Source organism: Streptomyces sp. NPDC007856, from assembly GCF_042868225.1.
Lineage (GTDB): Bacteria > Actinomycetota > Actinomycetes > Streptomycetales > Streptomycetaceae > Streptomyces.
Genome location: NZ_JBIAEC010000022.1, coordinates 1 through 57,671 on the forward strand (window position 1 = coordinate 1; position 57,671 = coordinate 57,671).

A 57,671-nucleotide genomic window follows, 5' to 3' on the forward strand; every position below is an offset into this window, starting at 1 on the left:
TTGTGGTGCTCACCGGTGGCGAAGACGTCCAGGCCGACCTCCTCGGCCTTGAGCGCGATGGCGACCATGGCCTTGATCCGCTCCGCCTCGGTCGGGGTCCGTCCCGTGGTGGGGTCCGGTGTGACGTCGCCGACGCTGAAGATGCCGAACTGCAAGGTTCTACCGTCGCGGGCAGGGACCCGGTTCCACAGGCCGAGCCGGATCTCGACGTCGACCATCCGCACCCCGCCGCGTCTCTACGCGCCGGCGAAGGAGCCGCTCCGTATGGCGTGACCGGCGATCGCGGCCCGACGAGCCGTCTCTCGAAGGACTGGAGTAGCTGTTCAAGATCCGTCGCGTCGAACGACGTCGCATCCGCCTCGAGACTGATTCCGGCCGTCTCGGACATGTCCCACGCGATGAGGGAATCTGCGCGCCGCGCACTCGGACAAGGCGCTGCCCCGAATCCGCTGACCGGGCGCGCTCCCGCCACGTTGCTTGCCGCCGCCCGTTGCTCAGGTCCAGCGCCGAGGTGCGGGGCTTGGTTCGGCGGTGAGCGCGACGGTTCCATCACCGGTGGGCGGGGTTCGGTGTCAGAGGGTTCGGGCCGCGGCGGTGTCACGGAGGAGTCCGGCGAACGTCAGAGCGGCGGGGGTGAGCGAGTGGTCGGCCATGCGAACCAGCAGAATGCGGCGGACGGGGGCCGGCGGCTGGAGGGGCAGGACGGCGACGCCGGGTCGGATGCCTTCCAGGGCCAGTGTGGGGGCGAGGGCGACGCCGATGCCGGCGGCGACCATGGCCTGGGCTTCCTGGTAGTCGTGGGCCTCGTAGGCGATGTGGGGCTCGAAGCCGACGGCGCGACAGCCGCGGACGAGGGCTTCGGCCACCGGGTGATGATCGGCGCGGGTGATCCAGGGGTCGTGTGCGAAGTCGGCGAGTGAGGCGGCGTCGCGGCCGGCGAGCGGATGGTGGTCGCTGACGAGAAGGGCCGGCGGGTCGTCGAGGAGTGGGGTGACGACGATGTCCTCCCGGTCGATTCGGCTCCAGTCGTAGTCCCACATCAGCGACATCTCGATCTCCCGGTTCTCCAGCATCGTCCAGAGCCCGGCGATGCGGGCGCTGCGGACGGTCAGCCGTATGTCGGGGTGGGCGTTGCGGAAGGCGATCACGGCCTGCGGGAGGAGCGAGGCGCCGACGGTGGGGAAGGTGCCGATGCGCAGGGTGCCCGCCCGCAGGCCGGCGAAGTCGGCGAGTTCGTTTTCCGCGGCCTGGAGTTCGCGTTCGATCCGTTGCCCTCGTTCGGCCAGCGCTCGTCCGGCGTCGGTGAGGGTGACGCCCCGGGCGTGGCGTTCCAGCAGGGGCTGGCCTGCTTCTGCTTCCAGGCGGCTGATCTGCTGCGATACCGCTGACGGGGTGTAGTTGAGGGCGCGGGCTGTCGCGGTCACCGAGCCGCGCCGGGCGACCTCCGTGAACAGCAGGATGCGCCGGACGTCGAGCATGCCACCCTCTCCAGCGTTCACTTGAGCTTAATAGCCATGCAGATTTCCGAGATTGTACTTCACGCTGCTGTAACCCACCGTGGAGGACACCACGCACGGCGAGACCGTCGGTGGCTTCCCCTTCCACGTCTGTGAGGAGTCAGTTGTGCTGCGTCTGCAGGGCGAGATGATCCGCGGAGGAACCAGCAAGTGCTGGATCTTCGACCACCGCGACGTGGTCGCCACGGGCGTGGATGTCGATGCCCTGCTGCTCGCCGCCTTCAACGCCGCCGACCCCCGCCAGATCGACGGTGTGGGCGGCGCCTCCTCCACCACCTCCAAGGCCGCCGTCGTACAGGCGTCGACCCAGGCCGGCGTGGATGTCGAGTACGCCTTCGCACAGGTCGGTATCGGCGACGAGCGCGTGGAGTGGGCAAGCAACTGCGGCAACTGTGCCACCGCCGTGGCCCTGTACGCCGTCCACCACGAGCTCGTGCCGATCACGTCGGACACCACCACAGTCCGCATGCTCAACGTCAACACCGGGGCCCGCCTCACCGGCACGATCCCCACCCCTGCGGGCGTGGCCCCGGAGGAGGGCACGGCCGTGGTGCCGGGTACCTCGGCGCCGGGCGTGCCGGTCCTGCTCGGGTTTCAGGACCCGGCGGGCTCGACGACCGGCCGCGCTCTGCCGACCGGCCGGGCACTGGACGAGCTGACCGGCCCGGACGGCCTTGTCGAGGCATCCCTGGTGGACGCAGGCGCTCCGGCCGCGCTGTTCGAGGCCAAGGCGTTCGGCCTCGACGGCACGGAATCCCTCACCGCGTTCGCCGCCGCAGTGCCCGCGCTGACGCTGCTGCGCCGCCAGGCAGCGCTGGCCATGGGCCTGGCCCGCGAGGGCGATCCGGTCAGCCACGCGGTGCCGAAGGTGGGCATCGTCGCCCGGCCCGCCCCCTACCGCACCACACAGGGCATACTCGTCAACCAGGACGAGTACGACCTGGCCGTGCGCATGGTCTCCATGCACGCCCCGCACCCGGCGATCGGCCTGACCTCCGCCGTGGCCCTGGCCACGGCCGCCGCCACCCCTGGCACCCTCGCCCACCGCGTCGCCCGGCAGACCGCCGACGGCACGCTGCGCCTGGGCACCCCCGCCGGCGTGGTCACCACCCAAGCCGTCCCCGCACCGGACGGCGCGTCCCCCACGGTGCTGCTGCACCGCGCCGCCCGGCGTATCGCCCGAGCCGAACTCCTCGTTCCCGTCCTGGAAGGACGCCCCGCATGAGCCGCAACGACGCCGCCCCGGGTACCGTCACCGCACCACCGGGCCGCATCCGCCGGATGCTGTCCCACCTCTACATCCAGTGCCTGATCGCCGTCCTCCTCGGCGCCGCCGTGGGCGGGCTGTGGCCGTCCGTCGGCGCTGACCTCAAGCCGCTCGGCGACGGCTTCATCGCCCTGGTGAAGATGTTCATCGCGCCGATCATCTTCTGCACGGTCGTCCACGGCATCGCCTCCATGGGCAACGCCCGCGCGGTCGGCCGCGTGAGCCTGAAGGCTCTGGTCTACTTCGAGGTGCTGACCACCGTGGCCATGGTGATCGGCCTGGTCGTCGTCAACGTGGTCAAGCCGGGCAGCGGTCTGCACATCGACCTCTCGACCCTGTCCGCCAAGGGCCTGCCGCCGGAGGCGACCACGGCCCACGAGGGCTTCGCCGCCTTCCTCCTCGCCATCATCCCGGCCACCCTGGTCAGCGCCCTGACCGGCAACGAGATCCTGCCGGTGCTGCTGGTGTCGGTGCTGTTCGGATTCGGACTGCACGCCGGCGGAGAGGCCGGCCTGAGCATCGCCCGGGGCGTCGAGAAGTTCTCCACAGTCCTGTTCACGCTCATCCGCTGGATCATGCGGCTGGCCCCCATCGGCGCGTTCGGCTCGATGGCCTTCACCATCGGCCACTACGGCCTGGGCACCCTGCGCCACCTGGCCCTGCTGGTCGGCTCGTTCTGGCTGACCGCCCTCTTCTTCGTCCTGGTCGTCCTCGGGACCGTGATGCGCCTGAACGGACTGAGACTGCTGCCCTTCCTGCGCTACATCAAGGAAGAGCTGCTGATCGTCCTGGGCACCTCCTCCACCGAGCCCGTTCTGCCCCGCCTGATGGCCAAGCTTCAGCACGCGGGCGCCTCGAAACCGGTCGTCGGCATCACGCTGCCCGCCGGGTACTCCTTCAACCTCGACGGCACCGCCATCTACCTGACCATGGGCTCGGTCTTCCTCGCCCAGGCCCTCGGCATCCACCTCAGCCTCACCCAGCAACTGGCCATGCTCGCCGTCATGCTGCTCACCTCCAAGGGCGCCGCAGGCGTCACCGGCTCCGGCTTCATCGCCCTGGCCGCCACGCTCAGCGCCGTCCCACACGTCCCGGTCGCCGCCCTCGCCCTGATCTTCGGCGTCGACCGGTTCATGTCCGAAGCCCGCGCCCTGACCAGCCTGGTGGGCAACGGCGTCGCGACCCTGGCCGTCGCCCGCTGGGAGGGCGAGCTCGACGAGGACCGAGCCAAGGCCGTTCTGCGCGGCGATATCCCCTACGCCCCTGCTCCCGCTCCCTCTGCGGTGCCGGCCGAGCCCGATCCCAAGCAGACGCCCGCACCCGAGGCGATGCCCGAACCAACTCGCGATCCGGTCCCCGCCGCAAGCTGATGTCGCGTGGGCGGGCCGGCCCAGAGCAGATGCTCCGGGCCGGCCCGCCCACGTCTCAACAGGGCGTCGTACTCGCCGTCCTGGCTGATCAGGAACGTCTGGCCCTCTGGTACGCCCAGTCTTCCAACCGCCGATCGAGTCCGGCGAACGCCTCCGAGCCGGAGACCCGGCAACCCGATGCATCCTGCCTGCAGGCCCGCGGCCCCTGGCTCGTCCACTGCGGCGAACTCCACCTGATCCGCGGCAGGTTGATCCGGCTGAAGGTCGAGCATCTGCCCGGCGACCGCGTCTGTTGCCGCCGCACCCCTCGGCTCGTGGACGGCTCCAAGCGGTGTGTCGGCGCGCCCCGTCCACGGCGAGGTGGGCCGGGTGTGGGGAGCGGAGCACGCGCAGGGTGATCTCGCTGGGGGCGAAGACGCGGAACAGCGGGCCCCGGAAGCCTGGCTGGCGTGCCAGGAGCAGGACGGGCAGGTCGGTGCGGGGCTCCGGCGAGGTGGGCGCGGTGGCCTGCCAGGCCGGAGGACTCTGCCGTGACGTCAGCGTACAACCGGGCCACGGGATGCCCGATGAGCACCTCGGCGACCACCCGCCCCGCCACCGCGGGGGACAGCACGGCCGCCCACGGCTGTGCGTAGCGCTCGTGGCCGCGGAGGCTGACGAGTTCGCGGCCTCGGTCCACCTGGGCAGGCGGTGGGCGGCGGCGAAGTAGCACAGGTGCTGCTCGACGGTGACGACCTGGCCGCCGTGTGCCGGATGACGAACTCCTCGGCCCGGTGGAAGCGTTGCGGGGTGAGGAACACGTGGCCGACGTGGTCGTTGATCCGAGTCAGCGGTCCTGGCGCGCGTGTCAGGAAAGACTCCACTGCTGGCTCGTCGCGCCGGTGCCCGATTCCTGGTCCACGGCCGCCCCGCTGATGGTCGAGGCGCTCGCGACACCGATGTCCAAGTCGCTGCCCACGCCGGCGAGCATGTAAGTGTTGCCGGTGTGGCTGCCGACGAGGTCGAGGAACCATTCTTGGTTGGTCCCGCCGTTGCAGGTCCACTGCTGCAGTTGCAGGCCGGTGGCGGTCGACTGGTTCGGCACGTCCAGGCAAAGGCCGCTCTTCACGCTCTTGAGCGTGTAGATGTTGTCCCCCACCCGCGTGAGCGTCCACTGCTGGTTGGTACCGCCGGTGGACGGCCACTGGATGATCTTGGCGCCGTTCGCCGTGGAGCCGCTCGACACATCCATCAGCATGGAGCTGTTGACATCCTTCAGGGTGTGGACGCCCTCAGCGGGGATCCCGCTGTCGGCCGTCCAGGTTCCCGCTGCGGTGTCGAGTGACCAGGTGGGGTACTGGCCGAGGTTCACCGTCGTTCCCCTGATGGTCAGGGGCAGCCAGATCAGTTTCGACGCGCCGAGGTCGGAGGTGTTCCAGCGGTCGCCGGCGTAGATGTAGGTGGTGCCGGAGGAGCCCTGGACGGTGATGACGTTCGCCGTCTGGCTGCCGTAGGTGTGGGTGCCGGGTGCGGCCAAGTCACGGAACGACGACCAGGGGCCGCCCAGTGACGTGGCGGTGGCGTAGATGTTGTCGTTGAGGCCCCAGCCCGTCAGGTGCGAGCCGAAGACGTAGTAGGTGCCGTTGGCCTTGACCATGGCGGGCGCCTCGACGCTGCCGCTGCTGCCGCTGCTGCCGAGCACCGCCACAGCGCTGTCCACGGACAGGTAGTCGGCGGACAGCTTGTCGATGCGCAGGCCGCTGTTGCGGTCCTCGCTCAGCAGATAGGCGGTGCCGTCGGTGTCCTGGAACAGGCCGAGGTCACGGCTGAGGTTGCCCAGCGGCCGGAAGCTTCCCCGGTAGGTGTAGGGGCCGCAGGGGGTGCTGCTGGTCGCCACACCGACCTTGGCCTCGGAGTAGTTGGTGCTGTCGATGTGCATGTACATCACGTAGGTGCTGGTCGAGGCGTTGTAGATGACCTTGGGTCGCTCCACGACGCGGCTCGGCCCCAGGTCGCCGCTGCTCTGCTTGGCCAGGGCGACGCCCCGGTAGGTCCAGTTGGCCAGGTCGGTCGAGGTGTAGCAGGGGATGTCCTGGAACGACGTGTCCGACGACGTCTCGCCGGTCTTGTCCTCCCCGAAGCCGTACCAGGTGCTGCCCACCTTGATGATGCCGAGGCCGTGCAGTTGCAGCGCGTTCCCGTTCTGGTCGGTGCGCGCGGCGCCCGTGGTGAACGACACCGAGGCGGCGTGCGCCTCGGTCGCCGGAAGCAGGAGCGCCGCAAGGCCTCCCAGCAGGGTCAGTAACGCGGCGGCTCTGCGCCGCCATCGGCCCGCGGGCGTCCGGGCAACTCCCTTGAACATGTGCGTCCCTCTCTGTCGAGGTTGACGGCCCCTTGGTGTCGGCGGAGACCCATGAGAGTCGTGGCATGTTTGCGGCGTCAAGGACGGCGTTCGAATTTGTTTAAGCTTGACCGGCTCGCGGGACACGCAGCCGGGCTCGCCAGGGCCGCAAGTCGCCCGGACTGTCCAGGATTTCGGACATGTGAGGGGCGGATACGAGGGGTTGACCTCTGGTTCGGGATGGGCGTAGAAACTTCGGGACAGTCAGGATCTGTTACTTGCTGGTTGAGTTTGTTGGAAACCATATCCAAGCGAGGTGGAACGACTGTGAAGGTGTCAGGGCCTCAGGAACCCTCCCGCCGCAGGGTGCTCAAGGGCGCGGCTGTCGCCGCCGCAACGGCCGCGCTGGGCATCGGCAGCACATATCCGTCCGAGGCCTCGGACCCCTCCGTCACCGCGACGTCGCCCGACGGCACCACCAGCATCACCATGTCGCTGACGGGCGGCTCGCTCCAGTGGTCGGCCCGGCGCAAGGGCGCGACAGTCGTGGCCGGTTCGGCCATGGGCCTGCGGCTGAGCGACGGAACCACCCTCGGCACCGGCGCCGTTCTGACGAACTACCAGCACTGGCACGTCGACCGCACATGGAACCCGGTGTACGGCCGCAACGCGACCGTCTTGGACGCCTACCAGGAGATGCGCTGGAACCTCCGGGACAAGCGCACCTCCATCAACTTCGGTGTCCAGATACGGGCCTACGCGACCGGAGTCGCGTTCCGTTACGTCCTGCTGGACTCGGGCACCGCCACCATCGCCGGCGAACTGACGACGTTCGCCTTCCCGGACGGCACCCTCGTCTACAGCGCGCGGGACGAGGACGACTACAACCCGGTCGCGCCCGGCTCCATCCCGCCCACCGGAACCTCCTCCACGGACAGCGGCCCCCTGACCGACCTCCCCCTCACCGCGACCTACAGCGGCGGGCTCATCGCCTGCGTCTGCGAGTCGGACCGCGTCAACTACCCGCGGCTGACGCTTAGTTCGGTCTTCGGACAGCCCAACACCCTCGCCGCGTACCTGATGCAGCACACCGCGCGCGGCTCTGGAACGGCCCAGACGACCTCCACCGTCAGTACACCGTTCGCCACGCCCTGGCGCGCGGTGGTGATCGGCTCCACCCACGCCGAACTGATCGACAACGCGGATCTGGTGCTCAACCTGGCCCCGGCCGGCGCCCTCGCCGACACGTCGTGGATCAGACCGGGCAAGGTCTTCCGGTGCAACCTGACCACCGCGGACGGGCTGGCGGGCGTCGACTTCGCCGCCGCCCGCGGCCTGCAGTACATCGAGTACGACTCGGGGTGGTACGGCCCGGAGCACACCTCGACCGACGCCACGCAGCCGATCTCCGCCATCGACCTGCCCAAGGTCATCTCCCACGCCACCGGCAAAGGAATCGGCGTCCTCCTCTACGTCAACCCCATGGCCCTGAGCAGCCCGGACAGCCTGTTCGCCCTCTACCAGAGATGGGGCGTCGCGGGCGTCAAGCTGGGCTTCATCAACGACGGCACACAGGCGATGACGAACCGGATCACCGCCTGGGTCAGGACAGCGGCCAGGTACAAACTGCTGATCGACACGCACGACGACGTACGGCCGTTCGGCTACGAGCGGACCTACCCCAACTGGATCAGTCTGGAGGGGGTGCGGGGCAACGAGCACTTCCCGACCGCCACCCACAACGTCACCCTGCCCTTCACCCGCAACATCGGCGGGCCCATGGACTACACCATCTGCTACGGCCAGTCCCGCGACCGGACGACCAACGCCCACCAGATGGCGATGGCCGCCGTGTACTACCAGCCCCTGGAGTTCCTGTACTGGTACGACGCCCCCTCGAAGTACTCCACCCCCTCCAACTGGCCAGGGCTGCCCTGGTTCGACGCCATACCCACCGTCTGGGACCAGAGCAGGACCCTCGCCGGTGCGATCGGCGAGTACATCGCGGTCGCCCGGCGCAGCGGCACCACCTGGTACCTGGGGGCGATGACCAACGAGACCGCCCGGACCCTCTCGGTCCCGCTGTCCTTCCTCGGCAGCGGCACCTACACCGCCACGATCTACGCCGACGGAACACCGGGCAGCAGCCCGTATCAGACCCCGGTCGTCGTGAGCACACGGACCGTGACCTCGTCGACCACGCTGAGCGTCGCGATGGCCCCTGCGGGCGGCCAGGCGGTCGTCCTGACCCAAGGATGAGCGGTCGTGCGCTCGAGTCCCCGGAATGAGTACTACTCATTTTGGGAGGGAGCGGCCTCGGCCGGGGCTGCGGTCGGCGGTCGATCGCCACCGAATACAACTCATAAGTAGCGGGTTTGGAGGAGGGACACCACAGATGAGACCCCTACGCATCGGCGCAGGGACGGCCAAGGCGCTCGCGGCGGCCACCGTCGTCTTCGCGGCCGTACTGCCCGCTCAACCCGCCTACGCGGCCACGACGAACTTCTACGTCGACCCTGTCAACGGCAGTGACAGCAACTCGGGAACCAGTACCGCCGCAGCGTTCAAGACCATTCAGGCCGCCAAGGCCGCGGTCCGAGCCGTCAACGCGAACATGTCCGACGACATCGTCGTGAACCTGCGCGGAGGCATCTACCCCCTCACCACCCCCATCACCTTCGGCACCAGTGACTCGGGCACGAACGGCCACACAGTCGTCTACCAGGCGTACAACGGTGAGACGCCCGTGATCACCAGCGGCAAGGCGATCACCGGCTGGACCGCGGCGGCGGGCGGCGAGTACAAGGCGCCCGTGGGCACCCTCGACTTCCGGCAGATGTACGTCAACGGGGTCCGCGCCACCCGGGCCCGCTACCCCGACATCGGCTCGGACTTCCAGCTGCAGGGCAGCGACAAAACCAGGTCGACCTGGGGCAGGCCTACCAGCTCGGACAGTTCTCACTGACGACCCGTCAGGACCTGGACCAGTCCGCGACGCGCGGCCACTTCGAGATCCGGGCCTCCAACGACCCGTCGTTCGCCACGTACACCGTCCTGCAACGCCAGACGGACACGCTGCCGCTCGCCTCGACACTCACCGGCAACATCGACGTCGGCCAGAAGTTCCGCTATGTGCGGGTCGCCAAGACCGACGGCGCGTACTTCTTCATCGCGGACTTCAGTGTGCAGCAGGCCGGCGGGGCGCTGGAGGACTCGACCGGTACACCGAACATCAACGCGTCGACGTACTACACGATCAAGAACGTCAACAGTGGGCAGCTGATGGACGTGTACCAGAACTCCACCGCCGACGGCGCGAACGTCGTCCAGTGGCCGAGCAACCGTGGTGCCAACCAGCAGTGGGACATCGTTCCGGTCAGCGGTCAGCTCTACAGGATCATGAACCGGAACAGCGGCAAGGTCCTCGACATCAACGCCTCCAGTCACGGGAAGGGGACCGCCCTGCAGCAGTACACCTACGGCGGCGGCAACAACCAGCTGTGGTACTTCGAGCCGACCAGCGGTGGGTACGTCATCCGCAACTTCGAGAGCAGGCAGGTCCTGGAGGTCGGCGGCGGATCGACGGCTGACCGAGCCGCCATCAGTCAGTGGATGCCGCTGAACCAGTCCAACCAGGCCTGGACCATCCAGTGACCTGCTGTCCCCGTATCGACTAACAAGGGAGTTCATCGTGCCTGCACTGCTCATGCTCCGACGACTGCGCCGGGGGGTGGTTGTCCGCCTGGCCGCGGTGGCGCTCGCCTTCGCCGGCCTTGGCGCCTTCAGCGGTGCTGCGCAGGCCGCCACGCAGGGACCCTGCGACATTTACGCGGCGGGCGGCACGCCGTGCGTGGCGGCGCACAGCACCACCCGAGCGCTGTTCGCCTCGTACAACGGCCCGCTCTACCAGGTGCAGCGGGCGTCGGACAACACGTTGCAGAACATTGGGGTGCTGTCCGCCGGAGGTGTCGCCGACGCAGCCGCCCAGGACTCGTTCTGCGCGGGCACCACCTGCACCATCACCCGTGTCTACGACCAGACCGGCGGCGGCAACACCCTGGTCTACCAGGGACCCGGCGGGACCGGCGGCACCGACACGGCGGCCACCGCGACCACCGAAGCGCTCAGCGTGCGCGGCCAGAAGGCCTACGCGCTGTACATCAACCCCGGCAACAGCTACTTCGCATACAACTCCACCGGGGGCGTGCCGGCCGGCAGCTCGCCCGAAGGCGCATACATGGTCACCAGCGGCACGCACGTCAACAACAGCTGCTGCTTCGACTACGGCAACACCGAGATCGACCACAAGGCCGACGGCAACGGCGCCATGGACGCGATCAACTTCGGCACGGAATGCTGGTTCGGCGGCTGCAGCGGAACCGGACCGTGGGTGCAGGCGGACCTGGAGAACGGCCTGTTCTCCGGCGGCAGCAAGACGTGGAACCCCAACCAGGTCTCCCAGACCAGCCGCTTCGTCACCGCGATGCTCAAGAACAACGGCACCACCCAGATGGCGCTCAAGGGCGCAAACGCCGAGTCCGGGAGCCTGACCCAGCTCTACAGCGGCGCACTGCCCAGCGGATACAACCCGATGCACAAGCAGGGCGCCATCATCCTCGGCAGCGGCGGCGACTGCTGCCAGACCAACCGCAACGCGAGCGCGGGCACCTTCTACGAGGGCGCCATGGTCAAGGGCTACCCCTCCGACACCACCGACGCCGCAGTCCAGGCCAACATCGCCGCGGCCGGCTACAGCACCGACACCGCCACCCCCCTCACCCCGGGCGCGAAGGTGTCACTGCGGGCCACCACCTCGTGCTGCACCAGCGACTACCTGCAGCACGACACGAGCGACGACAAGGTCGTGATCGCGCCGGTGACCTCCAGCAGTTCCGCCACTGACAAGGGCAACGCCACCTGGATCGTCCGCACCGGCCTGGCCGACAGCAACTGCGTCACCTTCGAGTCGGCCAACACACCCGGCCGTTACCTCAGGCACTACGCGTTCCAGCTCCACCTGGAGCCCAATGCGGGCACCAGCCAGTTCGCCGCCGACGCCACCTTCTGCCCCAAGCCGGGAAACAGCGGCACGGGTTACTCCCTGCAGTCTTTCAACTACCCGGCCAGGTACATCCGCCACTACCGCTTCACCGGCTACATCGCGAGCAACGGCGGGACCAACGCCTGGGACACGCCGTTGTCGTGGGCCCAGGACACCAGCTGGCTCGCCGCATCTCCCTGGAGCTGACCAGCAAGCGGCACGCTCAGCCGGTGACGCGGTGGAAGGTCCACCGCTGGTTGGAGCCGCCGGTGTCGCGGTACTGGATGAGCGCGGCGCCGTCGGCCGTACTGCCTCCGCCAACGTCGAGCACCTTGCCGCTGTTGCGGTTGACCAGAACGAACTCGCCCCCGGTCTGCGGGCGCGGCTGCCACTGCTGGCTCGCCCGGCCGTCGGCGGTCGCCTGCACGACCCGCGCGCCGTCCGCCGTCGAGGACCCTGCCACGTCGAGGACCTTGCCGCTGTTGACGCACATGATGGTGTGGTAGCCGTCCGCTGTGGACTGGAAGGCCCATTGCTGGTTCGGTCTGCCGGTGTCGGGCCACTGCAGCACGGTCGCGCCGTCCGCGAACGAGGCGCCGGAGACGTCGGCGACCTTGCCGCTGCGCACGCTGACGCACTTGTAGGCCCTGATGGGCGCGATGGTGTACTGCACCCAGTCCACGTCGACGTAGCCGGTGCCGTTGGGGCTATAGGTGTACAGGCCGATCCGATCGCCCCGGTACCCGCCCCAGGTGAGCTGGTAGGTACCGCCGAACGTGGTGAACGTGTTGCCGTCAAGGCTGTAGGAGAACTGGCTGACTCCGTTCACGTCCCAGGTGGTGCGCAGCCACACAGCGTTCTGCGTGACCACCGGACCGTAGGTCAGCGTGCCGCCGGCGTTGTGCGCGATCGTGGTGGTGCCCCCGGAGCGCCTGACGCCCAGCCCGGCGTAGGTGGCCGCGTAGTGGCACAGCCCGGCGTGCTGGCCGTCGGCGAGACCGGCCAGTTCGAGGCGGACGGTGACCGTCGCGCCGCCCGCCGTGCGCAGCACCCGCTGGGTGAGGGTGTTGCCCACCTTGGTCAGGTTGTCGGCCGCCAGCGGGGCGAACGCCCTCAGCCGCAGGTAACCGGGGCGTTCGGTCAGCGACCAATGGTCCGCGCGCGGCTGATAGTACCACTCCCACTGCGGCCTCAGGCGGGTGTCGGTGAACAGGTCGCTGGTCACCACGGCGGGCAGCGCGTCGACCGGCGCACCGGGCGTGCCGCCGACGGGCACCTGACCCGTCCACACCATGTTGCCTATGCCGTCTGTGCCCACCTGGCCCAGGATCGGCCAGCCGTCCACCCAGGTCACCGGCAGCAGGGACAGCACGCGCCCCTCCCAGTCGCCGTGGCCGTGATGGGTCACGAAGTACCAAGCCCCGTTGGGACCCTGCACCAGCCCGCCCTGGTTGGGCTCGCGGTCCACCGAGGCGTCGACGTGCTCCAGCTGCCGGGTCTCGAACGGACCGTCGAGGCTGGAGCCGCGGTTCATCATCAGCACCCGGCCCTCGGACTTCACCTCGCTGTACAGGTGGTAGTAGAGACCGTTGATCTTGTACAGCTTGTTGGCCTCGCTGCCCGGCGACTGGTGGATGACCGTGGATGGGCCGACCAGCGACCTGCCCTCCTCGGACAGCTGGAACAGGTGGATTTTGTAGCCGTCCGAGTAGTGCGTGGTGACCAGGTAGCCCTGTCCGTCGTCGTCCCAGAACGGGCACGGGTCGTCCCAGCCGGAGGTCCGCCACACCGCTGTCAACGGATCCCACGGCCCGGTCGGTGACGGGGCCGACGTCATGAAGAAGCCTTCGTCGGGGGTGTTGAAGTACACCCAGTACCGCCCCGCGTGGTAGCGGATGGCCCCGGCCCACACGCCACGGCCGTAGCGGTTCATCCGGTCCCAGTTCAGCTCCGGTCCGATCCGGGTGACATCGTCGACAGAGCCGCCGAGTGTCCGCCAGTTGACGAGGTCCTTCGAGTGCAGGACGGCCATGCCGGGCGAGTACCCGAACGTGCTGGTGATGCCGTAGTAGTCGGCGCCGACCCGGATGCAGTCCCAGTCGCTGAAGTCGCCCGGGAGGATGGGATTGACGTAGGTGCCGTCGCCTTGGTCGCCCCACTTACCGGCCGAAAGCGGTGCGGCTGCCGCCGCCCTGCTGGGGGGCAGCAGGCCCGGCAGCAGGAGGGCCCCGGTGCCGACCGCGGCGAGCCGGCCGAGCTGTCGTCTGGTGATGTCCACGATGTCCACCCTTGGAGGGAATCAGTCCACGTTCACCGCTTGCCACAGCTGGCCGGCGGCGTTCGTGTCCGTCGTCTGCACGAGCTGGGCGCCTGCTGTCGCCGACGAGCCGGACACCGCGAGCAGCTTGCCGCTGTTCACATTCTTGATCTTGTAGTGGCCGTCTCCGCCGGCCCCAGGGTCCAGTGCTGGCTCGCACCGTCGTTGTCGGGCTGCTGGATGACGGTCGCGCCGTCAGCGGTGGACCCGCTGGTGATATCCAGCAGCTGACCGCTGTTCTGGTTGACGATCTCGTAGCTGCCGTCACCCACCGCGACCCACCGCCAGCGCTGGTTCTGCGCTCCGGTGTCGTTCCACTGGATGGCGTTCGCCCCGGCGGAGGTCGATCCGCCCGAGACGTCGATCGTCTTGCCACTGTTCTTGTTGAGGATCTTGTAGAACGCGTTCTTGGAGGGGAAGGATATGGAGGCGAACGCGTCCAGCGCGCAGACGGTGTCGGAAGAGGCCGCGTTCTTCGTTCCGGCGCACACGACCTTGATCGTGTGGGGGCCCGCGGCGAGATCCGTCTTCTCGAACAGCGGCACCTGCTTCGTCACCGTCGAGGCATAGGCGTCGATGCCCGGCTGCGCCAGGGCGCCGTCGATGTAGACGTCGACCTTCCCCATGTTCGGCTGCTTCATGCCGAGATACCGAACGCCCGAGCCGGTGAACGCGTACTGGACGTAGTCGCCCGTCCTGTTCGTGTACTTCTCGGATCCCTTGAAGTCGCGTGAGTCGTTCCAGTTCGACCAGCCGGAGGAGTAAGTGGGACCGGAGTCCTTGTCGTCGACGTAGGCCCATCGCTGCCGTACGAGCGACTTCGACGCGGGGGATGCGTTCCCCTGGGCGTCCAGGACGTAGAGGCGGTAGTCGCCGGGCGTCGGCGGGGCGTCGATGGTCGTCGCGGTTCCGGCTGCCTTCGTCATGGTGGGGCCGACGGCGAACGTCGTCGTACCGGGGGGAGCCAGCCAGTAGGTTCTGGTCGCGTCGCCGATGGTGCGGAGGGGGATGGACGACACGCCCTTGCCGGTGAACGTGCTCGCGGGCAGGGCGTAGTCCTGCAGGCCCAGGTTGCTCCGGGGGACGATCTCCTTGTAGGCGTCCTCCAGGCCGGAGTTCACGGCGATGTCGTACGCCTGTGGCGGCCACACGTTGTCCGCGTACGCGTGCACGTCCTGGATGGTGCTGTTCGGGACGTTCTTGCTGGCGATCTTGTTGACGGTGCCGTAGGTGTTGGTGATGCTCAGGTCGTGCTGCCGGCCCCAGGTGCCGGAGTTGATGGTGTAGGCCAGGTTCGGGTCGACATCGAGCACGTTGTCGTGCTCGTTGATGTGGGCGGAGCCTTCATCGGGGTGCATTCCGTACTTGTGACCGGCCGGAACGCCCTGGATGTAGTTGTTGCTGATCTCGGTTCCCGGCTCGCTGCCCAGTGTGTAGATCGGAGCGGAGTCGTCGAGCAACTGCATGGTGTCGACGATCTGGTTGTGGCTGATGGTGTTGTTCCTCGCCGTGGTGGTCGGCACGCCGGGGCGGATCGAGTTCGCAGATCCGTCGAAGTTCCACCATCCCCAGCCGAGGGTGATGCCCGCCCATGGGGACTTCTCGATCCGGTTGTACTGCACGGACAGGGAATCGGTGAAGTACGCCGACACGGGGCTGGACCCCTGGAACAACACCGCGCTGTCGTAGAGGTAGTTGTCTGTGATCGAGATGTTCTTGCAGACTCCCTCGACGTTCACCGGGTACTTCTCGTGGTTGGTAGAGGTGTGGTCCCCGATGTACACGTGCTGGGGGTGTCCCACGGTGATGGCGGATCCGGCGGTGTCGTTCGTGACGTTGCCGGTCAGCTGCGAGTCCGTCACATCGTTGACCATGTTGATTCCGTCGGCGCCGGTGTGCTGCACCGTGTTGCGCTGCAGGACGATCCCGTCCGCGTTCTCCATCTGTATGGCACCCGGCGGCAGGTCGACGTTGCGGTAGGTGTAGGCGTGGAAGTTCTGCCTCGCGTACACGGTCGAGTCGGCGTTGCCCTGCTGGCCCTGCCGGAAGACGGAGCCCGCGACACTGACCAGGTTCCAGTCGGAGTGCTCGACCGTGAGCCCGGAGAACGTGATGTTCCGCGCGTGGTCGGTCGTGGACGTGCCGGCGATCCTGATGAGGGTGGACACGTTGTTCGGCGCGAAGACCTGCGCCGACGTCATGTCCTCGGAGCCCGACTTGTAGTAGTACAGCGTGTGGCTCGTCCTGTCGAAGTAGAACTCACCCGGCCGGTCCAGGAATTCGTACGCGTTCATGAACGTGTGGCTGCCACTTCCGGCGTTGAATCTGCCGTTCGGCGGTCCCTGGGCAATGGCCGCACCCGGCTGCTGGAACAGGGCCACGCGATTGGCGCCGTCCGAGCTCGTGGTGATCTGCCGGACCCCCACGATGGCCGTGGTCCAGGTCGTCGCCGACTTGATCTCGACGTCGTCCTGGTTGGCGGCGACGGCGGGCAGATCCGAGAGGCTGTACTTGGCTCCGTCGCACTGCGAACCAGACTCCCAGGCCCAGGGAGCCTGACCTGCCGTGACGGAGTAGGTCCCGTAGCATCCGGCCGAGTTGATCGTCTTCGAGGCCATCTGGGCGCGTTTGCCGTTGACGTACAGCGCGCGGAGCTTGTCGTCGCGGTTCAGCGGGGCCTTCCAGATGTTCCCGCTGTGCTGGGTCCAGCCGGTCACCTGAACGCCTCCGTTCAGCACCGGCTTCTCGTTCTGGTAGGCGGCGTACACCACACGGTGGCCGTTCGTTCCGGAGTCGGCCGGCGTGAAGTCGATGGTGCTGGTCACCGGGTAGTTGCCGCCGCGGAGATAGACGTTGATGTCTGCGGTCATGTTGCTGTTGAGCGTGCGCACGACGTCCCGTGCGTGCTGCAGGGTCCTGAACGGCGCCGTGATCGTCCCGGCGTTGGCGTCGTCGCCGTCGGGGGCGACGTAGTAGGTAGCCTGGGTCGCGGCCGAGGCCGGGGCCGGCGTCGTGAGGGATGTCAGCAGCACCGCGGACAGAGCCGTCGAAAGCACTGCTGACACCGTGCGGATGGTGGAGGTGAGGGGCTTCATCGTCTGCCCCTCCTGCTGCTGCGGACGGTCGGGAACGCGTTCATGCGGCGGCTCCGGGGCTGTTGTCAGTGCGGTTGACACGGATCTGCATCCGCCCGGCACTTGAGCGTCCCGATGGCTCGGAAGCGCCGGTGAGCGGCGACCTCGCGGATCAGGGGCGACTCTCGGCAGGCTCGGGGTCCGGGGTGCGGGCGGCGGGGTGGCGGACTGGGAGTGTCATCGTGTTCTCAGGGTCCCTTCGGTACGAACGCCGAAGGTCAGCTGCGGGCGGGAGGCCGTAGAAGACGGTCGCGGTGCCGGCGAGGACAGCGTGGATCTCGGTGGCGGAACAGCCGTCGAGCAATGCCTCCACGGCGGCGGCCCAGCGGTTCCAACCGCCCGCGAGGTTCGCGACCGGCCAGTCGGAGCCGAACATCAGGCGGTCGGGGCCGAAGGCGGTGAGCAGGATGTCCCAGACCGGGCGGATGTCGGCGGACGTCCACCTCTCGTGGTCCGCCTCGGTGATCAGCCCCGACACCTTGCAGACCACGTGTGGGTGTGCGGCCAGCAGAGACATCTGGCGTTCCCAGTCGGCCAGGTCACCTTCGGCGATCGGCGGCTTGCCCGCGTGGTCGAGTACCTGGGGCAGGTCGGGGAAGCGTTCGGCCAGCCGGATCGCCTGGCCGAGCTGGTGGCTGCGGACGAGCACGTCGTAGCGGAGCCCGCGGTCCCGCACAGCCGCCAACCCGCGTTCGACGTCGGGGCGTTGCAGCCAGTCGGGGTCCGTCTCGCCCTGGACCAGATGACGCAGGGACCGCAGATGTGTCCCGCCCGGACCGGCGAGCAGTCGGTCCAGCACCTCGCCGATCGCCGGCGACGTCAGGTCGGCCCAGCCGACGACGGCCCCGATCAGCGGTTCCCGCTCCGCGAGCGCGAGCAGGTACTCCGTCTCGGGCACGTCCGGCATGCACTGCACGGCCACCGTGCTGTGCAGACGGCGGCCCGCGACTGTCCGGCTGGCGGTGGTACGCAGGTCGTCGGGGGTGAAGGTGCGGCGGATCGTTGTCAGGGCGGGGTCGTCGAGCCAGGGTTGCGGACGCTGGTCGAGGTCCCACAGGTGGTGGTGGGCGTCGATGAGGGGCAGGCTCGAGGTCACGGGGGATCCAAGTCGGGTCGGTCCGGTGCGGGCGGGTCAGGCCGTGGCGTCGTCGCCGGGCGGACTCAGGTGCCAGATCTCGGTGAGTTCCGTCCACTGGCGCGCGTCGCCCCGGTCGGGCCACGGCTCCTGGCAGGGGTCGGTGAGCTTCCACCACTCCTGGGTTTCGGGGTCGGCTTCCAGTGCCGCCATGTCGGCCTCGAAGTCGTCGCCGTGGTACTCGAGGTAGGCGAACAGCACATCGCCGTGGAGGAAGATGCTGTAGTCGCGGATGTTCGACCGGTGCAGGGCGTCCTCGACGCCGGGCCAGACGGCGGAGTGGAGTTCGAGGTACTCGCGGCGGCGTTCGGGCCGGAGCCTGATGGTCTGGGCGATGCGTTTCATCACGCACTCTCCTGAGAGGTGAAGGGCGTCCGGTAGCCGGGGGCGTTGGCACGCAGCCGGAGGCGCACGGCGAGTCGTATGCGGGTGGACGCGGGCAGCCGGACCGTCAGGTAGGCGCTGTCGCAGACCTGCTCCGTCTCGGTTACGACGGGCTCGCGGTGGCCGTAGTCGTACATGTCACCGATCCAGCCGTCGTCCACGCAGGTCGTGTACCGGACAGCGGTGATGGTGTGCTCGGCGAAGGCGCCCGCCTGGACGATCACCGTGCGCTCGGCCTCAGGGGATAGGTTCACCAGCTCGACGGTCGTCGCCTCGGGGTCGATGGAGGTGACCAGTGCGGCCACGTCCGGCGGCAGGCCGGCGCGGCGGGCCTCGACGTCGTGGTAGCGCAGCCGGGCCTGCTGCAGGCCGCCGTTGTACAGCACCTGGGGCCCGCCCCAGGTCAGCTGGACGAGGGCCTCGGTGACCACAGGGTTGGACTGCTGCCAGACGTGGATGTCGGCCTCGGGCACGTCCAGGTCGCGGTAGCGGTCGATGCGCCGCAGGCGGTGGCGGACCTGGGCCTGGGCGGTGGCGAGGATCCGCTCGGGATAGCCGGGGTCGTCGCCGGCGAGGAAGGCGAACCACGCCTTCTCGTGCCCGGACTCCTCCTTGGCCCGGAACGGCCGGACGGTGCGCCAGTCGATGCCGTCGGCCTCACGCAGCCGCTCCAGCCGGGCGCGGTCGGCGTCGGAGGCCGTGTGGTGCCACAGGGCCACCGGTACGGGCGCGGTGACGGGGTTGTAGTCGAACCAGCCCCTGTCGTTGTGGCGGAACGGCAGGTGCGGTGTGGGGGTGCGGACGTCGGGGCCGAGTTCGACCGCCCACTTGGAGGGAAGGCTGGAGTCCGCCTCGGTGTGCGGCATCACCTTGGCGTGACCGATGAGGGTGTCGAGCGAGGTCGCGACCATGGAGAGGTAGCCGTCGTCCCCGGTGACCGTGGCCGCCGCGAGCGCCGCCACACAGGCCGCGTGGCCCACGCTGTGCCAGCCGTGCGGCCAGGACCAGCCGTAGTGGCCGCCGTACCAGCGGCCCTCCAGCAGGCTGCCCACGACCCCGTCCGGGCCGGCGTTGTCCGGGACGAGACCGCCGTTCGCCTCGGTGCGCTCCCGCCACGCGCCCACGTACTCGGCGATCCACTCGCGGTAGCGCTCCTCGCCGGACAGGATCCAGGCGTTGAGGACCAGCCCGGTCGCGGCGAGGTTGACCGCGGTGTCGCCGACGGCCATCCGGTCCCGCATCTGCGTGCCGAGGCGTGGGTCCGCGGAGAGCGGGTAGGGGCCGCCGTCGGCCTCGGGGATCCAGTCGAGCGGGAAGCCGTACGTCTGCGCTTCCCTGGGCAGCCAGGGATAGACGTCGCCGTCGAACAGGCCGGTGCGGTCGGGGTCGCTGCCGTTGTGCGGGCGGGTGATGATGCGGTGGGCGGGGTCGTAGTTGCCCTTGGCCGGGTCGACGTACAGCTCGGCGAAACGCAGGGCGCGCTCACGCCAGCGGTCAGGGGCGGCCATGCACAGGAAGTAGAGCAGGAGCAGGCTCTCGCCCTGGTGGAACCAGTCGTAGCCGCGTTCGAACTCGTCGTGCAGCATGCCCAGTTCGGTGAGCTGCCGGGTCACGCCCTCCCAGTGCTGCTCACTGGCGGGCAGCAGGTCGTCGGCGCCGCCGAGGAGGTACAGCTGGGGCCAGTTGAAGAACACCTCGTAGAAGTCGTCCACACCGTCGCGGGTGGTCAGCGGGCCGGTGTACTTCAGTCGTCCGTCGGGGCCGGTGAAGTCGCGGGCGAAGCGGCGCCAGGCATGGTCGAGGAGGTCGAAAAGGGACCGCTGGGCCACGGCCCAGCCCGGTGGTTCGAGCAGCGGCACCCCCGCCTCGATCTCGGGTGGCGCGACCGGGTGGTCGCAGGCGGCGTCCTCGGCCGTGGTTCGGTCGGCAGAGCTGAAGGGCATGGGAGAACTCCGTTCGGGGCGGGCGGCGGGACGGCGCACGCCGGGACGACGGCCGGGACGGGCCGCTATTCCTTGGTGGCGCCGGCGAGCATCCGGCTGACCAGGAAGCGCTGGGCGAAAAGGAAGACGATCAGCACGGGCGTGATGGCCACGAGCGTCGCCAGGGCCAGCTGCGGGCGCTGGATCGCCAGGTCACCAACGGTCGGATTGAAGGACGGCACGTTGCTGAGCAGGGTTCCGATTCCCACCTGGATGGGCATCTGGCTGCTCTCGGGGAGCATGACGTACGGCAGGAAGTAGTTGGTCCAGTTGGCGACGAAGCTGAAGAAGCCCACGAGTGCGACGACCGGGGTCGCCAGCGGCAGCGCGATGTGCCAGAAGACGCGGAACTCCGAGCAGCCGTCCACCCGCGCCGCGGCCAGCAGGTCCTTCGGGACGGCGGTGGTGAAGTAGATGTACGTCAGGTACACGCCGAACGGATAGAACGAGTACGGCAGGATGATCGACCACACGGTGCCGATCAGATGCACCGCGTTGATCTCCAGGAACAGCGGCACCACCAGCGTGGCGTTCGGCATGAGCATCACGACCAGGGTCGCGACCAGCAGGGTGTGGCGGCCGCGGAACTCGGTCATGGCCAGGGCGTATCCCGCGGGAACGGCGACACCGAGGGTGATGACCAGCGAGATCACCGCGTAGAGGGCCGAGTTGCCCAGCCACTGCATGACGGCGTTGTCCTGGAACGCCGTGAGCGCATGCCAGTTGGCTTTCAGCGCGTGCCACGACCCGAAGGACAGCGGGTTGTCGTGGACCAGCTGCTGGTCGGTCTTGGTCGCCGCGAGGACGAGCCACAGCACCGGCAGCACGAAGAAGGCGAGGAACACGGCCAGTACGGATCCGGTCAGCAGCCGGGAGGGCAGGTGCCCTACGGGCCGGCTGTGCGGCGGCTGGTGGTGAGATCGGCTCATGAGGGGCGCTTCCCGTTCCGCGTTCGCTGTGCCGGTGACTCGGCGGCAAGAGGTTCTAGTCGGCATCGAAGAACCCCGACCGTGCGACGAAGACGGCGGCGGCCGACACACTGACGACCAGGAGTTCCACCGAGACCGCGGCGGCGCCGTTGATGTTGTTCATCTGGAAGGCGAAGTCGTACGTCAGCTGGTTGAGCGAGTAGTCGCGTCCGGCCACGCCCACGCTGGCGAGGGAGAGCAACTGCGGCTCGACGAAGAGCTGGGCGCCGCCCGCGAATGCCAGGATCAGCATGTACACGATCCACTTGCGGAGCATCGGGATCTGCACGTGCCAGGCGGTCTGCCAGGCGCCCGCGCCATCGATGCGCGCGGCTTCCGTCACGTCCGTGGGGATGTTGTTGAGCGCGCCGTACATGACGACGATCCAGCCGCCCGCGCCGGTCCAGAACGCGATGATCGTGAACAGCAGGGGCAGGTTGCCGGGCGCGATCACCTCGCCGAAGGTGTGGAACCCCAGCGCGCCCAGCAGCGAGCTGACCGGGCTGACGGTCGGGTCGAGCATGAACAGCCACACCAGCACACTCGCGGCGCCGGCGAGCGCTCCGGGGATGTAGTAGAGGAAGCGCAGCGCCTTGCCGGCGGAACCCGAGGCCAGGCGGTGCAGCAGCAGCGCCAGGGCCACCACGAACACCATCAGGGACAGGAGCCAGAAGGCGAGGTAGACGGCGACATGGCTCACGGCGTCCAGAAAGCGGAAGTCCTGCGCCGTGGTGACGAAGTTGGCGAAGCCGGTGACCGTGCCCCCGGCGTCGGTGAAGGAGAAGTAGACCGCGTAGGCGGTCGGAAGGACGCCGAAGGCGACCAGCAGGAGCACGTAGGCGGCGACGAAGGCCATACCGGCCCGGCTCTGCCGGGCGGCGCCGCGACGGCGCCGGGTGGCAGAGCCTGCCGGGGAATGGGTGAGGGTCACTGGGAGACCTTGTATCCGTTGGACTTGGCGTACTTGACGATGGAGTCCTGCCAGGCCGGCAGCATCGAGACGACGGTCCTGCCCTGGGTCAGGCCGGGCTTGACGGTGGCGGCCCAGATCGCCTCCTGGCTGAACTGGCCCGAGCCCCAGCCCGGCCAGACCTGGGAGGAGGCGGCCTTGAGGGCGCTCAGGTCACCGTTGAAATAGCCGGAGGCGTCCTGTCCCTTCAGCCACGCCTCGGCCGCCGGCGCGTACGCGGGGAAGCCCGGGGCCTTCTGGCCCTGGTAGGCGTTGTCTGTGGTGACCCACTTCAGGAAGTCGGTGGCGGCCTTGATGTGCGCGGAGTGCTGGGACAGCAGCCAGGTGCCGCCGCCGACGTTGCCGGTGGACGGCGAGGTCTCCCCCTTCCACTGCGGGATGGGAGCCGCCGCGATCTGCTTGGCCGGCGTCTTGAAGGTGCCCTCGAACAGCGCTCCGCCGTACCAGGCCGGACCCGGCATGAGCAGGACCTTGTCGGCCTCGTTCTTGCCGAAGTCGGTGCTGAAGACCCCGCTGATGGACAGGGACTTGTTCTTGATCAGCACGTCCATGAGCTTGGCCATCTTGGTGCAGGCCTCGCTGGTGGTGTTCACCGAGACGGACTTGGGGCCGGTGATGTGGTTGGCGCCGCACTTGCCCGCCCACAGGTAGATCTCGGGGGTGAAGGCGTCGCCCGCGTCGCCCACCAGGTAGCCGGGGTGCTCCTTGGCCACCTTCTCGCCGAGCTGCTGGTACTCCTCCCATGTCGTGGGCACCGTGTAGCCGAACTTCTTCAGCAGCGGCGCGTTGTACCAGAGCACTGCCTGGGAGAGGTCGTTGCGCAAGCAGTAGACGGTGCCGTCGACGGTGCAGACGTCGTTGGCGCCGTCGGCGAAATCGGCCAGGGTCGCGGAGGGGATCAGGCCCTTGTCGAGCGGCGCGGCGAAGCCCGCGTCGACCGCCCAGGAGGCCTCGTTGTTCTGGGAGCTGAAGACGACGTCCGGCCAGCCCTTGCCGGTGCGGTTGAAGAGCTGGACCTTGGTCTGGAGGTAGTTGGAGCCGTTGGCGTCGCCGTCGTAGGTGACGATGTCCAGCTTCACGCCCGGATGCTGCTGCTGGTACAGCTTCGCGGCCGCCACACGGGTCGCGTCCACCCAGACCGTCAACGCACCGTCCTTCTGCGGTACCTGAGCGAAGCCGTCCTTGGTCGTCGTACCCGTGGCGCCGGCGCCGCAAGCAGTCAGAGCAAGCGCCGCGGTGGCCGCACAGCCGACCAGCAACGCCGCGCGCCTCTTGCTGGACACTCTCTCCTGGCCGGACGAAGGCTCGTTGACGGTCATGTGCGACTCCACTGGTTTCACAGGGCGCCCCGAGCAGATGGGCAGGCGGCGCGAGGATGAGGCGACGCCAGGCCGTACCGGTCGGCGTCGGGGGGACCGTGGACGGCCGGGCCCACTTGCCGTCGCGGAAGAAATTAGGCGCCTTATCGAGAGATCCGTCAAGGGTGTGTGCCGTGTTCTTCCTTCTGATCGACGACTGATACTCGGGATCCACCAGGGAGAATGCCCGACACTTCCCCTATTGTGCCTATCGCGACTAGAACCCTGCGAAGTGGATCTACAAGCAATGAGTACTACTCATTATCGAGCGGGGGGTAGAATGAGCGCGGCTCCACAGCGATCAACCGCCCTCGTAGCAGTCATCCCGAAGGCAGGACAGATGAACGACACGCCCGCGACCGAAGCCGCCCTGTCGGCGCAGGCCTCTCCCGCCGCGGCAGCAGCGGTGAACGGCTCGGACGAGCGGCGTGACTACCGCCCCGGATACGAAGTCGTGGCGGAGCGGATCCTCGAGTTCATCGCCGAGGCCCGTCTGGCGGCAGGCGATCGGCTGCCCACGGAGAACGATCTGGCTCAGAGGCTGAACACCAGCAGGGCCGTGGTGCGGGAGGCCGTCAAGATCCTTTCGGCGCTCGGCCGGGTCCGGGCGCACAAGGGGCGCGGACTGTTCGTCGCCGACGACGAGGGCATGCTCATCACCAGCCGCTGGGGCGGCTTCTTCCGCCCCGTCGACCTCGATCATGTACTTATGCTGTTCGAGTTCCGCAGGGTTCAGGAGATGGCCGCGAGCAGTCTGGCCGCCACCCGTGCCACGCCCGCCGAGCTGCGGAACATCGAGGTGGCCGTGCAGCAGTGCCGGCACGGATTCGTCCACGGTCAGGTCGACGAGTTCAATCAGGCGGACGACGACTTCCACGAGGCCGTGGCTGCGGCCTCGCACAACGCCTTCCTCGTCAGCGCCGTGCGGGACGCGCGACGCCTGCAGCGGCAGTCCAGCGCGATCGGGATCCATGACATGTTCGGCGAGGGCACCGAGTCCGCGGTCGTGGAGCACGAGGTGATCTACCGGGCCATTCGCGACGGCCGGCCCGAGGAGGCGGCCGAGGCTACGGCGGCACATCTCGACAGGACACTCGAGGACTACCGGCGGGAGATCCAGCGGCGCCTTTTCGGATAGCGTCCTGTTCGGTTCCCACCTGACCGGCTGGATCCTGAACGCCAATGCGTCCCCCGGCCGAGAAGCCGATGGCCGCGTACGCCTCGCGAGCACGAAGGTCCGGCCCGGAGACGCACCCTCAGCAGCGCTCGCGGACGCGGCTGCCGTTCCGATGCGGCGGCGCGCCGTCGGGAACAGGCGGGGGCGGAAGAGGCGGGGGACGTCACTCCCCGACCCGAGCCGTCGCGGTGATCGACCGGCAGAGCACCGGACCCGATCCCAACCGGTTGCACCAGGCCGAGCCGGATGCACAGGGCCGGCCCTCAGCCCTGCCAGGCACCACCGTCGCCGCCCCCCCGGCGACCTGGACGCAGAGCGGCAATGCCCTGGACCGGCCGACGACACTCCCTCGCGCACCGGACATCCGCGTCCAACTGGGCAAGGGCACCGCGCCTGGGCAGGTGAAGCTGTCGAGGTCTACCGAAGGGGAGGAGCCTGGCCGGAACGCAGGTGTTCTCTGAGCCACTGTTCGGTGTTGTTCACGTGCAGCAGTGCGGCGGCCTGACTGAGGGAGGCGTCACGGGTGGACAGGGCATGGAAGATCGCCTCGTGCTCGGCGAGGGTCCGGCCCGCGGCCTGGGTGTCGACCAGGCCGCGCCAGATACGGGCGCGCAGAGTGCGGCCGGAGATGCCCTCGAGGAGGGTGAGCAGGGTCTCGTTGCCCGTGGCCGTGATGACGGCGCGGTGGAAGGCGGCGTCGTGGATGTTGAGCTGCTCGACGTCGTCGCGGGCCTCGCGCATGGCGTCCAGGTGCCGCTCGACCTCGGCAAGCTGCTCGTCGGAGATCCGGGTGGCGGCCAGGGCGGTGGCGACCGGTTCGAGGAGACGCCGCACCTCCATGAGGTCCTGCAGCGCGGCGGAGTCGCCCTGCAGCAGTTCCACCGCTCCGCCGAGCCCTTCCAGGAGCAGGCTCGGCTGCAGACTGGTCACGTACGTGCCGTCACCCCGCCGGACCTCCAGCACCCGCGCGACGGCCAGCGCCTTGACCGCCTCACGGGCCAGGTTGCGGGACAGACCCAGCTGAGCTGCCAGATCCGGCTCCGGCGGCAGCTTGGAGCCCGGAGGCAGCGCACCCGTGCGGATCAGCTCGCGGATCTGCGCTATGGCCTTGTCCGTCAGAGACACTGCGAACTCCTTCCGGGATCGTTCGCCGTGGGCACGTCCGACCTGATCAGTCCTCGGCGACGGAGATCATCCCAGAGATCTTCAGGGGTCCGCAGATCGTGGAGTTCCACGTTTCGGGCAACCTGCTCCGCATTCCGCATACCGAGGGTGATGTTGATGATACTGGGATGGGTGCGCGGGAAGGCGATCGCGGCGGCGGGCAGGGTCGTGCCGTGCGCCGCGCAGACGTCGGCGATCGCCCGAGCGCGGGCTACCAGGGCAGGCGGGGCGTCGTGGTAGTCGTACTTCATGCCCTCGGCAGGGCGGTCGCTGGAGAGCAGCCCCGAGTTGAACACGCCCACCGCCACGACGCTCTTGCCGAGATCCCGCGCGGCGGGCAGGACATCGTCCAGAGCCGACTGGTCGAGGAGCGTGTAGCGCCCGGCCAGCATGACCAGGTCGGCTGCGGTCTCGCGCAGGAAGCGGGCCAGCATGGCCGACTGGTTCATACCGGCGCCGATCGCGCCGATCACCCTCTGGTCGCGGAGGTCGGCGAGGGCCGGCATGGCCTCCTCGGCGGCCTGTCTCCAGTGGTCGTCGGGGTCGTGCAGGTAGACGACGTCCAGGCGGTCCAGGCCGGTGCGTTCCAAGGTCGCCTCGATGGAGCGGAGCACTCCGTCACGGCTGAAGTCCCACTGCCTGCGCAGGTCGTCCGGCACCACGAAGCCCTCGGTGTCGATGCCGCGCGGCTGCTCGTTGGGAACGAGCAGGCGGCCGACCTTGGAGGAGACGGCGTACGCGTCGCGTGGACGGTCCCGCAGGGCGGCGCCCAGGCGCCGCTCGGAGAGACCGAGCCCGTAGTGCGGTGCCGTGTCGAAGTACCGGATGCCGGCCTCCCAGGCCGCCTCGATCGCGGCCTGCGCGTCGTGAGGAGGGGTGACACGGTAGAGGTTGCCGATCACGGAGGCCCCGAAGCCGAGTTCCGTGAGCTCGACGGGGGTGTTCGTGATCTTCCGGTGTCCGAAGGTCCGATGTGTCACCTGTGCTCCCCTGCTGGTGCGGTTCGGTACGGCGGCCGAGGGCCGGTCATCGTCTGACGGCGGCCGAGCCACCTGCCATGACAGCCTCGACCTCGGTGAGTGAGGCCATGGAGACGTCACCGGGCGTGGTCATGGCCAGTGCGCCGTGGACGGTGCCGTAGGCCAGGGCGCGCTGCAGGCCGGCGGCATCGAGGGTCGCCGCGGGCCTGGCGCGAGCCGCCGAGCCGCCCTCCTCGCCGTCGCCCATCAGCAGTCCGTAGATCAGTCCGGCCGCGAACGCGTCGCCGGAGCCGATGCGGTCCAGGACATGCAGGCCGGGCATGTCGGGGCCACGCACGCAGCCGGTCCGGGCCGACCAGGCGGCCGAGGACCAGTCGTTCACCCCGGCCGAGGGCACCGTGCGCACGGTCGTCGCCAGCACCTCAGCCTGGGGCAGGCGTCCCGCGACCTCTGCGAGTGCGTCCTGCACCTCGTCCTCCTCGACCCGCAGCGCCCCTGGGTGCGGTCCGGCCAGGCCCAGGGCACCCACGACGACATCGGCGTGCCGGGCGAGCCGCAGGTCGACCTCGCGGGCGGCGTCGGCGCCGCCCCGGCCGGCCCAGAGACTTGGGCGGTAGTTGGGGTCGTAGGAGACCGTCACCCCGTGCCGCCGCGCGGCCGCCATGGCCTCGTCCGCGACGTCCGCAGTGGTGTCCGACAGACCGGCGAAGATGCCGCCGGTGTGGAACCAGCGGGGTCCCGAGGAGAAGACCGCGTCCCAGTCGACATCCCCTTTGCGCAGCTGCGAGACGGCTGTGCCCGCGCGGTCGCTGACGCCCAGTGCGCCCCGGATGCCGAAGCCCCGCTCCACGAAGTTCAGCCCGTTGCGGGCGGCGCGGCCGATACCGTCGTCGGACACCCAGCGGATCAGGGAGGTCTCGACTCCGCCCTGGAGGATCAGGTCCTCGGCAAGCCTCCCCACCGCGTTGTCGACCAGGGCGGTCACGACGGCCGTGCGCAGCCCGAAGCAGCGGCGCAGTCCCCGCACGACGTTGTACTCGCCGCCGCCTTCCCAGACCTGGAAGGTGCGGGCGGTGCGGATCCTGCCCTCGCCCGGGTCGAAGCGGAGCATCACCTCGCCGAGGGCCACCACGTCGGTCACGTCGCGCTCCTCTGTACGGCCTCGGCGGTCAGCCGGCGGATCTCCTCGTACTCGCCCCGTTCCAGATGGGCGGCGGTGGCCATCCAGCTGCCGCCGACGACGAGGACCGCCGGGTCGGCGAGGTAGGCGGTCATGCGGTAGGCGTCGATGCCGCCCGTCGGCACGAATCGGGCCTGCGGGAAGGGCGCCGCCAGGGCTCGCAGCATCGGGATGCCGCCGATCGGCTCGGCGGGGAAGAGCTTGACGGTGTCGAGGCCGGCCCGCAGCGCGCGCATCAGCTCGGTGGCAGAGGCGATGCCGGGCACCACGGGTACCCCCAGACCGCCGCACCTGGCGACGACTGCCTCGTCGAAGCCGGGAGAGACGACGAAGCGGGCCCCGGCCGCCACGGCCAGGTCCACCTGCTCGGGCGTGAGGACCGTACCGGCGCCGACGGTCAGCCCGCCGTGGGCGGCCATCGTCTTGAGTACCTGCTCGGCATCGGGGGTGCGGAAGGTGACCTCGGCGCACCGTGCGCCGCCCGCCGCGAGCGCGTCGGCCAGCGGGCCGGCGGTCGCGGCGGAGGGCACGGTCAGCACCGGCATGACGCGGGCGCCGGCCAGTACGGAGGCCAGGTCGGTGTCACTCATCGGCCGAGCCATCCGCCGTCGACGGGCAGGACGGTGCCGTGCACGTAGGCGGCGGCGTCCGAGGCGAGGAACACCGTGGCGCCCGCGAGGTCGTCGGCGCTGCCCCAGCGCGCGGCCGGGATGCGGTCCAGGATCGCCTTGCTGCGGACGGGGTCGTCCTGCAGAGCCCGGGTGTTGTCGGTGGCGATGTAGCCGGGCGCGATGGCGTTGACGTTGACACCGTGCGGGGCCCACTCGTTGGCCAGGGCCTTGGTCAGGCCGGCGATGCCGTGCTTGGCGGCGGTGTAGCCCGGGACGGTGATGCCGCCCTGGAAGCTGAGCAGCGACGCCGTAAAGATGATCTTCCCGTGGCCGCGCGCCACCATGGCCGCGCCCACCGCGCGGGACAGGGCGAACTGGGCGTTGAGGTTGACCTGGAGGACCAACTCCCAGTTGTCATCGGTGTGTTCGACGGCCGGGGCGCGGCGGATCGTGCCCGCGTTGTTGACCAGGATGTCCACCGGCCGCTCACGCCCGGCGAGGTCCGCGCCCAGCGCCCGTACGGCGTCCGGATTGGCAAAGTCGGTGCGGATGGCCTCGAAGGTGCGGCCCGCGGCGAGAACGTCCTTCTCCACCGCGCTGCCGGACTCCTCCAGTGAGGCGCTGACGGCGATGACGTCCGCGCCGGCCTCGGCGAGCGCGCGGGCCATGGCGCGGCCGATGCCCCGCCGGGCTCCCGTGACGACGGCGAGCTTCCCGGTGAGGTCGAAGGCGGTCATACGGCGGCTCCCTGAGCGTCGTCGGTGCAGTCCACGAGGATCTTCATCACGTCACCGCCGCCCTCCAGGGCCTCGAAGGCGGCCGGCGCCTGGGTGAGGGGGACGACCTTGCTGATCAGCCGATCGGCCGGGATGGTGCCGTCGGCGACCACGGCGACCGCCCGCTCGAAGTCGGAACGGTCGTACAACCGGGCGCCCACGAGCGTGAGTTCACGCCAGAAGAAGCGGTGCAGGTTCACCTCGCGCGGGCGGGCGTGGATGGCCACCAGGCACAACCGGCCGCGAACGCCGAGAACCTCGACGGCGGTGTCCACTCCGCCCTGTGCGCCGGAGACTTCGAAGGCGACGTCCGCGCCTGCGTCGCCGGTCCACTGCCGGACCAGCTCGGGCACGTCGTCGGCACCCGGATCCCAGGTGGCCAGCCCCAGCTCCTCGGCGAGCCGCCGCCGGTGAGGGCTCGGCTCGACCACCCGGACGTCGGCTCCGGCTGCCCGGGCGACCAGGGCGATGAGGACGCCGACGGGGCCGCCGCCGACCACGACGGCCTTCTCTCCGTCGCGGACCTGGGCCCGGCCGACGTCGTGCACCGCGACCGCGGTGGGCTCCACGAGGGCGGCGTGGTCCAGAGGGAGGGAGCCGGGCAGCCGGATGAGGGTGGGGGCGGGCACGGCCCAGCGCTGCTGCATCGCGCCCGGGGAGTCGATGCCGATGAAGTCCAGGTGCCGGCAGATGTGCCGATGCCCCGCCTGGCAGGCCGGACAGGTGTCGTCCCAGCGCAGCGGCATCACGGTGACCGCGTCCCCGGGCGACCAGCCCTCCACGCCGGGGCCGACCCGTACGATATGGCCGGACATCTCGTGGCCGAGGACGGCGGGCACGGACACCCGAGCGTCCATGTCGCCGTGGAAGATGTGCAGGTCGGTCCCGCAGATGCCGACGTAGGCGGGGGCGATCTCCACCTGGCCGGGGCCGGGGGGCGGGTTCTCGGCGGGCGCGGTGTCCAGGGTGCGGGCGGCCAGGTAGCGGACTGCGAGTGTCATGGTGTTCTCAGGGTCCCTTCAGCGCGGACGCCGATGGTGAGCAGCAGGTTGGCATAGGTGCGGATGTCGGCGGTGACGACGGCGAGGGTCAGGTCGGGTGAGCGGGCGGCGTCGTAGAACTCGAAGCGGCCGAGCGTCTCGACCGGGACGGGCGCCAGCATCGAGCGGTACTCCGCGATGGCCGGCGGCTCCGGCTCGCCCTCGGGCGGCACCATCACATGCGCTGACTCGACGGGCAGGGCGCGCAGCAGGACGTCGAGCACGGTGGTGACATCCAGCAGACCCGGCGCCAGGTTGAGATGGACGGTCCTGGTTCGCGGGCCGGTGGCCGTACTCGCCGGATAGTGGCCGTCGGCGAGCAGCACCCGGGCTCCATGTCCGGCGCCCGCCAGGGCTTCGAGGATCCCCGGGTGCAGGAGTTCGGTCAGGAGCATGGAGTCCGTCTCTTCCTTTCAGCGGCATCGAGGCGGTAGAACGTGGTGGCCGTGCCGGCGAGGACCGCCTCGGTCTCGGCGGCGGAACAGCCCGCCAGGAGTTCCTCCACGGTGGCGGCCCACCGGTTCCAGCCGCCGGCGAGGACGCAGACCGGCCAGTCGGAGCCGAACATCAGCCGGTCGGGGCCGAAGGCCGCCAGCAGGACCTCCCACACTGGCCGGATGTCGTCGATGGTCCACTTCGCGTGGTCGGCCTCGGTGACCACGCCGGAGACCTTGCAGCGCACCTGGGGATGCGTGGCGAGCCGGCGCACGCCCCGCTCCCAGTCGTCCAGGTCGTGCCGGGCGATGGGTGGTTTGCCGGCGTGGTCGAGGACCAGGGGAAGTTCGGGCAGGCGTTCTGCCAGGCGGATCGCCTGGGGGAACTGATGGCTGCGGAGGAGCAGGTCGTACCCCAGGCCGCGTTCACTCACCGCCCGCAATCCCCGCTCCACAGAGGCCTGTTGGAGCCAGTCGGGATCGGACTCCCCCTGGACGAGGTGACGTACGGCTCTCAGATACGTACCGCCGTGCCCGGCGCACAGCGCGTCCAGTACGCCGCCGATCGCGGGGGACGTGAGGTCCGCCCAGCCCACGACCGCGCCGATGAGCGGGTCGCCGTCGGCGAGGGCGAGGAACTCACGCGTCTCGTCGACCGAGGCGACGCACTGGACGAGCACCGTGCACTCCAGCCGCCGTCCTGCCAGGGTCGCGGTCGCGGCTGTGCGCAGGTCGTCGGTGCCGAAGGTACGGCGGATCGGCTCGTGCCCTGGTTCGTCCAGCCAGGGCTGCGGCCGGAGGTCCAGGTCCCACACGTGGTGGTGGGCGTCGACGAGTACCTGGGTGTCAGGCACGAGCGCTCCAGACGGGGCCGTCGGGGTATGCGTACTCCTTGAGCGAGTCCGGGTGCATCTGCGCGCTCAGTCCGGGCAGGGTCGGCGCGAGATAGTGACCGTCGACGATGCGGACGGGATCGACGAAGTGCTCGTGCAGGTGGTCGACGTACTCGATGACCCGGTCGTCGGTGGTGCCGGACACGGCGATGTAGTCGAACATCGACAGGTGCTGCACCATCTCGCACAGACCCACACCGCCGGCGTGCGGACAGACCGGCACCCCGAACTTCGCGGCGAGCAGCAGGATCGCGATGTTCTCGTTCACGCCGCCGACCCGGGCCGAGTCGATCTGCACGATGTCCACCGCGCCTGCCTGCAGCAGCTGCTTGAAGACGACCCGGTTGGCGATGTGCTCACCGGTGGCGACCTTGATGGGGCCGAGCGCCCGGCGGACGGCCGCGTGGCCGAGGACGTCGTCGGGGGAGGTCGGCTCCTCGATCCAGTACGGCTCGTACGGCGCCAGGGCGCGCATCCAGTCGATGGCGGGCTGGACGTCCCAGCGCTGGTTGGCGTCGACGGCGATGCGGATGTCCGGGCCGACCGTCTCGCGGGCGACGCGCATGCGCCGAACGTCGTCCTCCAGGGAGGCGCCGACCTTCAGCTTGATCTGGGTGAAGCCGTCGGCGACGGCCTCGCGGGCGAGGCGGGCCAGCTTCTCGTCGGAGTAGCCGAGCCAGCCGGGGGTGGTCGTGTAGGCGGGGTAGCCCTGGTCGATGAGACGGCCGATGCGGCGCTCGCGCCCCGGTTCGGCACGGCGCAGGATGTCCAGCGCCTCCTCGGGGGTGAGGGCGTCGCTGAGCCAGCGGAAGTCGACCTGGGCGACCAGTTCCTCGGGAGACATGTCGCTGAGGTAGCGCCATACGGGCTTGCCCGCGCGCTTGGCGGCCAGGTCCCAGGCGGCGTTGACCACCGCGCCGGTGGCCATGTGGATGGCGCCCTTCTCCGGCCCCAGCCAGCGCAGTTGGGGATCGTGCACGAGGGAGCGGGAGAACGCGCCGAGGTCGGCGCAGACCTCCTCCACCGACAGGCCGACCACGTGCGGAGCGAGCGCCGCGATGGCGGCGGCCTGCACGTCGTTGCCGCGTCCGGTGGTGAAGGCCAGAGCGTGGCCCTCCAGTCCGTCGCCGGCGTCGGTGCGCAGGACCACGTAGGCGGCGGAGTAGTCGGGCTCGGGGTTCATGGCGTCCGAGCCGTCGAGGTGTTCGGAGGTGGGGAATCGCACATCCAGGACGTCCAGGGCGGTGATGCGGGCGGATGGGGGCACGGTGGAGGACATGGCGGCAACTCCTGTGAGGGGCAAGGGGAATTGGTCCCCGTGCGACGAGACGTGAATACGGCGGAGGTCGGGCGGCCGGTGGGGCCGCCCGCGTCACTCCTGGACCTTGCCGCCGGTGATGCGGGAGATGGCGAGGGCGACCAGGATGATCAGTCCGTTCAGAGCGCCGATCCACTGAGCGGGGACGCCCGCCAGCGTGAGCACGTTCTGGATCATGAAGAGCAGCAGGATGCCGCAGAACGCGCCGAACATGGTGCCCTTGCCGCCGTTGAGGCTGATTCCGCCGATGACGGCGGCGGCGAAGACGGTGAAGATGTAGCCGTTGCCCTGTGCGGAGGCGACCGAGGCCAGCCGGCCTGACAGCATCAGTCCGGCGAGGGCGGCGAGCACGCTGCCGGTGACGATGACGATCCACAGCACCCGGTCGGTGCGGATGCCGGCTGCCTTCGCCGCGTCGACGTTGCCGCCGATGGCGTACAGGGAGCGGCCGAAGCTGGTCCAGCCCAGGACGACGATGGCGACGGCGAACAGTGCCAGGCATATCCAGATGGAGGCCGGCATCCCGAACCACTCCGTGGTACCGATGTAGAGCATCGACTGCGGCAGCTGGAAGAAGGTCTGGCCGCCGGAGATGCCGGTGAGAATGCCGCGCAGCACGATCAGCATGCCGAGCGTGACGATGAAGCCGTTGAGGCCGAAACGGATGATCAGCAGTGAGTTGATCACGCCGACGAGCGCGCCCACGGCGAGGGTGAGGGGGATCGACCAGGCGCCGGGGAGCAGGCCGAGTCCGTGTCCGGTGCCCGCCGGAACGACCAGCCAGGCCGCGACGCCGGGCGCGAGGCCCATGGTGGACTCCAGGGACAGGTCCATCTTCTTGACGATCAGGATCATCGTCTGGGCGAGGACCAGCAGGGCCATCTCCGACATGGTCTGCAGGACGTTGATGAGGTTGTCCGCCTGCAGGAAGACCGGGTTGACGATCTGGCCGACGATCGCGATGACGACGATCGCGGGGACGAGTGCGAGGTCGCGCAGGCGGGCCAGGGGGATTCGGCCACCGAGCAGCGCGGTGCGCTTGTGCCTGGGTTCCACGGCCTTGGCTGCCGCGTCCGCGAGGACGGTCTCAGGCATTGAGGTCCACTCCTTCCATCGCGGCCACGAGTTCGTGGTCGTGCCAGCCGCGGGCCATCTCTGAGGTCACACGGCCCTGGAACATCACCAGGACCCGGTCGCACATGCGCAGGTCGTCGAGTTCGTCGGAGGCGATGAGCACTCCGGTGCCGGTCTCCGCGGTCTCCTCGACCTTGCCGAGCAGGAACTCCTTGGAGCGCACGTCCACGCCCGCGGTCGGATTGATCAGCACCAGCAGGCGCGGGTCGTCCGCCAGGGCGCGGGCCATGACGACCTTCTGCTGGTTGCCGCCCGAGAGCGCGGAGACGGGCAGCTCCGGTCCAGGCGTCTTGATCGCCAGCCTCTCGATCATGTCGCCGGCGAGCCGGTCCCGTCGGTCACGGCTGAGGAAGCCGTTCTTGCCGAGCCTGCGAGGAACGGACAGCGTGGCGTTGTCCGCGATCGACATGTCGGGCACGAAGCCCTGGTGGTGCCGGTCCTGCGGGACGAACCCGGCGCCCGCGGCGAGCGCGGCGGGCACGCTGCCCGGCCGGGGCCGCCGCCCGGCGATCTCCACCTCGCCCGCCTGTGCCGCCCGCAGACCTACGACCGTCTCGGCGACCTCGGTGCGACCGCTGCCGGCGGCACCCGCGAGTCCGACGATCTCCCCGGCGCCCACCTGGAAGGTGACATCACCGTAAGCGCCGTCACTGCCCAGCGCCTGCACGGACAGCGCGGGCGTGGCGGTGCGGTCGAGGGTGCTCGACCGCACCTGCAGCCGGTCGGCCGCCGCCTCGCCGGTCATCGCGGCGACCAGCTCGGTGCGGGGAAGCTCCACGACAGGCGCGGTCACGATGTGCCGGGCGTCGCGGAACACCGTCACCATGTCGCAGATGTCGTAGACCTCCTGGAGATGGTGGCTGATGAACAGGAAGGTCACACCCTGGCGCTGCAGGTCGCGAATGCGGTCGAAGAGCCGGTTGATGGCCGCGCCGTCGAGCTGGGCGGTCGGCTCGTCGAGGATGATGAACCGGGCTCCGAAGGACAGCGCCCGGGCGATCTCCACGAACTGCCGCTGCTCCACGGTCAGATCGCCGGCCGAGGTCTGTGGGTCGACGTCCACCGACCACGTCGACAGCAGCTCCTGCGCCCGCCGGCGCACACCCTGCCAGCTGATGAGCCCGCTGCGGCCGTGGTCGTGCCGGTTCAGGAAGAGGTTCTCTGCGACGGTCAGGGTGGGGATGATCGTCGACTTCTGGTAGACGCAGGCCACGCGCTGTCGCCAGGCGTCGCGGTCCGCGAGTCGTGGTGCGGGGCCGCCGCCGAAGGTGACCGTTCCCTCGTCGGGGGCCTGCAGGCCGGTCAGGACCGACACGAGCGTCGACTTGCCGGCCCCGTTGCGGCCGACGAGCGCGTGGGTCTCGCCGGGCCTGATGGTGATCCGGGCGCCGTTGAGTGCCACCGTCGGACCGAATCGTTTGACTATGCCCGTCGCCTCGACGACGGGCGGGCCCACCGGCGACCGTCCGTCGTCCGCCGGGGCGGGCGCGGGGCTGACTGCTCGCTCCCCGTCGCTCATCACAACCACCTTGTAGTCGTTATCCGTTGGGCGCCTGACAGGGCAGGTCAGCCGTGGTTGTTGCCCCACAGGGAGGCGTCGCTGCTCTTGACGCTGGACACGCCGCCGTAGCTGCCGCCGTCGACGGTGACCAGCGGAGCGGAGAGCTGGTCCTCGAGCAGACCGGGGCGGACCTGGATGATGGTGCTGTTGTGGTCGGTCTTGCCGGGCTTGAACGTCTTCCCGTCGATCGCGGCCTTCAGGTAGTACAGGGCGTACTTGGCGTAGAGGTCGGCCGGCTGGGACACGGTGGCGTCGATCTGGCCGGCGGTGATGTCCTTGAGTTCCTCGGGAATGCCGTCGTTGGAGACCACGAACACGTGCTTGGGGTCCTTCGGGCCGGCCAGCAGCCCCCTCTGCTTGAGGACCTGCAGCGTGCCGGACAGGGCAAAGCTGGACTGCATGTAGACGCCCTTGATGTCCGGATTGGCCGTCAGATCGGTCTGCAGCTTCTGCGCGGCGACGGCACCGTCCCAGTTCGTGGCCTCCCCGAGCACCTTGATGCCGGGGAAGTTCTTCTTCATGCAGTCGTTGAACGCCTCGGTTCGGTCACGGCCGTTGATCGAGTCGAGGCCGCCCTCGAGCATGACGACCTTGCCCTTGCCGTTCAGCTTGGTGCCGAGGAACTGGCAGGCCTTCTCGCCGTAGGCCCGGTTGTCGGCCCGCACCACCATGAACACCTTGCCGCTGTCGGGGCGGGTGTCGATGGTGACGACGGGGATCTTCTTCGCCTCCAGCTGCGCCAGCGTCGGCGCGACGGCGGCGGTGTCCTGGGGCGCCATCGCGATGCCCTTCACACCCTGGCTGATGAACGTCTGCGCGTTGGCGGTCAGCTTGGCGACGTCGTTCTGCGAGTTCGTCGTCTTCAGCGACAGGCCCAGCTGTCCGGCGTACCTGGGCGTGTACTTGATGTACGAGTTCCAGAAGTCCGTGTCGGAGCGGGGGTAGTCGACGCCGACCAGCAAGGAACTGCTCGACGAAGCGGTGCCCGAGCCGCTGCAGGCGCTGAGCAGTGCCAGGGCGGACAGGACTGAGGCGGTGGAGCAGAGGGCAGTTCTGAGTCTCATCGGTACTTCCTCGCGCTGGTCCCGGAGCGGGAGTTGGTGTGCAGGGCGACAGCTGTGTGCCGCCACATCGAAGACATGGGATGTATGTATAGGCGGCGACCGATGGCGCTGTCTAGGTGTCGGGTCAAACCAGTGAAATAGAGAGGCGCTTGGAGTTCGCAGCGGCACACCGGGGGCAAATCAATCCCATCAATCATGCGCATTCGTGAGGGGGTGACGGCTTGTCTGCGGACTCCCCGTGTGGCGAGCCTCAATCCGCACACCCCTCAGACATTCCATGTCTGGGATCCAATAACAGGGATAATGGCACTCATATGCGACAAAACGGCGCGCCGGCGGGGTGCTTTCATCCCTGCACGCCCGTTGACATCAGGGCGTCACATGCTCGAACTTCGTGCGTAACGTCCGGCGCTCCAGTGCCGTGGGCGCCGTGTCTTCCCTTTGTCCCCCACATCAGGGATGTCCTCATGTCGAGCTCGTTCAACAGACGTCAATTCCTGGCCGCCGCCACGGGTGTAGCGGCGGCGGCCGTCGCCGGCGGCGGCCTGGGGTCCGGCGTCGCACAGGCGGCAACAAGCACCTACACACCGGCGTGGCCCTCGGTCGACCAGCACCCGCCTGCCCCCGAGTGGTTCCAGGACGCCAAGTTCGGCGTCTACTTCCACTGGGGCGTCTTCAGCGTTCCGGCCTATGGGAACGAGTGGTATCCGCGCCGCATGTACATCAGCGGCGACGCGGTCAACCAGCACCACATCGCGACCTACGGCGACCCGTCCGTGTGGCCGTACCACAACTTCATCAACGGGGCGAAGGACCTGGCGGGCAACTTCGTGCAGTTCGCACCGAAGCTGAAGTCGGCGGGCGGCAACTTCGACCCCGACGCGTGGGCGCAGCTGTTCAACGACGCGGGAGCGAGGTTCGCCGGACCGGTCGCCGAACACCACGACGGCTTCTCCATGTGGAACAGCCAGGTCAACGAGTGGAACTCGGCCGCCAAGGGCCCGAAGCTCAATCTGCTGCAGCTGTTCGCCACGGCGATCCGGGCCAAGGGTCTCAAGCTGCTGGTCGCCATGCACCACGCGTACAACTTCAACGGCTACTACGACCACGTCCCCGCACAGTCGGACCCCAGCCTGCAGAAGCTGTACGGGCAGTTGGGCAGGACGCAGGAGAACCAGCTCTGGTACGACAAGCTGAAGGAGGTCATCGACCTCGCCCAACCGGACATCCTCTGGCAGGACTTCGACCTGAGCGCGGTCGACGAGACACAGCGCCTGAACTTCCTGTCGTACTACTACAACCAGGCCAACGCGTGGGGCCGCGAGGTCGTCGCCACCTACAAGGACGGTCTCGACAGCAAGGGCGAGGTCTTCGACTACGAGCGCGGTGGCCCAGCCGACCTGACCGCCCCGTACTGGCTCACCGACGACAGCATCTCCAGCTCCAGCTGGTGCTACACGCAGGGCATCGGCTACTACAGCACCCAGCAGATGCTGCACTCGCTCATCGACCGGGTGAGCAAGAACGGCAACATGCTGCTGAACATCGCGCCGATGGCGGACGGCACCATCCCGCAGGGACAGAAGGACATCCTGCTCGGCATCGGCGACTACCTGAAGCGCTTCGGCGAGTCGATCTACTCGACCCGGCCCTGGACGGCGTACGGCGAAGGCCCGACCAAGATGGGCGGGGGCTCCTTCACCCATCCGACGGCCGGCACCGCGGAGGACATACGCTTCACCCGGAACAAGAACAACACGGTCCTGTACGCCACCGTCCTCGGCTGGCCCGGCAGTTCACTGACGATCAAGACGCTCAGCTCCGACCGGATCGGCCTCTCCTCGCTGACGTCGGTCAAGCTGCTCGACTCGACGGCCGGCAGCTACATCAGCCTTGCCACGCCCACGCAGGACGCCTCCGGGCTGAAGGTGACCCTGCCGTCGTCGGCGCCGTTCAGCGCCAACGCGTACGTTCTGAAACTCTCCTTCTCCGGGCGGATACCCAGCCTGCGGCCCCTCTCCGGCGCCGTGGTCTTCGGGGACGTCGACTACTCGGGCCCGACCGCCGTGCTCCCTGCCGGCGACTACACCGCGGACCAGTTGACACTCGCCGGTCTCGGCCCACTCACGCTCTCGTCCCTGCGCCTGGCTCCCGGCTTCCAGCTGATCGGCTACTCAGAGGACGACTTCACGGGCACCTCATGGTCCTTCACGGCCGACAACGCCGATCTCCGGGGCACGGGGAACAACGACCGGATCACCTCGCTGAAGGTCCAGTTCAATCCGTCGACGTACTTCCGGATCACCAACGTCACCGACGGCCTTGCCCTGGACAGCGGCGGCGACGTGGCCTCCGGGTCCAACCTCAAGCAGTGGACCTGGGACGGCAGTCCCAACCTCCAGTGGCAGGCGGTAGAGGTCGGCGGCGGCTACTACAAGCTGGTCAACCGCACCAACGGCATGGTCGCCGACGGTTGGGGGGACACGGCCAACGGTTCAGCGGCCAGGCAGGCACCGTGGAACGGCGGCACGAACCAGCAGTGGAAGATCACCCACCGAGGCGACGGCCGCCACACGATCACCAACCGCACCACCGGCCTGCTCCTCGACGGCGGAGGCAACGTGGCCTCGGGCTCCGTCACCAAACAGTGGGCCTACGGAAGCAGCACCAACCTCCTGTGGACCTTCACGGCCCTCTGACGGGCACGAGGCCCTGCCCACGGCCCCCGGCGAGGACGGATACCAGCGCCTCTTCCGCGAGGGGCACAACGCGCCACCGCGCTCATTCGACCGCGGGTTGTCACCCGCCGTGACTGCGTACACATCCATTACCGGCTCGTGGGCGACGAGGTCGCCCACGAGCAGTCAGTGTGTCAGGTGCCTCCTTCGAGCCGGCCGGGCCCGGATGGGCGGCCTGGGCGGAACCTGAGAACTTCTCCGGGTTTTTGAGATCCCGGTGGCCGGCCACCGGTCTACACGTCCGTAAGGATCACCAGCACTTCAGGAAGCACCCTGACTCGATGAAGCGATCTTGGCACCTTGTCCTGGCATCGGCTCTCGTCGCGGGAGCCGTCACACCGGTGGTTGCGGTGGGCAGCGCAGTCGCAGCAGACGGCGACATCACCTCGGCCGTCCTGGCGAACCGTGATGTCGTCCTGACCGGCGACGCGGTCGTGCGCGTCCCGCAGGGAACCCACACGTACACCGGCGTGATCAGCGGTGAAGGAACCCTTCGTGTGTCCGGCACCGGTACGCTGGTCCTCACCAAGGACAGCACCTTCACCCTGCCGCACTCCCGGCAGCACCAGAGGGTCCAGATCCCGGGCGACAACCACCCGTACGTGGTGGTCGACAGTCCCGACGAGCCTGCGGTCACCGTGGACGCGGGGGCAACCCTCCAGTACGGCACCGGCGGTACGACCGGCCTGATCGGGTCCTTCCCGTACAACACGCCCGGTTACCAGCAGAACCAGGACAACGTCCGGGTGGACGGCACACTGCGCCTGTCGCTGACCCGCCTGTTCAACCTGGGCGTCATCAGCGGCTCCGGCCTGGTCACCCAGCCCCGCAACATGTGGGGAACGCTCCAGATCTGCGGCACCAACCCGTTCTCCGGCATCTTCGACAACGGCACGGGCGTCAACTTCGCGAGCACCACCTGTGCCGCCGACCTGCCCAACGCCCGCTCCGTCGTCAACCGCGGTTCGTGGATCATCGACACCCCGCTCAACCACACTGTCGTACAGCGGCAGAACTTCTACAGCCACGAGTACGGCAACGACGTCAACGTGCATTCCCGCCCGGGAAGCAAGGTGATCCTCACCGGCGTCTACAGCTGGAGTGACAGCGGCGACGGGGCGGCGCCCTCGCTGAGCGACCCCGGACTGAACTGGCGGCCCGTGGCCCACAAACTCAACAAACGCGGCACCAACGTCGAGGGCGCCGACGTCCAGTGGGGCGACGGGACCACGCACCAGATCTTCATGCCCGGCACGGCGCAGACGGTCTACATCAACCTGCACACGAGACGGCAGCGCTCCCGGCTCACCTTCGACTACAACGGACCGGTAACCCTGGGCGCGCCCATCGGCGGCGGCATGTATCACGACACCCTCAGCGCTCCCGGCGCCGGGGACGTCGTCATCGCCGACACCAGTGGCAACGACGTGACCTTCGCAGCGGCGCAGTACTACGACGGATCCACCACCATCGACAGGAATGCGACCCTCCATCTCGGCTCCGGGACCGCGGGCGGCGACGGAAGCCTGCACACCGGCGGAGCCCTCGACAAAGTGATCGACAACGGTTCACTCGTGCTCCGCAACACCAGGACACCCACCTCCCTCCCGGCGGTGACCGGTGCCGGATCGGTGACGCAGAGCGGAGCCGCGGCCACCACCGTCACCAGCGCCGCCTACACCGGCGCCACCACCGTGGCCAAAGGCACCCTGATCGTCTCCGGGACCTCCCTGCGGACATCTGACGCGGTCGCTCTGACCAGTCCCACGGCCGTCCTGGACCTCAGCGGGGCACGCGACACGACCCTGCGCAGGCTACAGGTCGTCAAGGGCGCGAAGATCCTGCTTTCCCGGAACTCCCCCGAGCTGACCGTCGGTTCGGCGACCGCAACAGTCTCCGGTACCCGTCTCGCCATCGGCGGGGCACGCTTCTCCGTGAGCCAGGGCGACGCCCACACCGTGCTCACCGCTCTCACGTCCACCACGGCCGCACAGCCGTCCTCCGCCGCGACAGGACCGGCACCCTCCCCCGCCCGGACCGGCCGAGCGGCCCCGCCCCTGGCCTCCGCCACCGGCACCATGGCGGACACCGGCAGCAACTTCGGTACTCTGTGGACCGTCACAGGACTGGCGGGCGTCGTTCTCACCGGCGTCGCCGCGGTCTTCGTCTTCGTACGCAGTCGCTCGCGCCAGCGTACGGCCCCGCGTCACTCCCGCTGATCCCCGGCCGCCACTGATTCCACGGCCCGCGCATGGCTGTCAGCGCTCACCTCTTACGATGGCATCGCTGCCACGGCGCCCGTGATACCGACGGCGGTTGCCCGAGGACCCCGCAACCCGACCCGGTCGGCGCGAGCGGGGCCTCGTACCCGCGGCAGGTCGAAGGGAGAACCGATGCCAAGGCATGCCGAGCCCGCGGCCGACGTGATCGCCGCGGCTCGGGCCGGCGAACGCGGCGCCCTGGAAGAGCTCAGCTCCCGGACGCTTCCGGTGGTCTACAGCGTCGCGGCGCGTGCGCACCCGTACCGCGACGACGTCGACGACATCGTCCAGGAGACGATGATGCGCATCCTGCGCGGCATCGGGGGACTGGAACGCCCGGAGGCGTTCCGGTCCTGGGTGATCACCATCACCGTGAACGAGGTCCGCGACCACATCCGCAGGCGCGGCAGGAGGGAGACGACGGGAGCGGCGTTCGACGCGGCTGAGCACCGGCCCGATCCGGCCGCCGACTTCGCCGAGGGGGTCATCCTCAACCTGCGGCTGTCCGGGCAGCGCGAGGAGACCTTGCACGCGACCCGTTGGCTCGACGAGGACGACCGGGAGCTGCTGTCACTGTGGTGGCTGGAGACGGCCGACCGGCTCGCCCGGGCCGAGCTCGCTTCCGCTCTGGACATGACCAGCCATCAAGCGGCTGTACGGGTGCAACGTATGAAGGAACGCCTGCACACCTCCCGCGTCATCGTCCGAGCCCTCGCGGCCAGGCCCGCATGCGGGGAACTGACCCGGCTGACGCTGGACTGGAACGGGGCCCCCAGCGGCCTGTGGCGCAAACGCCTCGGCCGCCATGTGCGGCAGTGCCCGCGGTGCGTGCGCCACGAGGAGGGCATCCTGGCGCCCGAAGGCCTGCTGGCGCCCCTGGCCCTCCTGCCCGTGCCGGCGGCACTGCTGGCCTGGCGCCCGTGGCAGTCCGCGGGAACGCACGCCGCGGCGGCCGACCATGCCGGCACCGCGGCCACTTCAGGCGGCGGGGGTTCCGCGACGGCGGGAACGGCAGGGACCGCAGGGACGAGCCTCACCGCGAAGGTCGCGGTGGCGGCGAGTGCGCTGCTCGCCGTGGGCGGCGCGCTCGTGGCCGCGGCCCCATGGTCCAGCCCGTCGGCGCGCCCGGCCACCGCCCCGACGGCTTCCAGCCCGGCACACGCGCCCTCGCCCACCGCATCCGCATCCGCATCACCGTCGCGGCCGGCACCGGTACTGGGCTCGGCCGTCTCGCGTCCCTCGCCCCGGCCCGAGCCCCGGCCGCGGTACGGGTCCGTGGTCGACACCGTGGACAGCGCGCCGCCGCCGGACCGGCCGCCCGCGGCATTGCCCCACCGCCCGCAGACCACGGTGACGATGACGGGGCTCAAGAGGCACCTGGACGGCTACCAGCTCGTCCACCGCGGGGACACGGTGGTACTGCGTGGGAAGGGCTACTTCACCGTCCACTGGGACGTGATGTACGGGCTGCGCCCCGGGCTGCTGACCATGCCCTCGTGGACCGGACTGCGAGGAAGGCTGTTCCACGTGGCCTCGGGCGGCGGCCACCGCATGGACGACCGCCGGCCGGGCGCGACCGCCGGCGGCACCTGGATGGGCAACAGGCAGCAAGGACTGATCACCCTGCCGCCGGGAGCCCAGCAGATGTGGCAGAACGAGTACTACTACCTCGACGGCAGCGTCACACTCCACCTCAACGAAACCCAGGCCGACTACAACCTCGACGTCCTGCCCTCCTCCTGGCAGGAGACAGCCGACGACATCGCCACTCCCCCGACCCCGCACTCAGCCGACCCCGAACGGTACGGACTCGTGCGCGACACCGGCCGCGACGACGCCCCCGTGCCGCAGTACACCACCCGCTCCACGCCGACCAACGCGGGCACCGTGCCCCAGCACTCCGTCGTGTCCTGACCAGCTGGTGCAGCAGCGCCGCCATGACGGTAGGGGTGGTTGGAAGGGCAGCGACCAGCTGCGGGGTATGACGGTCAGCCGCCCCATCGCGAGCTTCGGCAGCGTGCGTCGGGGCACCGGGTACGGTGAGGCGAGCGCGGCGGCGAAAGCGGCGACCAGGTCGTGGGGGACGCCGGCGCTGAATTCGGCGCACCACGGGTATCCGGCGCCCAGGACCGGCTGCGCCCATGCCTGTCAGCCCACGAGCTTGGGACGTGGTCGGCGTCCTGTATGAGCGGCGGCTGATCTCCAGGGAGACGCTGGAAGCGTAGCCGGGGTCCGTAGCGGTAGTCCTCGGCCGGTCCACATCGCGGATCCAGCCCCCCGCGCCCAAGTCGGTCAGCACCGCTTCCGGTCCCGTGAGCTCGGCGTCGGCGCAGGACGATGGTGGGTTCTCCACCGGGCAACCGAACTGCGCCCGACCCTTTGACCAGGGAGAATGAACCACCTACCCGGCATGCCCATCATGATCGGGGCTCCCAGCCGTGCTGGGAGCCCCCGTGCTCAAGGGACAGGTCAGGCCATGCCCATGAGGCGCCAGATCTGGCGCCGGCCAACCGAGGAGCCGACCCACTGGGCGCAGCGGCGCTTGACCAGCCCGGACACGATCCCTGTCGGCGACAGGGACGCGCCCGGAGATCGAGGGCCGGCGTCCCCGACCGCCGGCCGAGTGAGTGCCGCGTCACTCATCGTGCGCTGCCGGGACCATCCGGCGCCCACGGCCTGCTGTACCGCCTCCGCCCCGCTGTCTCTTTGCCGCCGGCCGGGTGTCAGGCGCCGCCGAGCCACGCCCAGGAGCAGAAGGCGATGAAGAAGCCCTTGAAAACCGTAGAGCGGCGGGTGGCCGTGCAGCTCGTCGTCTCGCACGCCTACTCGTTGCCCCTATGCGCACGGCTGCGGTACGAACCCACTGATCCCTACGTCGTCCGTGCCCTCTCCTTCGTCGACTGTGACGAGCCGGTCGAATGGGTTCTCGGGCGAGATCTCCTGGCTGATGGCCTGAAGGGCTCAGCGGGCTGCGCGGACGTCCGGATCTGGTCGGCCGCAGGGCGGGGGGACCAGTCGATCTACATCGCCCTCGGGTCCCCCGCCGGCACCGCCTTGCTCGAGGTCCCCGTGCGGGACCTCACGTCCCTCCTTGAGAACACCGAGGCCCTGGTGCCACGAGGTACCGAGTCCGGACACATCGACTGGGACGTCGAGCTGGCGCACCTCCTCTCGCGCGGCTGACCGCCGACCATCGAGGCCCGGAAGAAGAGGAACCTGTCTTCGCCAAGAACGAACTCGCCCTAGTGGAGCGCGCGCTGAGGCGGCTCGGCGTCGAGTACGGCCAGGTGCTCCGGCTCGACCAGCCCCGGCGGCGGCCGGACGCACCTGCCGGTCGGCGTCTCCGTCACCGCCGGCATCCTGCTCACCGAGTTCCTGGAGCTGCAGGACGTGGCCACCCGCTCAACGTTCAAGACGCTGGCCGAGTACACCCAGTGCCCGTGGACCCGGCCGCAGCTCCAGGCGTACACCGTCGACACGGAGGAGGCCGAGGAGCGCTACCAGAAGGAGATCCTCGGCAAGCGGGTCTCGGTGCTGGGGCTGCTGGAGCGCTTCGAGGCGGTCGAGCTGCCGCTGGCGGTGTTCCTGGAGATGATGGGGCCGATCCGTCCCCGCTTCTACTCCATCTCCTCCGCCCCGTCGGCCAACCCGCGCCATGTGCGCCTGATCGTCGGCCCGCTGGTAGGCCCGGCGCTGTCCGGCGACGGCCAGTACCGCGGCACCTGCTCCTCCTACACCGCGGGCCTTGAGCCCGGGGACGTCGTGTACGGCTATGTCCGCGTGCCCTCCCCGACGTTCGCCCCGCCGGCCGGCCCCGCCACTCCCCTGATCCTCATCGGCCCGACACCGGCATCGCGCCGCTGCGCGGCTTTCTGGAGGAGCGGGCCCGGCAGCACGAGAACGGCACCGAGGTCGGTTTGTCGCAGGCCGTTGTCGGCTGCTGCCACCCGGAGAACGACTACTTCTACCGTCAGAAGATGCAGGACTGGGAGCCGGCCGGGATCGCGCAGGTGCACACCGCCTTCTCCGCGGTGACCGGCCACCCGGCCCGGTTCGTGCAGAACGCCATCGCCAATGCGGCCGACACGGTGTGGCAGGCCATCGAGGACGGCGCGTACATCTACGTCTGCGGTGACGGCCGCCGTATGGCACCCGCCGTCCGCGAAGCCCTCGCCGAAATAGACCCTTGCGGGGGGCGGCCTCCTCGACCTCTCCTCCATCACCGCTCTCGGCCTTGCCGGCGATCTTCAGCGCTGTGTCATAGGACTGGTAGCCCTTGAGCACGTCGAGGATGTTGCCCCCCTCGATCGCCTGCTTCATCGAGTACAGGTGGAACTCGCGCGGCTTCCCGTCAACACCCTTGAGGCCGAACAGCTCCAGCGTCTTGTTCTTCGGCGTCGCAGTGAAGGCGAAGTAGGAGATGTTCTCCGACTCGGCCCGCTCGGTCATCTCCGAGGCCGGCACCGACTCCACATCGACCTCGCCGCCCTCCTCGATCTCCTTGATCTCCTCGGCCGTGAGCACCTGCTTCAGCTTCGAGGAGATCTGACCCGACTGGGAGGAGCGCGCCTCATCGGCAATGACGGCGAACCGCTTGCCCTTCAGGCCAGCATCAGTCCGGATCTCGTTCAACGCATGCGGGAAGGTCTGCACCGTCACCGCGATGATTAGCTCACCGTTCTTCAAGGCCTGCGCCAGCAGACCCGACTTCGACTTCGCTCCGGCCTTGCGGACGGCCTCGGGGCTGAGCGTTCGTCACACGCAGCTAGGCCAGTCGCAGCAGCACGATCGATCATGTTCCCGCAGGGTTGGGCACTCGCCAGAGCCCCGACCGAGCACGCGGGCAGCCGACCCGCGGAACCCGCATACCGCCTCTCACCTGCATGGATGAGGTTTTCGGCAGGGGAACCGCCTGGGCGCACGGCGCGCGTGCCGAACACGAAGCCATCCATATGCCCCCTGGGAAAACGTGCGCGACCTCGGCATCTCGGCGCAATGCCCACCCCACTCCGCGCCGTTCGACAGCCGAGTCCCGTGACGAGGGGTCAGTGGACGGCCGGGCGTACGGCTTTCAGGCCAACCCTGCCGCCTCAACCGCCTACTGCCGACCCATTGTGTTGAGCCTTGTGCCCCTTTACTGTTCGACTTTGCCTGAGTCTGTTTGATGATGATTACTCAGGCGGTATGGAGGCCGTAGTGCGGAGTAATCGGATCGGTACAGAAACTGCGAGACCCAGTCGCCGTCGGTGGTGGAGGGCGGTCCTCGCGACGGCCGCGACCATCGCGCTGGCCGCGGGCTTGACCGCGCCCGCGGCGGCGGAAGATGTGGGCGGGCAGACGCCCACCGCCGCGTCTGCCGTCAGTCCCCGGGCGCACACGGTGAGTCTCGACGGCTACTCGTTCCTCGTCGACGGCAAACGCACCTACCTGTGGTCCGGCGAGTTCCACTACTTCCGGCTCCCGAGTCCGGATCTGTGGCGCGACATCTTCCAGAAGATGAAGGCCGCCGGGTTCAACGCCACCTCGTTGTACTTCGACTGGGGATACCACTCGCCGAAGCCGGGTGTGTACGACTTCAGCGGCGTGCGTGACGTCGACAAGCTGCTCGACATGGCCCAGGAGGCCGGGCTCTACGTGATCGCGCGCCCGGCGCCGTACATCAACGCGGAGGTCGACAGCGGTGGCCTGCCCGGTTGGATGACCACCAAGGCCGGGCACAACCGAAGTGACGACCCGCAGTTCCTGAAGTACGCGGACGAGTGGCTGACGCAGATCGACCGGATCATCGCCCGCCACCAGCTCACCAACGGCACCGGGTCGGTCATCGCCTACCAGGTCGAGAACGAGTACTACAACGGCTCGGCCGCCGGCCGCTCCTACATGAAGCACTTGGAGGACAAGGCCCGCGCCGACGGCATCACGGTACCGCTGACCGGCAACAACAACGGCACCTTCAACTCCGGTACCGGCGCCCTGGATGTCGACGGACCGGACTCCTACCCGCAGGGCTTCAACTGCTCGAACCCCTCGAAGTGGAACGGCGTCCCCGACATCAGCTACGACCATCCGGACGGCAAGCCGCTGTACTCGCCGGAGTTCCAGGGCGGCGCCTTCGACCCCTGGGGCGGGCCGGGCTACGACAAGTGCGCCCAACTGATCAACGACCAGTTCGCCGACGTGTTCTACAAGCAGAACATAGCCGTCGGCGCTACCGCGCAGAGCTTCTACATGACCTACGGCGGCACCAACTGGGGCTGGCTCGGCATGCCGGAGAACTACACGTCCTACGACTACGGGGCCGCGATCCGCGAGAACCGCCAGCTCGATCCGAAGTACTACGAGGACAAGCTGATCGGGTACTTCACGCAGTCGGTCGCCCCGCTGACCAAGACCGATGCCATCAAGGCGACGCCGCCGGATGACTCCGCGGTCATCGACACCGCCCGGATGAACCCCGACACCAAGACGCAGTTCCACGTCCTGCGGCACGGGAACTCCACGTCCACGGCGGTCGACAAGACCCACATCTCGCTGGACTTCAACGCCCAGCCGTCCGCCGACACCACCTACACCTGGGACGACCCCGACTCCGCGCTGCAGTACGCCGGTTCGTGGTCGCACGTCGCCGACCAGAGCTACACCGGCGGCGACTACAAGCACACCGAGTCGTTCTCCAACCAAGCCGGTGACTCGGTCACCGTCCCCTTCGACGGCACCGCCATCCGCTGGATCGGTTCGAAGACCAACAACCACGGCTACGCCGACGTCTACCTCGACGGCACCAAGGTGGCCACGGTCGACGACTCCGGCGGCGAGAACCAGGCGGTGGTCTTCCAGAAGACCGGACTGACGTCCGGGGCGCACACGCTGAAGATCGTCGTCGACGGGACCCACAGCTCAGGCTCGACGGACAACTACGTGTCCATCGACGCCATCGACGTTCCGACTGTCGCCAACGCGACGCCGACCTACCCGGTCGTGCCGCAGCAGCCGGGCACCGCGATCACGCTCGACGGGCGCGACTCACACGTGATCGTGGCGAACTACCGGCTCGGGGACTCGCGGCTGCAGTACTCGACGTCGGAGCTCATGACCCACGCGACCATCGGCGACCGGGACGTCGCCGTGCTCTACGGCGACCACGGCAGCGACGGCGAGACCTTGCTGCGCTACTCCTCCAAGCCCACCGTGACCACCAGCGGCGGCACGGTCACGACCACCTGGGACGCGGCCACCGGTGACCTGCGGCTGAACTACACGCACAAGGGCTTGATCCGCATCGGCATCAGCGGCGGCGGAGCACGCCCGCTGCTGATGCTCGTGGGCGACAAGGCCACGGCGGAGACGTTCTGGCGTCAGGACACGGCGGCCGGCCCGGTGCTCGTGCGTGGCACCCACCTGCTGCGGACGGCGACCAGCCTGGACGACGGGCACACCGTGGCGCTGACTGGCGACAACGCCGACGACAAGGACATCGAGGTGTTCACCTCCGCCGACCACGTCACCTGGAACGGCAAGGCATTGGACACCCAGGCCACCGACACAGGAAGCCTCACCGGGAAGATCCCGGTGGCCGCCCCGATACACCTGCCGGCGCTGACGAACTGGAAGCACGCCGAGGAGTCCCCGGAAGCGGCCCCCGGTTTCGACGACTCCAGCTGGCAGGTGGCCGACGAGGCGACCACCAACAGCGTCTCCGGCATCAACTCGCTGCCCGTGCTCTACGCGGACGACTACGGTTTCCACACCGGCAACACGTGGTACCGCGGCCGCTTCCGCGCCACCGGCAAGGAGACCGGCATACACCTGGTCTCGGACTCCGGCGGCAAGGCGCAGGCGTTCTCCGCCTGGTTCAACGGCACCTTCCTGGGCAGCTCCACCACAGGCAGCGCCGACTTCGCCTTCCCGGCCGGTTCGGTCAAGTCGAAGGGTGACAACGTCCTCTCCGTGCTCACCGTGAACATGGGGCACGAGGAGGACTACAACTCGACCAACGGCAACAAGACCGCGCGCGGCCTGACCAGCGCCTCCCTCGTCGGGGCACCGCTGACCCCCGTCACCTGGCGGCTGCAGGGCGTACGAGGCGGTGAGGACCTGCAGGACACGGTGCGCGGCCCGCTCTCTACGGGCGGCCTGTACGGCGAGCGGGCCGGCTGGTCCCTCCCGGGTTACCCCGACGAGAACTGGAACCGGGTGTCCCTGCCGACGACCGACACCCGTCCCGGGGTCTCCTGGTACCGCACCGACGTCAACCTGGACCTGCCGCACGGCCAGGACACCTCGCTCGGTCTGACGTTCACCGACGACCCGTCACGCAAGTACCGTGCCACGATCTTCGTGAACGGCTGGCAGGTCGGCAACTACGTCAACTACCTCGGCCCGCAGAGCACGTTCCCGGTGCCCAACGGGATCCTGAATCCCAACGGGAGCAACAGCATCGCCATCGCCGTGTGGAACCTGGCCGGCAGCTCCGGCGGGCTCGGCAAGGTGTCGCTCACCAACTACGGCAGCTATGCGTCGTCCCTGCGGGTCGCGCAGAACGACAGCCCCCGCTACGACCACCGGAAGTACGCGATGCCGAAGCGTCCGGGAGTGGATGCCACCCTGGACGTGCCGAACACCGCCCAGTCAGGACAGGCCTTCACGGCCAAGGCGACGGTGCGGGTGCCGGCGGACGCGCCGTCCGCTTCCCGGCTGACGGCCTCGCTCTCCGCACCCGACGGCTGGAGCGTGAGCGCCACAAGCCCCACGTCGGTCGAGCGCCTGCAACCCGGCGAATCGGCCACCTTCACCTGGAAGGTCCAGCCGCCAAGCGGGACGCTGCCCTCCGCCTCCGCACTCACGGCCACGGTGCACTACCTGCAGAACGCACGGCAGTCCGCCGCCGGTGACGAGCGCGTCGTCGGCGGAATCCCGCCCGCTCCACCGGCCGGGAAGAGCGCGGTGAGCGACCTGCCGTTCCTGTCGTCCACCAACGGGTGGGGCCCGGTGGAGCGCGACACCAGCGTCGGCGAGCAGGCGGCCGGAGACGGCCGTCCGATCAGCATCGCCGGCGTCCCTTACACCAAGGGCCTGGGCACCAACTCCGTCAGCGACGTCGAGCTCTACCTCGCCGGAAACTGCTCCCGGTTGACGGCGGACGTCGGTGTCGACGACGAGACGAACGGTGCGGGAACGGTGACGTTCTCCGTGATCGCCGACGGCAAGACCTTGGTGACCACACAGACGCTCCGCGGCAAACAGGCTGCGGTGCCGATCGACGTCGACGTCAGCGGCGCCCAGGTGGTCGACCTCAAGGTCGGTGACGCCGGCGACGGCAACGGCAACGACCACGGCGACTGGGCGATGCCGACGCTGACGTGCAGCTGACGGACGACAGGGGCACGGGCCTGCAGTAGCCGGAAAACCCAGGGAGCCAGGGGCGTCGCAACCACCCGCGACGCCCCTGGCTGTGACCGGGTGGGCCGGGACGGTTCGGATGAAGGCGGAACCGAGCCCTCTGACGGACTGGCTGAACGACCCGGGGTTGACCACGACCAGGTAGACCTTGCCTGACTTGCTGTCCTTGGTCGCGACGGTGTTGATACCGCCGACACCGGTGTACGTGGCTCCCGGTCACCCGGTCACAGTGATGGCCGGCGAGCGGGTCTGCTGCACGTAGTAGCTGGGCGCGCCATAGCTGGTCAGTGCGTCGTTTGGCCATGCGCTGCGCAGTGACCGCGAGCGCCGCCCGGGAGAAATCCTGGAGATGATCTTGCCATCAGGCTCCTGGGCCTACGCCGGAGGCCAACGCTCACCAACGCGACGACCAGAGCCCCGGTCGGTCGCCGAGACCGGAGGAGACGCGGGAGCTGATCCTGCGTCTCGCGCGGGAGCATCCGCTGTGGGGACACCGCAGAGTGCTGGCACGCGGTCATCTCCGAGGCGGGCCCGCGGATACACGAAGTTAACTTCCCAGACTCGGGTGTGAGACCGGTCCGGCCGACGATCGCAATACCTATCAAGCGACAGGTATCTGTCGACCGATCGGAGGTGCGGCGATGAGCCGGCCCGAACTCCCCCTTGCCCAGGACCCTGACGGCGGTGGCACGACCGGCCACGCCCTCTTCGGCTACCAGCAGGAACTCCGCCGCGGCGTGGGCGGCTTCGCGTCGTTCGCCGCGGGGTTCTCCTTCGTGTCGATCCTCACCACCGTCTTCCAGCTGTTCGGGCTGGGCTTCGGTCTCGGCGGCGCGGCGTTCTTCTGGACCTGGCCGCTGGTCTTCGCGGGCCAACTGCTGGTCGCGCTGTGTTTCGCCGAACTGGCCGCGCGCTGGCCCATATCCGGGGCGATCTACCAGTGGTCGAGCCGGCTGGCCGGCACCACGACGGGCTGGTTCGTCGGCTGGATCATGATCATCGGGCAGATCCTCACGGTCGCGGCGGCCGCGATCGCGGCACAGGCGGTGCTGCCGGGCATCTGGTCCGGGTTCCAGATCGTCGGCGGTCCGGGCGCCGATCCGTCGGTGGGCTCCCCGACCGGCGCGCAGAACGCCGTCCTGCTGGGATGCGTCCTGCTGGTCATCACCACAGTGGTGAACATCCTGGGCATCCGCCAGATGGCCGCCGCCACCAGCTTCGGCGTCACGGTCGAGATCATCGGCGTGCTCGCACTGGTGCTGATCCTGTTCTTCCTGCCCGAGCGGGGTCCACAGGTGGTGGCCCACCCCACCGGTTGGGCCGGCCACGGCGGCTACTTCGGGGCCCTTCTCGCGTCCTCACTGATGGCGGCGTACGTGATGGTCGGCTTCGACTCGGCGGGCGAGTTGGCGGAGGAGACCCACAGCCCGCGCCGGACCACCCCCCGGACCATCCTGCGGGCCCTGATCACCTCGGGTGTCGGCGGCGCGTTGCTGATCCTGTCGGGGTTGATGGCGGCGCGCAGCCTGACCGACGGAAAGCTGGCGGCCGGTGGTCTGTCCTGGGTGCTCACCGACCGGCTCGGCGGGGTTCTGGGCCGACTGCTGCTGTGTTGCGTGGCGGTCGCGGTGTTCGCCTGCACCCTGGCCGTGCAGACCTCCGGGGCGCGGATGATGTACTCCATGGCCCGCGAAGGCGCCCTGCCTTTCCACCGGCACCTCGGCAAGGTATCGGCCCGCACCGGTACGCCGATCACCACGTCGATCGTGGTGGGCGTCGGCGCCGCGATCGCGCTCGTGGTCAACATCCGCCAGTCGGCGATCTTCACCGCCCTCTCCAGCCTCTGCATCGCCCTGCTGTACCTGGCCTATCTGGGCGTGACGGTGCCGCTGCTCGTCACCCGGATCCGGCAGCGGGACAGCGGCGGGCTGCCGGTGGGCGTCGACGAGACCGGCCGGCCCCTGTTCTCGCTGGGCCGCTGGGGAGTGGCGGTCAACGCGATCGCCGTGCTCTACCAGGCCGGTATGACGGTCAACCTGATCTGGCCCCGTGCGGAGATCTACGACCTCACCGGCGGCACGTGGTGGCTGCGGTGGAGCGCCCTGCTGTTCATCGGGCTCAGCCTGGCCGCCGGTGCCGGCTACTTCCTCGCCCGCCGGCTGCACCGCCGTATCGAGCTGAGGCACGTACCGCACACGCACACCGAGCCGACCCTCGACGCGCAGGCCGTCGCCGAGCCCGCCTGAGGGCCCGCGTGACACGAGCGGACGCACCGTTGACGTACCGACGAAGGGACGACGGGACATCCATGACCACCACCGAGAGCTCGACCGCCGGGCCCCCACGCGGCCGCTGCACGACCGGGCAGACGCCCACGCGCGCCCGTGATCTGCACCTGACCGACAGTGTCCACAGTGCCCGCGACGACGCCCGCGCCCAGGGCGGGCAGGCCGGCGCGTGGATGCCGTACCTGCCGGCGTCGGACAGCCCGTACTGCCCACCGGGGGTGGACGCGACCGCCTTGGTATGGGCGGAGACGGTGGCACCCGGCGGCTACACGCACAAAATCCTTGCCCGCGGCACACGGCTTCGCTTCGACGACCCGAGCGGTGACGCCTGCGCCCACCTGCTGCTCTTCAACGCCCTGGAGCCGGTGGAGCGGCTCAACGTCGCCGACACCCAGAAGGTGCCCTGGCAGGCCTATCCGGGCCAGGACCACCCGCTGCTCTCCGGCGACGGCCGGATCCTGGCGGTGGTCAGCGCCGACTCCTCCGGCCGGCACGACGCCTTCTGCGGCACCACCACCGACGCCTGGAACGAGCGCAAGTACGGTGACGCCCGCCCCGAGGGGCCGTCGCCGTCCGGCCGCGGGCTCTTCCTCAAAGCGGCCGCCAAGCACGGTCTGAGCCGGCGCGACCTGCCACCCAGCCTGTCTTTCTTCCAGGGCGTGCGCGTCGAAGCGGACGGCACCCTGGCCTGGCAGGGCAGCGCGGGGGCGGGCACGCATGTCGAACTCGTCGCGGAGATGCCCCTGTTGGTACTGGTCGCCAATGTCGCCCATCCGCTGGACCCTCGTCCCGGCTATGTGGTCGGCCCACTGCGGGTGCACGCCTGGCGCGGTGCCCCGACCGGCCCCGGCGAGCCGCGGTTCACCGCCACTCCGGAACTGCACCGGGCCTACCTCAACACCGTCGACTACTGCGAAGCCCGGGGGCTGTGACATGGCGAGCACGCGGACCGAGACCAGGCCCGTCAACTACCCGACCGCCGCCGACGGCACGGTCGCCTCCACCGTCCCCGTGGGCGCCGTGTACGCGGAGGGATCTCCCCTGGACCGGGGAGCGAGCCTGGTCGAGGGCGCCGTGGTCCTGGACGAGACGGTGGCCCCCAACGCGCCCTGGTCGGCGGTGGTGCGGACGGGACACGTCCTGACGATCGTCGACGTCGGCGGCAACCAGTCGGCCGACTGTCTGCTCTACAACGCCGACGATCCCGAGGAGCGCTACAGCGTCCCCGACACCCTGGCGTGGCAGGGCAACGCCTATGTGCGCACCGGCACCGTGCTGCGCAGCTGCGAGGGCCGCCCGTTGATGACCGTCGTCGCCAACGAGGTCGACCGCCAGGACACCATCGGCGGCGCGTGCGGCAAGGAGTCCAACACCCTGCGCTACGGCCATCATGTGATGTTCCAGCACGGCTGCCGCGAGAACTTCCTCGCCGAGGCCGGCCGGCGTGGCCTCGGGGTGCGGGACATCGTCTCCAACCTCAACTGGTTCATGAACGTGCCCGTCGAGGCAGACGGCGCGCTGGGCATCGTGGACGGCATGTCGGCGCCGGGCCGCCGGGTCGCGGTGCGCGCCGAGACGGATGTGCTGGTGATGGTGTCCAACTGCCCGCAGATGAACAACCCGTGCAACGACTTCAACCCCACTCCGCTGCGGATGATCGTCGTGGAGCCGGCACCGGTCGACGTCGACGCACGGTCCGCGCACGCCGCTCGCACCGCGAAGGAGGGCGCGTGATCCGCCCGACCGCCGTTCTCGTCGCCAACCGCGGTGAGATAGCCCGCCGTGTGATCCGCACCGCCAGGAGGATGGGCCTGGGCACCGTCGCAGTCTTCTCCGACGCCGACCGGGCCGCCCCGCACGTCCGCGAGGCCGACCGCGCGGTCCGCCTCGGTCCGGCGCCCGCCCGCGCGTCGTATCTGCGCGGGGAGGCGATCATCGAGGCCGCGCTCGCCCATGGCGCGGGCATCATCCACCCCGGCTACGGCTTCCTCTCCGAGAACACCGCCTTCGCCCGTGCCGTGGAGGAGGCCGGTCTGCGTTTCGCGGGACCGACCGCCGACCAGATCACCGCCTTCGGCGAGAAGCACACCGCGCGCGCCCTGGCCAAGGCCGCCGGAGTGCCGCTGCTGGCCGGGACGGAACTGCTGGCAAGCGCCGAGGAGGCCGTCACCGCGGCCTCCTCGATCGGGCTGCCCGTGATGGTCAAGGCCACCGGCGGTGGCGGCGGCATCGGCATGCAGGCCTGTGCCACCGCCGACGAGGTACGCGAGGCCTTCGCCCGCGTCGCGGCGCTCGCGGAGTCCAACTTCGGGTCCGCCGGGGTCTTCCTGGAGCGCCTCGTGCGCCCCGCCCGCCATGTCGAGGTGCAGGTCTTCGGCGACGGCACCGGCCGGATCGCCGTCTTCGGCGATCGGGACTGCTCGTTGCAGCGCCGCAACCAGAAGGTGATCGAGGAGGCCCCGGCCCCGGCCCTGCCTCCGCATGTGCGGGCACTGCTGCACGACTCCTCGCGCCGGCTGCTCGCCTCGGTCGGCTACCGGGGCGCGGGGACCGTGGAGTTCGTCTACGACCCCGTGCGCGAGGAGGCCGCCTTCCTGGAGGTCAACACCCGCCTCCAGGTCGAGCACCCGGTGACCGAGGAGGCGTACGGCGTCGACCTCGTCGAACTCATGCTCGTCCTGGCCCGCGACGGCCGGGTCGAGGACGCGGTGTTCGAGCGGGAGTGGACGCCCTCCGGCCATGCCGTGGAGGCTCGCGTCTACGCCGAGGATCCCGGCAAGGACTCGCTGCCGTCCTCGGGCCTGATCACCCGGGCGGTCTTCCCCGGCCAGGGCGCCGACAACATGCCCGGCGTGCGCGTCGACGGCTTTGCCGAAACCGGTCTGGAGGTCTCGCCGTACTACGACCCCATGCTCGCCAAGGTGATCGCGAAGGGCCCCGCCCGGGAGGCCGCGTTCGACGTGCTCGGCCAGGCCCTGGCCGCGAGCCGGGTCGACGGCATCGTCACCAACCTGGGCCTGCTGCGCGAGCTGACCTCGCGGGGCGAGGTGCGCGAGGCCGTGCACAGTACCAGCACGCTCGCCACCACGGCCGACCCCGGGCCGCGCATCGACGTCCTGGTGCCGGGCGCGATGACCACCGTCCAGGACCTTCCGGGCCGGCTCGGCTACTGGCACGTGGGCGTGCCGCCGAGCGGCCCCTTCGACGCCGTCTCCTTCGCCGAGGCCAACCTGGCCGTCGGCAACCCGGCCCAGGCCCCTGGCCTGGAGGTCACCGCGGGCGGTCTGAGCCTGCGCTTCTCGGCCGCCACCGTGGTCGCCGTCACCGGCGCTCCCGTCCCGGTCACGGTGGACGGCAGCGCGGCAGCCCTGTGGGAGCCGGTCACGGTCGCGGCCGGCGCCACCCTGGTGCTCGGTGCCTGCCGGGGACCGGGCCTGCGCAGCTATGTGGCGGTCCAGGGCGGTATCGACGTACCCGAATACCTGGGCAGCGCCTCGACGTTCACCCTCGGTGGCTTCGGCGGGCACGCCGGGCGGGCGTTGCGCGCCGGAGACGTACTGCGGCCCGGAGCTTCGGCGACGGCCGGTGGCGGCCCGATCCCGCCCGAGCGCCGGCCGGAGATCACCTCGCACTGGCACATCGGTGTCACCGAAGGGCCGCACGCGGCGCCCGAGTTCTTCACCCGTGCTGACATCGACACCCTCTACGCCACCGACTACAAGGTGCACCACAACTCGGCCCGCACCGGCGTCCGCCTGATCGGGCCCAAGCCGCGGTGGGCCCGCCAGGACGGCGGTGAGGCGGGCCTGCACCCCTCCAACATCCACGACACGCCATACGCGGTGGGAGCCCTGGACTTCACCGGCGACACGCCGATCATCCTGGGCCCC

Annotated in this window: 42 protein-coding genes and 2 pseudogenes (1 of these 44 running past the window's edge); 19 read left to right on the forward strand and 25 right to left on the reverse strand. The window is 69.3% G+C overall.

Features of this window, described 5'->3' with window-relative positions; translation table 11 throughout:
• Both ACFYOH_RS37395 and ACFYOH_RS37400 read right to left on the reverse strand, forming a co-directional pair.
• A partial coding sequence (locus ACFYOH_RS37395; RefSeq protein WP_388635341.1) for an LLM class flavin-dependent oxidoreductase occupies nucleotides 1–155 on the reverse strand: 155 nt, incomplete at its 3' end.
• A gap of 417 nt (nucleotides 156–572) precedes the next feature.
• On the reverse strand, nucleotides 573–1,478 hold the full coding sequence (locus ACFYOH_RS37400) for a LysR family transcriptional regulator (protein WP_388635187.1): 906 nt from the start codon (nucleotides 1,476–1,478) through the stop codon (nucleotides 573–575).
• A gap of 145 nt (nucleotides 1,479–1,623) precedes the next feature.
• Here ACFYOH_RS37400 and ACFYOH_RS37405 point away from each other — a divergent pair, with 145 nt between their 5' ends.
• The gene (locus tag ACFYOH_RS37405; protein ID WP_388635343.1) at nucleotides 1,624–2,742 is read left to right on the forward strand and encodes a PrpF domain-containing protein; all 1,119 of its coding nucleotides are present in this window, start codon (nucleotides 1,624–1,626) and stop codon (nucleotides 2,740–2,742) included.
• Nucleotides 2,739–4,154 (forward strand): C4-dicarboxylate transporter DctA, encoded by a 1,416-nt coding sequence (gene dctA, locus ACFYOH_RS37410; RefSeq protein WP_388635189.1) that lies wholly within the window; start codon nucleotides 2,739–2,741, stop codon nucleotides 4,152–4,154. The genes ACFYOH_RS37405 and dctA overlap by 4 nt, the downstream gene beginning before the upstream one ends.
• A gap of 847 nt (nucleotides 4,155–5,001) precedes the next feature.
• Here the strand turns inward: dctA and ACFYOH_RS37415 are convergent.
• Nucleotides 5,002–6,495: an RICIN domain-containing protein gene (locus ACFYOH_RS37415; RefSeq protein WP_388635191.1), complete on the reverse strand. Its 1,494-nt coding sequence runs from the start codon at nucleotides 6,493–6,495 to the stop codon at nucleotides 5,002–5,004.
• Between the two features lie 312 nt (nucleotides 6,496–6,807).
• Between ACFYOH_RS37415 and ACFYOH_RS37420 the strand changes: the two genes are divergently transcribed.
• The 4 genes from ACFYOH_RS37420 (at nucleotide 6,808) to ACFYOH_RS37435 (ending at nucleotide 11,722) form a co-directional block, all read left to right on the forward strand.
• A complete protein-coding gene (locus ACFYOH_RS37420) occupies nucleotides 6,808–8,733 on the forward strand; it encodes a glycoside hydrolase family 97 catalytic domain-containing protein (protein WP_388635193.1) in 1,926 nt (641 codons plus the stop codon).
• A 136-nt stretch (nucleotides 8,734–8,869) separates the two neighbouring features.
• A complete protein-coding gene (locus tag ACFYOH_RS37425; RefSeq protein WP_388635195.1) occupies nucleotides 8,870–9,439 on the forward strand; it encodes a hypothetical protein in 570 nt (189 codons plus the stop codon).
• Between the two features lie 167 nt (nucleotides 9,440–9,606).
• On the forward strand, nucleotides 9,607–10,128 hold the full coding sequence (locus tag ACFYOH_RS37430) for an RICIN domain-containing protein (protein ID WP_388635197.1): 522 nt from the start codon (nucleotides 9,607–9,609) through the stop codon (nucleotides 10,126–10,128).
• A 52-nt stretch (nucleotides 10,129–10,180) separates the two neighbouring features.
• The gene (locus ACFYOH_RS37435; protein WP_388635345.1) at nucleotides 10,181–11,722 is read left to right on the forward strand and encodes an alpha-L-arabinofuranosidase B; all 1,542 of its coding nucleotides are present in this window, start codon (nucleotides 10,181–10,183) and stop codon (nucleotides 11,720–11,722) included.
• Nucleotides 11,723–11,738: 16 nt separating this feature from the next.
• Here ACFYOH_RS37435 and ACFYOH_RS37440 read toward each other — a convergent pair whose 3' ends face one another.
• The 9 genes from ACFYOH_RS37440 to ACFYOH_RS37480 form a co-directional block, all read right to left on the reverse strand.
• Nucleotides 11,739–13,802 (reverse strand): family 43 glycosylhydrolase, encoded by a 2,064-nt coding sequence (locus tag ACFYOH_RS37440; protein WP_388635199.1) that lies wholly within the window; start codon nucleotides 13,800–13,802, stop codon nucleotides 11,739–11,741.
• A gap of 12 nt (nucleotides 13,803–13,814) precedes the next feature.
• A complete protein-coding gene (locus tag ACFYOH_RS37445; RefSeq protein ID WP_388635201.1) occupies nucleotides 13,815–13,934 on the reverse strand; it encodes an RICIN domain-containing protein in 120 nt (39 codons plus the stop codon).
• Nucleotides 13,931–16,897, reverse strand: coding sequence for an RICIN domain-containing protein (locus ACFYOH_RS37450; RefSeq protein ID WP_388635203.1), 2,967 nt, complete (start codon nucleotides 16,895–16,897; stop codon nucleotides 13,931–13,933). The genes ACFYOH_RS37445 and ACFYOH_RS37450 overlap by 4 nt, the downstream gene beginning before the upstream one ends.
• 181 nt (nucleotides 16,898–17,078) lie before the next feature.
• On the reverse strand, nucleotides 17,079–18,062 hold the full coding sequence (locus ACFYOH_RS37455) for an amidohydrolase family protein (protein ID WP_388635205.1): 984 nt from the start codon (nucleotides 18,060–18,062) through the stop codon (nucleotides 17,079–17,081).
• Between the two features lie 36 nt (nucleotides 18,063–18,098).
• The gene (locus ACFYOH_RS37460) at nucleotides 18,099–18,446 is read right to left on the reverse strand and encodes an L-rhamnose mutarotase (RefSeq protein WP_388635207.1); all 348 of its coding nucleotides are present in this window, start codon (nucleotides 18,444–18,446) and stop codon (nucleotides 18,099–18,101) included.
• Entirely contained in the window at nucleotides 18,446–20,428 is a 1,983-nt protein-coding gene (locus ACFYOH_RS37465) for a hypothetical protein (protein ID WP_388635209.1), read from the reverse strand. The genes ACFYOH_RS37460 and ACFYOH_RS37465 overlap by 1 nt, the downstream gene beginning before the upstream one ends.
• Before the next feature lie 65 nt (nucleotides 20,429–20,493).
• Nucleotides 20,494–21,396, reverse strand: a complete 903-nt coding sequence (locus tag ACFYOH_RS37470) for a carbohydrate ABC transporter permease (RefSeq protein ID WP_388635211.1) — start codon at nucleotides 21,394–21,396, stop codon at nucleotides 20,494–20,496.
• Between the two features lie 55 nt (nucleotides 21,397–21,451).
• Entirely contained in the window at nucleotides 21,452–22,366 is a 915-nt protein-coding gene (locus tag ACFYOH_RS37475) for a carbohydrate ABC transporter permease (protein WP_388635213.1), read from the reverse strand.
• Nucleotides 22,363–23,724 carry an ABC transporter substrate-binding protein gene (locus ACFYOH_RS37480; RefSeq protein ID WP_388635215.1) on the reverse strand — a complete coding sequence of 454 codons (1,362 nt, stop codon included), beginning with the start codon at nucleotides 23,722–23,724 and terminating at the stop codon, nucleotides 22,363–22,365. Before ACFYOH_RS37480 ends, ACFYOH_RS37475 begins: the two co-directional genes overlap by 4 nt.
• 379 nt (nucleotides 23,725–24,103) lie before the next feature.
• Between ACFYOH_RS37480 and ACFYOH_RS37485 the strand changes: the two genes are divergently transcribed.
• Nucleotides 24,104–24,901, forward strand: a complete 798-nt coding sequence (locus ACFYOH_RS37485) for a FadR/GntR family transcriptional regulator (RefSeq protein ID WP_388635217.1) — start codon at nucleotides 24,104–24,106, stop codon at nucleotides 24,899–24,901.
• A 456-nt stretch (nucleotides 24,902–25,357) separates the two neighbouring features.
• Here ACFYOH_RS37485 and ACFYOH_RS37490 read toward each other — a convergent pair whose 3' ends face one another.
• From ACFYOH_RS37490 to ACFYOH_RS37545, 12 genes are all read right to left on the reverse strand, one after another.
• Nucleotides 25,358–26,065 (reverse strand): FadR/GntR family transcriptional regulator, encoded by a 708-nt coding sequence (locus ACFYOH_RS37490; protein WP_388635219.1) that lies wholly within the window; start codon nucleotides 26,063–26,065, stop codon nucleotides 25,358–25,360.
• Nucleotides 26,056–27,084, reverse strand: coding sequence for an aldo/keto reductase (locus tag ACFYOH_RS37495; RefSeq protein WP_388635221.1), 1,029 nt, complete (start codon nucleotides 27,082–27,084; stop codon nucleotides 26,056–26,058). The genes ACFYOH_RS37490 and ACFYOH_RS37495 overlap by 10 nt, the downstream gene beginning before the upstream one ends.
• Nucleotides 27,085–27,130: 46 nt before the next feature.
• Entirely contained in the window at nucleotides 27,131–28,225 is a 1,095-nt protein-coding gene (locus ACFYOH_RS37500) for a PfkB family carbohydrate kinase (protein WP_388635223.1), read from the reverse strand.
• Entirely contained in the window at nucleotides 28,222–28,854 is a 633-nt protein-coding gene (locus ACFYOH_RS37505) for a bifunctional 4-hydroxy-2-oxoglutarate aldolase/2-dehydro-3-deoxy-phosphogluconate aldolase (protein WP_388635225.1), read from the reverse strand. Before ACFYOH_RS37505 ends, ACFYOH_RS37500 begins: the two co-directional genes overlap by 4 nt.
• A complete protein-coding gene (locus tag ACFYOH_RS37510; RefSeq protein ID WP_388635227.1) occupies nucleotides 28,851–29,612 on the reverse strand; it encodes an SDR family oxidoreductase in 762 nt (253 codons plus the stop codon). The genes ACFYOH_RS37505 and ACFYOH_RS37510 overlap by 4 nt, the downstream gene beginning before the upstream one ends.
• The gene (locus ACFYOH_RS37515; RefSeq protein WP_388635229.1) at nucleotides 29,609–30,652 is read right to left on the reverse strand and encodes a zinc-binding dehydrogenase; all 1,044 of its coding nucleotides are present in this window, start codon (nucleotides 30,650–30,652) and stop codon (nucleotides 29,609–29,611) included. Before ACFYOH_RS37515 ends, ACFYOH_RS37510 begins: the two co-directional genes overlap by 4 nt.
• Nucleotides 30,649–31,086 (reverse strand): RbsD/FucU domain-containing protein, encoded by a 438-nt coding sequence (locus ACFYOH_RS37520; RefSeq protein ID WP_388635231.1) that lies wholly within the window; start codon nucleotides 31,084–31,086, stop codon nucleotides 30,649–30,651. Before ACFYOH_RS37520 ends, ACFYOH_RS37515 begins: the two co-directional genes overlap by 4 nt.
• A complete protein-coding gene (locus ACFYOH_RS37525; protein ID WP_388635233.1) occupies nucleotides 31,077–31,979 on the reverse strand; it encodes an amidohydrolase family protein in 903 nt (300 codons plus the stop codon). Before ACFYOH_RS37525 ends, ACFYOH_RS37520 begins: the two co-directional genes overlap by 10 nt.
• On the reverse strand, nucleotides 31,972–33,297 hold the full coding sequence (locus ACFYOH_RS37530; protein ID WP_388635235.1) for an L-fuconate dehydratase: 1,326 nt from the start codon (nucleotides 33,295–33,297) through the stop codon (nucleotides 31,972–31,974). The genes ACFYOH_RS37525 and ACFYOH_RS37530 overlap by 8 nt, the downstream gene beginning before the upstream one ends.
• A gap of 93 nt (nucleotides 33,298–33,390) precedes the next feature.
• A complete protein-coding gene (locus ACFYOH_RS37535) occupies nucleotides 33,391–34,431 on the reverse strand; it encodes an ABC transporter permease (RefSeq protein ID WP_388635237.1) in 1,041 nt (346 codons plus the stop codon).
• Nucleotides 34,424–35,989 carry a sugar ABC transporter ATP-binding protein gene (locus ACFYOH_RS37540; protein WP_388635239.1) on the reverse strand — a complete coding sequence of 522 codons (1,566 nt, stop codon included), beginning with the start codon at nucleotides 35,987–35,989 and terminating at the stop codon, nucleotides 34,424–34,426. The genes ACFYOH_RS37535 and ACFYOH_RS37540 overlap by 8 nt, the downstream gene beginning before the upstream one ends.
• A 47-nt stretch (nucleotides 35,990–36,036) precedes the next feature.
• Entirely contained in the window at nucleotides 36,037–37,095 is a 1,059-nt protein-coding gene (locus ACFYOH_RS37545) for a sugar ABC transporter substrate-binding protein (RefSeq protein WP_388635241.1), read from the reverse strand.
• Between the two features lie 467 nt (nucleotides 37,096–37,562).
• Here ACFYOH_RS37545 and ACFYOH_RS37550 point away from each other — a divergent pair, with 467 nt between their 5' ends.
• The 3 genes from ACFYOH_RS37550 (at nucleotide 37,563) to ACFYOH_RS37560 (ending at nucleotide 44,008) form a co-directional block, all read left to right on the forward strand.
• Complete coding sequence (locus tag ACFYOH_RS37550) at nucleotides 37,563–39,794, forward strand: alpha-L-fucosidase (protein ID WP_388635243.1); 2,232 nt, start codon at nucleotides 37,563–37,565, stop codon at nucleotides 39,792–39,794.
• Between the two features lie 389 nt (nucleotides 39,795–40,183).
• The gene (locus tag ACFYOH_RS37555; protein WP_388635245.1) at nucleotides 40,184–42,052 is read left to right on the forward strand and encodes an autotransporter; all 1,869 of its coding nucleotides are present in this window, start codon (nucleotides 40,184–40,186) and stop codon (nucleotides 42,050–42,052) included.
• A 174-nt stretch (nucleotides 42,053–42,226) separates the two neighbouring features.
• On the forward strand, nucleotides 42,227–44,008 hold the full coding sequence (locus tag ACFYOH_RS37560; RefSeq protein WP_388635247.1) for an RNA polymerase sigma factor: 1,782 nt from the start codon (nucleotides 42,227–42,229) through the stop codon (nucleotides 44,006–44,008).
• A gap of 168 nt (nucleotides 44,009–44,176) precedes the next feature.
• Here ACFYOH_RS37560 and ACFYOH_RS37565 read toward each other — a convergent pair.
• A pseudogene (locus ACFYOH_RS37565) lies at nucleotides 44,177–44,221 on the reverse strand (hypothetical protein); the annotation flags it as partial.
• A gap of 633 nt (nucleotides 44,222–44,854) precedes the next feature.
• Here ACFYOH_RS37565 and ACFYOH_RS37570 point away from each other — a divergent pair.
• The 9 genes and pseudogenes from ACFYOH_RS37570 to uca form a co-directional block, all read left to right on the forward strand.
• Entirely contained in the window at nucleotides 44,855–45,277 is a 423-nt protein-coding gene (locus ACFYOH_RS37570; protein ID WP_388635249.1) for an SsgA family sporulation/cell division regulator, read from the forward strand.
• A gap of 207 nt (nucleotides 45,278–45,484) precedes the next feature.
• Nucleotides 45,485–45,769, forward strand: a pseudogene (locus ACFYOH_RS37575) (hypothetical protein); the annotation flags it as partial.
• 197 nt (nucleotides 45,770–45,966) lie between these two features.
• Complete coding sequence (locus tag ACFYOH_RS37580; RefSeq protein WP_388635347.1) at nucleotides 45,967–46,374, forward strand: hypothetical protein; 408 nt, start codon at nucleotides 45,967–45,969, stop codon at nucleotides 46,372–46,374.
• A gap of 140 nt (nucleotides 46,375–46,514) precedes the next feature.
• Complete coding sequence (locus ACFYOH_RS37585) at nucleotides 46,515–46,643, forward strand: hypothetical protein (RefSeq protein WP_388635251.1); 129 nt, start codon at nucleotides 46,515–46,517, stop codon at nucleotides 46,641–46,643.
• Between the two features lie 647 nt (nucleotides 46,644–47,290).
• A complete protein-coding gene (locus ACFYOH_RS37590) occupies nucleotides 47,291–51,463 on the forward strand; it encodes a beta-galactosidase (RefSeq protein ID WP_388635253.1) in 4,173 nt (1,390 codons plus the stop codon).
• Nucleotides 51,464–52,134: 671 nt separating this feature from the next.
• Nucleotides 52,135–53,739, forward strand: a complete 1,605-nt coding sequence (locus ACFYOH_RS37595) for an amino acid permease (protein ID WP_388635255.1) — start codon at nucleotides 52,135–52,137, stop codon at nucleotides 53,737–53,739.
• Nucleotides 53,740–53,801: 62 nt separating this feature from the next.
• Nucleotides 53,802–54,713 carry an urea amidolyase associated protein UAAP1 gene (locus ACFYOH_RS37600; protein WP_388635257.1) on the forward strand — a complete coding sequence of 304 codons (912 nt, stop codon included), beginning with the start codon at nucleotides 53,802–53,804 and terminating at the stop codon, nucleotides 54,711–54,713.
• A 1-nt stretch (nucleotide 54,714) separates the two neighbouring features.
• Nucleotides 54,715–55,515, forward strand: coding sequence for an urea amidolyase associated protein UAAP2 (locus ACFYOH_RS37605; RefSeq protein WP_388635259.1), 801 nt, complete (start codon nucleotides 54,715–54,717; stop codon nucleotides 55,513–55,515).
• A protein-coding gene (gene uca / locus ACFYOH_RS37610) for an urea carboxylase (RefSeq protein ID WP_388635261.1) crosses the window boundary here: on the forward strand, nucleotides 55,512–57,671 show its 5' portion. The gene runs 1,434 nt beyond the window's last position; only the first 2,160 of its 3,594 coding nucleotides appear in the window; its start codon is at nucleotides 55,512–55,514; its stop codon lies off the right edge, out of view. Before ACFYOH_RS37605 ends, uca begins: the two co-directional genes overlap by 4 nt.

Coding starts and splice junctions, on each gene's coding strand:
- ACFYOH_RS37545 (WP_388635241.1), bottom strand. CDS start 37,095: ATGAGACTCAGAACTGCCCTCTGCTCCACCGCCTCAGTCCTGTCCGCC.
- ACFYOH_RS37530 (WP_388635235.1), bottom strand. CDS start 33,297: ATGTCCTCCACCGTGCCCCCATCCGCCCGCATCACCGCCCTGGACGTC.
- ACFYOH_RS37595 (WP_388635255.1), top strand. CDS start 52,135: ATGAGCCGGCCCGAACTCCCCCTTGCCCAGGACCCTGACGGCGGTGGC.
- ACFYOH_RS37415 (WP_388635191.1), bottom strand. CDS start 6,495: ATGTTCAAGGGAGTTGCCCGGACGCCCGCGGGCCGATGGCGGCGCAGA.
- ACFYOH_RS37485 (WP_388635217.1), top strand. CDS start 24,104: ATGAACGACACGCCCGCGACCGAAGCCGCCCTGTCGGCGCAGGCCTCT.
- ACFYOH_RS37600 (WP_388635257.1), top strand. CDS start 53,802: ATGACCACCACCGAGAGCTCGACCGCCGGGCCCCCACGCGGCCGCTGC.
- ACFYOH_RS37470 (WP_388635211.1), bottom strand. CDS start 21,396: ATGAGCCGATCTCACCACCAGCCGCCGCACAGCCGGCCCGTAGGGCAC.
- ACFYOH_RS37540 (WP_388635239.1), bottom strand. CDS start 35,989: ATGAGCGACGGGGAGCGAGCAGTCAGCCCCGCGCCCGCCCCGGCGGAC.
- ACFYOH_RS37570 (WP_388635249.1), top strand. CDS start 44,855: ATGAAGAAGCCCTTGAAAACCGTAGAGCGGCGGGTGGCCGTGCAGCTC.
- ACFYOH_RS37550 (WP_388635243.1), top strand. CDS start 37,563: ATGTCGAGCTCGTTCAACAGACGTCAATTCCTGGCCGCCGCCACGGGT.
- ACFYOH_RS37425 (WP_388635195.1), top strand. CDS start 8,870: ATGAGACCCCTACGCATCGGCGCAGGGACGGCCAAGGCGCTCGCGGCG.
- ACFYOH_RS37510 (WP_388635227.1), bottom strand. CDS start 29,612: ATGACCGCCTTCGACCTCACCGGGAAGCTCGCCGTCGTCACGGGAGCC.
- ACFYOH_RS37480 (WP_388635215.1), bottom strand. CDS start 23,724: ATGACCGTCAACGAGCCTTCGTCCGGCCAGGAGAGAGTGTCCAGCAAG.
- ACFYOH_RS37560 (WP_388635247.1), top strand. CDS start 42,227: ATGCCAAGGCATGCCGAGCCCGCGGCCGACGTGATCGCCGCGGCTCGG.
- ACFYOH_RS37520 (WP_388635231.1), bottom strand. CDS start 31,086: ATGCTCCTGACCGAACTCCTGCACCCGGGGATCCTCGAAGCCCTGGCG.
- ACFYOH_RS37605 (WP_388635259.1), top strand. CDS start 54,715: ATGGCGAGCACGCGGACCGAGACCAGGCCCGTCAACTACCCGACCGCC.
- ACFYOH_RS37465 (WP_388635209.1), bottom strand. CDS start 20,428: ATGCCCTTCAGCTCTGCCGACCGAACCACGGCCGAGGACGCCGCCTGC.
- ACFYOH_RS37460 (WP_388635207.1), bottom strand. CDS start 18,446: ATGAAACGCATCGCCCAGACCATCAGGCTCCGGCCCGAACGCCGCCGC.
- ACFYOH_RS37505 (WP_388635225.1), bottom strand. CDS start 28,854: ATGAGTGACACCGACCTGGCCTCCGTACTGGCCGGCGCCCGCGTCATG.
- ACFYOH_RS37515 (WP_388635229.1), bottom strand. CDS start 30,652: ATGACACTCGCAGTCCGCTACCTGGCCGCCCGCACCCTGGACACCGCG.
- ACFYOH_RS37535 (WP_388635237.1), bottom strand. CDS start 34,431: ATGCCTGAGACCGTCCTCGCGGACGCGGCAGCCAAGGCCGTGGAACCC.
- ACFYOH_RS37400 (WP_388635187.1), bottom strand. CDS start 1,478: ATGCTCGACGTCCGGCGCATCCTGCTGTTCACGGAGGTCGCCCGGCGC.
- ACFYOH_RS37585 (WP_388635251.1), top strand. CDS start 46,515: ATGTTCTCCGACTCGGCCCGCTCGGTCATCTCCGAGGCCGGCACCGAC.
- dctA (WP_388635189.1), top strand. CDS start 2,739: ATGAGCCGCAACGACGCCGCCCCGGGTACCGTCACCGCACCACCGGGC.
- ACFYOH_RS37435 (WP_388635345.1), top strand. CDS start 10,181: ATGCTCCGACGACTGCGCCGGGGGGTGGTTGTCCGCCTGGCCGCGGTG.